Below are 57671 nucleotides of genomic sequence, written 5' to 3'. Positions count from 1 at the left end.
CTGGCCGCATCGGCTTCGGAGTACACGGCAACGCCCTTGACCTGCAATTCACCCAGGGTTCGCAGGATGCGGCAGGCAATGGCGCCACGGTTGGCAATCAGGACTTTTTCGAACATGGCATAACCCCCGGAGGCGATAGCGCATCAGCCTCGACCTGGGATGCGGGCCGTCCCGCAGTTTTTCGAGATGCACCCGGGCCGTCCCGGATGAAAAAACAGTTCACTTCAAAACACCACAGAACCCCTGTGGGAGCGAGCCWGCTCGCGATGGCGTCAGCACATCCACAATTGATGCCGACTGATACGCCGCCATCGCGAGCAGGCTCGCTCCCACACTGGATTTAAGGTGGATTCACTTTTTCAGGCACTGGCCTGAGCGCGCCTGGCACAGGGCGAACAACCAACGTCGCAATCGCGCGATTTTCAGTTCCATACCAATAACTCCGCCGGTGTCGGGTTGTAGGCGTTGCACGGATTGTTCAATTGCGGGCAGTTGGAGATCAGTACGATCACGTCCATCTCGGCCCGTAAGTCGACGTATTTGCCGGGTGCCGAAATGCCGTCTTCAAAGGTCAATCCGCCGTCCGCCGTGACCGGCACATTCATGAAGAAATTGATGTTCGGCCCGATGTCGCCCTTGCCCAGTCGCCCGTCGTGGACGCAGGCGCGCAGGTAGTTGTCGCGGCAGCTGTGCATGTAGCGTTTTTCCAGGGCGTAGCGCACGGTATTACTCTCTTGCGCACAGGCGCCGCCGAGGGTGTCGTGACGGCCGCAGGTGTCGGCGACGATGGTCAACATCGGTTTGCCGAGGTTGGAATACAGGACGCTGCCGGTGCTCAGGTAGACGCTGTTTTGCCGGCGTAAGGTGCGCTGCACGTCGTAGCGTTCCTTTGGATTGGCGACGCTGTAGAACAAGGTGTCGACCGCTTGATTGCCCTCCAGGTCGAGGATGCGCAAGGTCTGGCCGGCCTTGACCTCCATCAGCCAGGGTTCGCCGGCGGGGATGGTGGCGCGGTAGATCGCGGTTTCCGGCTGTTGATGAGCGGTGGCGATAGCGAGTGACATGGCAACGATCCTCAGGCGAACAGGCGGTCAGTGTTGATGAACCCTCGCTCGTTTTCCGGGCGCGAAGTGCGGCAGTGTTCGGCGACGCTGACGTCGGCGTTCATCCAGCTGAGCTTCAGGGGTTTCGGTGCATATTCAGGTGATGGGTCCATCGGGTGTTGCAACGCGGTGAGCACCACCAGCGTGTCCATCGGTGCGTACAACTCGATGTAATCGCCGGCCCTGGAATTGCCTTCGACGAAGTGGAAGCGTCCGGCTTCGTCGACGTCCACCCGGCTGAACAGGTTGAGGGTCATCAGCAAATCCGACAGGCCCAGCCCCCACTTGCCCAGTTCCACCAACAGGTTGTCGGTGCCGTTGCGGAAGAAGCCGTTGCGCAGTTCCTGATAGCGACCGGCGCCGTATTTTTCCGCGACCTCCTCAGCACACAGCACACCGCCGAGGCTGTCGCTCCATCCGCAGGTGTCGGCAGTGATCGCCGCCAGTACGCGACCCATGTCCGAGTACAGGCAATGGCCGCTGGTGAGCTTGGCGGTGTGTTGGCATTTGAGGCTGTCGGGCAGGTTCAGGCGTTCGGTTTTTTCATTGGCGTTGAGCAGCGTCAGGCTGACGTTGGCACCGCCACGCAGGTCGGTCAGGCGCAGCAATTGGCCGCGTTTGAGCACAAACGAACGATGGCCGCCACCGGGCAGCAATTCTTCGGCGAAGGGTGTGAACAGCTGGGTCGAATCAGTCATTTCCATATTCCTCTAAGCGATACGAAGCGTGCCTGCCAGTGGCAGCGGCAGGGCGTCGACGGTGGCACGGGTGGTGCGGCGGTCGCTGTTCAAAGGGATGTCGTAAGTAATGCGTGCGCCATAGGCGCCGGGGGCGTGCGGGTCGACTCGGACCTTGTCGAAAACCAGCAGGCGCGTGCCGAGGCTGAACCCTTCGGACAGGTCGTGGGTGACCATGAATACCGTCAGTTGAGTCTCGCGCCACAACTCCAGGAGCAAGGCGTGCATGTCTTTGCGGATACCCGGGTCGAGCGCGCCAAACGGTTCGTCGAGCAGCAACACCCGGGGTTTCATGATCAGCGCCTGAGCGATGGCCAGCCGTTGTTGCATGCCGCCGGAAAGTTGCGCCGGGTACTTGTCCAGCGAATGGCCGAGGCCTACTTTGTGCAGCAACACCGAAGCCTGTTCCCGCGCATCACGCTTGGCACTGCCGAACAGGCGTCCGAGCAGTGGCGAACGCGGCAATTCAAGGCCGAGGGCGACGTTGTCCAGCACCGTCAAATGCGGGAACACCGAGTAGCGCTGGAACACCACGCCACGGCTCGAATCCGGCTCGCCAGCCAACGCCTGACCGTCGAGCAGAATCTCGCCGCGACTGGCGCGTTCCTGGCCGAGCAACAAGCGCAGGAAGGTCGATTTGCCGCAACCGGAGGCGCCGACGAGGGTGCAGAACTCACCCTCGTTGACGTTCAGGTTCAGGCCTTCGAGCACCACCTGATCGCCGTATTGCTGCCAGACGTTTTTCACCGTGATGAAGCTCATGCGCGGGCTCCTTCATACCAAGGGAACGCACGTTGGGTCAGGCGCTTGAGGCCCCAGTCCATTAGCCAGGCGAGGAGGGTGATCCACACCACGTACGGCAGGATCACGTCCATTGCCAGGTAACGACGCACGAGGAAGATCCGATAGCCGAGGCCGTCGGTCGAGGCAATGGCTTCAGCGGCGATCAGGAACAGCCACGCTGAACCAAGCATCAACCGCAGCGAAATCAGCAAACGCGGCAGCAGTTGCGGCAGTACCACGCGCAGCATCAGGGTCCAGGTCGAGGCGCCGAGGGTCTGGGCCTTGATCAGCAACTCGACGGGAATTTCCCGGGTGCGTTGTTCCAGATCACGGGCCAGGACCGGGGTGATGCCAATCACGATCAGCATCACTTTCGACAATTCCCCAAGACCGAACACGATGAACAGAATCGGCAGGATCGCCAGCGGCGGCACCATCGACAGCACCGTCAGCAGCGGGGATAGCGGCGCGCCAAACAGCGGCAGAGTGCCCGCCGCCATGCCCAGGCACAGCGCCGTCAATGCGCTGATTCCGAGACCGATGGCCAGGCGGCGCAAGCTCGAAGCGCTGTCCTGCCACAGCAGGTATTCACCGGTGCGGGTGTCGGCGACGAAGGCCAGGCGTTTCACCGCGTCGGTCATCTGAACGGCGCTCGGCAGCAGCTTGTCGTTGGGGTTGTCTGCCAGTCGCTCGGCCGAGCCCATGAAGTAGGCGAACAGCACCAGGGCGAACGGCAGGATCACCAGCAACAGGCGACTCGGGCGATCCGGGTGGCGATTGATCAGGCGCATGGCCAGCTCCTCCTGTTTACAGCTTGGCGTCGGCAGCCATCTGCACGAAGGTCGGGTCGAAGCGCAGCTTGAGGTTGGAGGTGTCGCCGCTGGTCACGCCATTGGCGAACGCCATGCCGACGGCGCTGGTGTCCTTGGCGCCTTCACCGAGCAAGCCGTGCTGGAACGAAAACTCGGCCACTTTGCGCATGGTTGCCGGCAGTTGCTTGCTAGTGGAGAAGTCCAGGGCTTCTTTGGGCGTGGCGAACAATTTGGTGGTGTCGAGTTGTGCCTGGAAACCCGCCAGGTCAGTGCCCGAGGCCTTGGCCATGTGTTCGAGCGCGGCTTTGCTGGCGGCGTTTTTTGCGTTCATCAATTCGACCACTTCGAACCAGGCACCGGTCAGCGCTTTGCCCAGGGCCGGGTTGTCTTTGAGGGTGGCGCTGTTGACCACCATCATGTCCATGATTTCGCCGGGGATCTGGCTGGAGTTGAAGACTTCGGTGACGGCGGGCTTGGCCTTGATGTCCGAGAGCATCGGGTTCCAGGTAGTGACCGCGTTGACCTGGTCGGTGTTGAAGGCGGCCGAGATGTCGGCGTCGGAGGTGTTGACCACTTTCAGATCTTTTTCGCTGAGGTCGACCGAGTCCAGCGCACGGGCCAGCAGGTAATGGGAAACCGACAGCTCCACGAGGTTGACGTCCATGCCTTTGAGGTCGGTGACTTTCTTGCCATCGCCCTTGAGCACGATGCCGTCGTTGCCGTTGGAGAAATCGCTGACGATCAGCGCGGTGCTGTCGACGCCGCCAGCGGCCGGAATGGTCAGCGCGTCCATGTTGGTCATGGTGCAACCGTCGAACTGGCCAGCGGTGTATTGATTGATCGATTCGACGTAGTCGTTGAGCTGCACCACATCAATCTTGATGCCGTACTTCTTCGCCCATTTGTCGACGATGCCTTGGCTACCAGCGTATTCCCAAGGCATCCAGCCGGCGTAGATGGTCCAGCAGACGCTGAAATGGTCTTTTTGGGCGGCCTGGGTCGAGAAGCTTACGAAGGCTGCGAACGCAGCGGCGAGCAGGGTGGGTAGACGAAGCTGGGACATGGGTGGTTCTCCAGTTGATCAGGGGCGAGCAGGAGTCAACGCGGCACCGCGAACGGTGGCTTGTCTCCCGGGCTTTTGTCCCGCCGTGTAACCTCAACTGGAGGTCGCCAACTCTCGGACCAGCCACTCGCCTAAGCGAGCCGGAACCCTAGTCAGCCATTGCAAATTGTGGTGCCGCGAACCTGTGATGAACTCCTGCACGCTTTTACTAAAGCGAGAGACGTGCCAAGTCAGCTTGAAGGCTCTAGCGTGGGGTACGACGCGATGGTTACGTCGGGAGGGGAGTGCGGTTGCCTTGTGATGGTGCGCGGCTGCACCGCAATGGGACGGTTTGGCCGCTGATCCGGAGGTGTTTGCGGCCCAGCACTCGATGCCGTTTTTCAGGTCAAAAGCAATGTCAGCCGACCGTTGTCAGCTGAAGTCCCCAGGTCTTTTCGGAGGCCGTCATGCTGCATCGAATTGTGTTTATTGTATTGTTTGGTTTGGGGGTGTCTGGTTGCTATTACTATGCGGGCCCTTACGACGCGTACGGCGGATCTTATTACTACCCCGGTTATTACTATCCTGGTTATAACTCGCCTTACTACTACGGTGGCTATGACGGTCCACGGTATTACGGGGGCTATCGCTACCGTTATTACGGGGGCCACGGACCGCGTTATTACGGCGGTGGATATCACCACGGACACCACTAATCAGCGCGTGAATAGATGAAAAACCTTTCATCGGGCAGATGTTTCAAGCTGTTTCATGGCCGCACCAGATTTCGAAAACGATGTCTGATCTTTCGACAGTCACCGAATAATTGACTGCCGCTCGCCAGCGTCGCTGGTGTAGCTCACTCGCGGTCCAGGAGGCCGCCATGCTCTGTCGAAAACAGCTCTGCCAAATTCTTCTGATTGCTCTATCGGGACTGTCTCTTGGTGCGTGCGTGCCCTATTCCGATGGAGGAGCCAGCTACTACAGTTCCGAGGTCTATACCTCGCCAGCGCCCACCTATTACGCCGGTGGCGGATCCTACTATTCAGGAGGCGGGGGTTATTACTCACCGCCGCCCCGGTATTACTCACCGCCAGCGCGGTATTACCAGCCGACACCGCGCTATTACTATCAGCCAAGGGTTTATCAGCCGGCACCGCGTTATTACCCGTCGCGGAGCAATTACCGAGCTCATCAGAGTCACGGGTGGGACGGTAATAACCGAAGTGGCTGGAACAATGACTACCGCAGTGGTGGACGCAACTACAAACACAGCGGGCGCGGCAACCACAACAGCCAAGGCAACCAAAATGGTCAAGGTCACTACAGTCAAGGCCACAACGGCCGAGGCGGACACCGGTAATTTGAGCTAGACAAATACCTGTGGGAGCGAGACCGGCTTGCCGGTCTCGCTCCCTCATTTTCGTTCAGTACTCCGACAAATCCGCTAATGGATGCCGACCCTCCCAAGCCTTCTGAAAGTGCGCATCCACCACCGCATCCGGCACGTTGTTGATGTCTGGCCAGTGCCAGTGCGGTTTCTGATCTTTGTCGATTAACCGCGCCCGCACACCCTCGCTGAATTCCGGATGACGGCAGCAATTGAGGCTCAGGGTGTATTCCATCTGAAAAACCTGAGCCAGCGACAAGTGCCGGGCCCGAGCGATTTGCTCCCAGACCAGATGCGCGGTCAGCGGCGAGCCTTCGCTCATGGTTTTTGCGGCACGACTGAGTAGCAAGTCGGTGTTGTCGCGTTGCAGGCTGATGGCCTTCCAGGCGCAACTCACATCACTGACATCCAGCAGTTCGTCGATGTGCTGGCGTCTTGGCAGCCACTGGGCTTCGGGCATTTGCGCGATGGCTTCCTGCTGCAAGGCCTTGAGCAAACTGTTGAGTTGCATTGGGGTTTGTTCCTGCCAGTTCAGTTGCAGCAATCCTTCGATCAGTTCCTCCTGTTGTTCATCGAGCAGGAAGCGGTYGGCCAGGTCCAGGTCGATTGCATCGCGCCCGTTCATATGAGCGCCGGTCAGGCCCAGAAACAGCCCGAGCTTGCCGGGCAGTCGCGACAGAAACCAACTGGCGCCAACGTCCGGGTACAGGCCAATGCTGATTTCAGGCATCGCCAGCCGGGTGCTTGGCGTGACAATCCGGATACTCGCGCCTTGCAACAACCCCATCCCGCCGCCGAGCACATAACCGTGACCCCAGCAGATCAACGGTTTCGGGTAGGTGTGCAGCTTGAAGTCCAGGCGGTATTCCGCCGCAAAGAAGTGCGCGGCCAACGGCGGTACCTCCCCGGGATGAGCGCGACAGGCTTCCACCAGGCTGCGTACTTCACCGCCGGCACAGAAGGCCTTGGCGCCGTTGCCGCGCAGCAACACGCAGACGATTTGCGGGTCCTTGGCCCAGGCGTCCATTTGATCACGCAGGGCGTTGATCATCGGCAGGGACAGGGCATTGAGGGACTTTTCGGCATCGAGGCTGGCGATGCCGATGCGCGCGCCGTCGGTGCCGGTGAGTTCTTCGAAGTGCAGATTCATCGTGACCTCGATCGGGAATTTGAGCGTTCAGTATGATCGCTGTACAGGAAAGTGCCGGATGTGCGACAGATCAATTGACAAGCGTGATGGGCTTTCCTAGGGTTCGCCCCATTGTTTTTGCCGGATGTAACCATGACTGCTGACGACCGTATCAAACTCGAACCGAGCTGGAAGGAGGCACTGCGTGCCGAATTCGACCAGCCCTACATGGCAGAGTTGCGTGATTTCCTGCAACAGGAGCGTGCGGCAGGCAAAGAGATCTATCCACCGGGCCCGATGATTTTCAACGCGCTCAACTCCACGCCGCTGGACAAGGTCAAGGTCGTCATCCTCGGTCAGGATCCTTACCACGGCCCGGGCCAGGCCCATGGGTTGTGCTTCTCGGTGCAACCGGGCGTGCCGGCGCCGCCGTCACTGGTGAACATCTATAAAGAGTTGAAACGCGACCTGAACATCGATATTCCCAACCATGGCTATTTGCAGAGTTGGGCCGACCAGGGCGTGCTGATGCTCAATACCACCATGACCGTCGAGCGCGCCAATGCCAATGCGCACAAGGACAAGGGCTGGCAGTTTTTCACGGACCGGATCATTGAGGTCGTCAGCCAGCAGCAGCCGCATCTGGTGTTTATGCTGTGGGGCGCGCATGCCCAGAGCAAGCAGAAACTGATCGACGCGACCAAACACCTGGTGCTGACGTCAGTGCATCCGTCGCCGTTGTCCGCGTATCGCGGTTTCCTGGGATGCGGGCACTTCAGCCGGACCAACAAGTTTCTTGAGCAGAATGGTGAGACGCCGATTGAGTGGCGATTGCCGCCGGTTTGATCGTTGGCAGTGAGGGCCTCTTCGCGAGCAAGCCCGCTCCCACATTTGATCTCCAGTGGACACGGTTTTGTGTACAGCAGAGATCAAATGTGGGAGCGGGCTTGCTCGCGAAGTTGGCGACTCGGTCTGTCGCCTAATCCGGCACCCGATTCCAATACTTGAACAACGGCTCCGCCAGAAACAGCACGAACAGCAACCGCATCACCTGCATCGCCGTCACCAGCGGCACCGATAACTGCAGCGTCTCCGCCGTCAGGCTCATTTCCGCAATCCCGCCGGGCATCATGCCTAACGTCAGCGAACGCAAATCCAGATGCGTCAACGCACTCAACCCCAATGCCGCCAGCGTGGCGATCAACATGGTCAACATCGTGCCGATCAAGGTCCGGCCCATGAATGAAGGCGCACGCCGGAAAAACTGGCGGTTGAAGTGACAGCCCAGACCGCTGCCAATCAGCCATTGGCCGATCTGGCTGCCGCCATTGGGCAAACCAATGTGCAAATCCCAACCGATGCTCACTACCGCACTCACCAGCAAAGGCCCAAACAGCCACGGATTCGGCTGACGCAGACGTTCCCAGAGCCACGCCATCAAGGCGCCTGCCGGGAATAACAGAGCCAGCCAGCGCCAATCAACGGCGGTGGCGTGCACAACCGGTGCGCCGTCACCCAGCAAATACTTGAAGGCTGCCGGTACACACAACACCACCACCAGCACCCGCAGACTTTGCCCCGCCGCCACACGGCTGAGCACCGCACCGTTGCGCGCGCCGAGGTTGACCATCTCCCCGGAGCCACCCGGCATGCTGGAAAAAAATGCAGTGGCGCGATCCTCGCCGGTACGGCGCATCAACCAGACGCCGACTACGGCCGACAGGCTGGTGACCAACGCACCGAAGAAGATCAGACCAAAATGCCCCAACACCTGCTCCATCACTACCGGGGTGAAGTGCAGGCCGATACCGATTCCCACAATCCACTGGCCGCACTTGCGCCCGCCAGGGATTTCCGCCAATTGCCAAGGGGTCAGGCAGCGCACGAGGATGATCGCCAGCAACGAGCCGACCATCCACGGCAGCGGCCAGCCGATCTGGCTGGCGAGGTAACCGCCCAGCAGACCGACCAGCGGTGTTCCCCACCAGGCTTTGAACGGTATTCGATCAGACATCGGCGATAGCGCGTTGAGTGGCCGAACGTTTGCGCCAGATCCGCAGCAATGGCATCAGCAGCATGATCGCGGTCAGTACCCAGCAGCCGAAGGTGATCGGGCTGGACCAGAGGATTTCCAGTGCACCGTTGGAAATCGACAGCGCGCGACGCAGGTTTTGTTCCATCAGGCCGCCGAGGATGAAGCCCAGCAAAATCGGCGACAACGGGAAGTCCAGCTTGCGCAGGATGTAGCCGAAGATGCCAATGCCGATCATCAGGAACAGGTCGAACGTGGTGGCGTGCACCGCGTAGACGCCGATCCCGGTGATGATCGCGATCACCGGTACCAATGCCCAGTTCGGCACGGCGAGGATGCGGGTGAAAATGCGGATCATCGGGATGTTGAGGATCACCAGCATGATGTTGGCGATGAACAACGAGGCGATCAGGCCCCAGACGATGTCGGGTTGCTGTTGGAACAGCAGCGGCCCCGGCGTGATGTTGTACAGCGACAGCGCACCGATCATCACTGCCGTGGTGCCCGAGCCGGGAACACCGAGGGTCAGCATCGGCACCAGTGCGCCGCACGCTGCGCCGCCGATGGCGGTTTCCGGTGCCGCGAGTCCGCGCATGTCGCCTTGGCCGAACGTGCCTTTGGCGCCGGCGATACGTTTTTCGGTCATGTAGGCCACGGCGCTGGCGAGGGTCGCGCCGGCTCCCGGCAACACGCCCATGATGAAGCCCAGCACACCACAACGCAGGTTCACCACGAACACCGCCGAGGCTTCCTTGAAGTTGAACATCATGCGGCCAGTGGCTTTCACGGCTTCCTGACCATGATGGGTTTTTTCCAGCAGCAGGAGAATTTCACTGATGGAGAATAGACCCAGCACCAACACTACGAATTGAATGCCGTCGGTCAGGTGGATGTTGTCCCCGGTGAAGCGGTAAACGCCGCTGTTGGCATCGATCCCGACGCTCGACAGAAACAGGCCGATCAACGCCGCAATAAAGGTTTTCAGCGGTCGATCACCGGCCATGCCGCCCAGGCAGACAATGGCGAACACCATCAGCACGAAATATTCCGCCGGGCCAAAGGCTATCGCCCATTTCGCCAGCAGCGGGGCGAACAGCACCATGCCGCAGGTGGCGATGAACGCACCGATGAACGAGCTCCACGCCGACAACGACAGCGCGACACCGGCCAGGCCTTTGCGGGCCATCGGGTAACCATCGAGTGTGGTCATGACGGTAGAAGCTTCACCAGGAATGTTCAGCAGGATCGAACTGATCCGCCCGCCGTATTCGCAACCCAGGTACACCGCCGCCAGCAGGATCAGTGCCGACTCCGGCGGCAGGCCGAGGGCGAATGCGATCGGGATCAACAATGCCACGCCATTGATCGGGCCCAGGCCCGGCAGCAGGCCGACTACGGTGCCGATCAGGGTGCCGCACAAGGCGGTCACCAGGTTGTACGGGCTCAGCGCGACGCCGAAACCCTGACCCAAATAGCCAAGCGTATCCATATCAGTTCTCCAGAACGTCGAGCACACCCAAGGGCAGCGGCACGTCCATCAACTTGTCGAACAGCAGATAAAGGCCGACGGCCATTAGCGTGATGATCACAATGCTGGGCACCCAGCGACCGCCATACAGGCGCGCCATTGGAATGCCGATCAGGATGCTGGCGGTGATAAAACCAAGGGGTTCGAAGGTGCCGGCAAACACCAGCAACAGCACCACGCACAGGCCGATTTTGGTCAGGGTTTCGCGGTCCAGCGGCGGTTCGTCAGCATCGTGCTTGATTGGTGCGGGACGAAACACCATGTACAACAGCGCCAAGCCCATCAGCCCGAGCATCAGCAGCGGAAAGGCCCGAGGCCCCACCGGTTCGTAGGAAAAAGCCGCTTGATACGGCCAGGCCATCAGCGCCAGGCCAACACAGGCGAGCAACAGCACCGAAGCAAAAATGCGTTGTAAGAGCATGGGAAACTCCTGTGCTGCGGCCTCGAATTACGAGACCGCAGCCGCTAGATAGAGACGATCACTGGATCAGGCCGAACTCTTTGGCCAGCACTTTGTAGTCCGCCACCTGCTTCTTCACGTAGGTGTCCAGCTCCGGCCCGGTCATGGCGAATGGGAACAGTTCACGCTGATCGCGCAGCTTGGCGAAGTCTTCGGACGCCAGCAGTTTGTCGAAGGCGTCTTTCCACCATGCGTAGTCTTCGTCGCTGACCTTTGGCCCGAGGTAGAAGCCGCGAACCACCGGCCAGACAATGTCGTAGCCTTGCTCTTTGGCGGTCGGGATGTCTTTCATTTCCGGCTCGTCCAGACGCTTCTCGGAAAACACCGCCAGCAGGCGCATGTCACCGCTCTGGATGTGTGGCATGGAGTCGGAGATGTCGGTGCTGCCGACCTGAATGTGCCCGCCGAGCAGCGCGGTGGCGATTTCACCACCGCCTTCGAGGGCGACGTAACGCAGGTCACGCGGGTTGATCCCGGCGGCCTTGGCGATCAGAGCGGTTTGCATCCAGTCCTGGCTGCCGACGGTGCCGCCGGAACCGATCACCACTTTGCTCGGGTCTTCTTTCAATGCCTTGACCAGATCGTCGAGGGTCTTGTAAGGCGAATCGCTTTTCACTGCGATGGCGCCATAGCTGGTGCCGACAGCGGCCAGCCAGCGCACGTTGTTTTCATCGAAACGCCCGAATTTGCCTTGGGCCAGGTTCAGCAACGAACCGCTGGACCAGGCCACCAGCGTGCCAGCGTCGGCAGGGCGCTGAGCGACCACCGCGTTGTACGCCACCGCGCCGACACCGCCGGGCATGTAGGTTACGCGCATCGGTTTGGTCAGTAGCTTTTCGTTGACCAGCGCGCTCTGCGCCAGTTTGCAGGTGAGGTCAAAACCACCGCCCGGGGAGGCCGGGGCGATGCATTCCGGACGTTTGGGTTCGGCCATCAATTGACCGGCGAACAGCATGCAGCTGGCGGCGAGGGCGAAACGGCGCAGGGATCGATTCATTATTGTCTCCATGGGAGTTTTTGTTTTTGGGGATGTTTCAGGTGCGGCGGTTTCGCGTCGTGCAGCCGGCAACGGCGCTGGCAGGCATCAACGACGGGATTCTGGAGAAAGGGTGGGGTGGACAAGCCTGAAGCTGTATGGGCAGCAAGGTGCAGTACCTCATTTATTGTTCTTATTGACGAAAACGCGTCATGGCGTTTTTCGGGAGCTACATTTCTAAGCACTATTGGAGGGGCGGCATTCGAAACCCTCCGTAGGCGGACTCTAACCGGCCAACCTTTCGCTAACCTTTCAGTGGGCTTTCACGGTTTTCGGGCTTCACAGCCGCAGATGCGGCTGTAAACTCCGCGTCAAAGAATGGCGTCGACCATCCCCTGAATGAGGTAAAGATCCATGCGTGTTCTGCTCGTCGAAGACCATTTGCAGCTGGCCGAAAGTGTCGCCCAGGCACTCAAGAGCACCGGGCTGACGGTGGACGTGCTGCACGACGGCGTGGCTGCAGACCTGGCCTTGAGCAGCGAGGAATACGCCATGGCCATTCTCGATGTCGGCCTGCCGCGCATGGACGGTTTTGAAGTGCTCGCGCGTTTGCGCTCCCGGGGGAAAAACCTTCCGGTATTGATGTTGACCGCTCGCAGCGACGTTAAGGATCGGGTCCATGGCCTCAACCTCGGCGCTGACGATTACCTTGCCAAACCCTTTGAACTGACCGAACTCGAAGCGCGGGTCAAAGCCTTGTTGCGCCGCAGTGTGCTGGGCGGTGAACGTCAGCAGCGTTGCGGCGTACTGGCCTATGACTTGGATACCCGGCGCTTCACCCTCGGTGAAGAATTGCTGACCCTGACCTCGCGCGAACAGGCCGTTCTCGAGGCGTTGATCGCCCGCCCTGGGCGGGTGATGAGCAAAGAGCAACTGGCCTCCCAAGTGTTCGGTCTGGACGAAGAGGCCAGCCCCGACGCCATCGAAATCTACGTGCATCGCTTGCGCAAAAAACTCGATGGGCAACCTGTCGCTATCGTGACCTTCCGTGGGCTTGGCTATTTGCTGGAAAGTCGCGATGCATAAGCCCAGCAGCCTGCGCTGGCGGTTGCTGTGGAACCTCGCGCTATTGTTGGTGGTATTAATGCTGGCCAGCGGTTTGAGCGCGTACTGGAACGGTCGCGAAGCGGCCGACACCGCCTATGACCGCACCTTGCTGGCGTCGGCTCGAACCATCGCGGCGGGTGTCTCCCAGCGTGACGGCACGCTCAGTGCCGACGTGCCTTATGTGGCGCTGGATACGTTTGCCTACGACAGTGCGGGGCGAATTTTTTATCTGGTGAATGACATCCACCAGAATTTGATTTCCGGTTACGAAAACCTTCCAGCTCCACCGCCAGGAACGCCGCGCACCGATGACTATCCGGCGCTCGCGCGTTTCTACAACGCCACGTATCGCGGGCAGAACGTGCGGGTGGTCAGCCTGCTCAAGCCGGTGAGCGAACCGAATATGAACGGCATGGCGGAAATTCGTGTCGCGGAAACCGATGAAGCGCGAGTCAGCATGGCGCGCAGCCTGGCGGCGGATACGTTGCTGCGGTTGGGCATGCTGGCGATTGGCGCGCTGCTGTTGGTGTGGTTTGCCGTGAGTGCGRCATTGCGTCCTCTGGAACGCTTGCGAACGGCAGTAGAAGAGCGCCAGTCGGATGATCTGCGGCCGTTGCCGTTGGTGGAAGTGCAACACGAATTGTGGCCGCTGGTACGCGCGCTCAATCATTTTACCGAGCGGTTGCGCGAGCAATTCGAACGGCAAGCTCAGTTCATCGCCGATGCTGCCCATGAATTGCGTACGCCGTTGGCGGCGCTCAAGGCCCGACTTGAGCTTGGCCTGCGGGCAAGTGAGCCCGAAACCTGGCGCAGCACACTGGAAATCGCTGCTCAGGGCACGGATAGATTGACGCATCTGGCGAATCAACTGCTGTCGATGGCACGGGTCGAAAACGGTGCCCGGGCCATTGCTGAGGGCGGTGCGCAGTTGCTGGATTTGAGCCAGTTGGCGCGCGAGTTGGGCATGGCCATGGCGCCGCTGGCCCATGCACGCGGCGTTGCCCTGGCGCTGGAGGCGGACGAGCCGGTGTGGCTGCGCGGCGAGCCCACGCTGTTGAACGAACTGCTGAGTAATCTGGTGGATAACGCACTGGCCCATACGCCGTCCGGCGGCAATGTGATTCTGCGGGTCACTGCACCGGCGGTTCTGGAAGTTGAAGATGATGGGCCGGGGATTCCGGTTGATGAGCGAGACCGAGTATTTGAGCGCTTTTACCGGCGTAACCAGCAGGTGGCCGGGTCGGGGCTGGGCCTGGCGATTGTTGGCGAAATCTGCCGCGCGCATCTGGCGCAGATCAGCTTGCACGATGGAGAGACGGCGGGGTTGAAGGTTCGGGTGAGTTTTGTGGCCGGGTAGTTTTTGTGTTGTCTGGACTGGCCTCTTCGCGAGCAAGCCCGCTCCCACATTCGACCGCATTTCTCCAAGAGGAGCTCGGTTAAATGTGGGAGCGGGCTTGCTCGCGAAGGGGGCGCTGCGGTTTGACTAGTAAAACATCGACCGCGATTCTTCCAGGTTTTTGCACATCGCCTCGTTCTGCGGGTCGATCCCCAGCTTCTTGAACGACGGTACGTTGAACAAATCGATTCGGGCCAGCGGATGGTCACTGTCCTTGTGGCAATACAGACTGGCCACCTGCACCAGATCGACATAATCAACCCGCTCAGACTCACGCTTGAAGTCGAGGTATTGCCCGGGCACCTTCACCAGTTTCTCCGGAAACTCCCAGACCCTGAGCAGTTTCTCGCCGATCAACGGATGAATGCGGTCGATCACATGGTTGAGGCTGACCGAATCAGACAACAGTTCATAGTGATCTTCGGCGTACGTCAGAATCGGCAACACGCCGATTTGATGCACCAGACCACCGAGGGCTGCCTGGTCGGGTTTGAGTTGTGTGTAGTGGCGGCACAGTGCATAGCTGACCCCTGCGATCTCCAGGCTTTTGCGCCAGACATCGCGCATCTTCTGTTGCACCACCTCGGAGCGGGCATTGAAAATCTGTTCCATCACCAGGCCAATCGCCAGATTGCTGCTGTAGTTGACGCCCAGCCGTGTGATCGCCGTGTGCAGGTCGTTCACTTCTTGAGTCGCGCGCAGCAGCGGGCTATTGACCACTTTAATCAGGCGCGCCGATAACGCCGTATCGCGGCCGATCACCTTGCTCAGGGTACTGACACTGATTTCCGGGTCTTCAGCGGCCTTGCGAATCTGCATGGCCACTTCCGGTAATGTTGGCAAAACCAGGTCATCGTTATCGATGGCCTCAACCAAATCCTGTTGGACCTTTTCCGCCAGATCTCTCATTTTGTTTCTCTAGGGTATTGCAACAAATGCGGCGGTTAACGCTGGATTTCGAGGTCGCGATCCAGTGAATAAGGCAGGTCGAGCAAGTTCAGGGCCGGTCCTTCCAAGGTGCCAAGATGAATATCCCCACCCTCAGCGGCTTCGGCTTGCAGCACGGCCAGCAGTTCAATGTGTTGTTCCGCGTTGGCCGCCAGGACCACTTCGCCGATGGAGCTGCCATGGGAGGGGGAAAACAGCGGTGTGCCGGGGCCGGGCAGTGCGCTGGCATCCAGGGTCAGACGATACAAGCGGCGTTTGAGTTTGCCCAGGTACTGCATGCGCGCGACGATTTCCTGGCCGGTGTAGCAACCTTTCTTGAAGCTCACACCACCGACGGCTTGCAGATTGAGCATCTGCGGGATGAACAATTCGCGTGTCTCGGGCATGACCTGGCCGATCCCTGCGCGGATCTGGCCCAGTAACCATTGGTTCAGAGAGCCTTCGGCCAACAGGGCGGACAGATTGCCCTTGATGGCGTCGGCCTGCTCAGCGGTGACCCACAGTTCAGCACGATCCGGCGAGACGCGGATAGCGATCACACCGTCATGTCGCACGACACTGTCGGTGTCTGCTGGCAACTCAAGTCCGAGGCTGCTCAGCGCGGCATCGCCATGAAAGAGGCCGAAGCGGGCCCAGGCGGCGCTTTCATCGGTGAGTTTGGATTTGGAGAACACGGCGTACTTTTTCAGATCGGCCAGCTGCGGTTCCAGCAGCTCGGTGGCCATTGCCATCAGCACACCGTCACCTTCCAGCAGAATGCGGAAACTCGACTGCATCCGGCCTTTTTGCGTGCAGCGGGCGCCCAGGCTGGCCTGGGTATCGCTCAGGTAATTGAGGTTGCAGGTCAGTTGGCCTTGCAGGAATTTGCCGGCATCCGCGCCGCGGACCGCGAGAACGCCTTCGTGAGACAGGGTGCAGAAAAAAGCAGAATCGGCCATGGGTCATCGCAGGGTAAAGAGTCTGAGGGACATCATAAGGGGGCGACCATGAAATGGGTAGTTTACAAAAGGTCGGTAGTGCCCGACCAAAGCCGACTGTTCGACGCTGCCCGGGGCTGTATACTTGCCGCCTATTTGAGGAGCGCTCCATGGTCGAAGATGTTGAACTGAATCGCCTCTACTGGCACAGCCGCCGCGGCATGCTTGAGCTGGACGTATTGCTGGTGCCGTTTGTAAAAGAGGTCTACCCGCACCTCAATGATGTCGACCGCGATTGCTACCGCAAACTGCTTGAGTGTGAAGATCAGGACATGTTCGGCTGGTTCATGGAGCGCGCGGAATCCGAAGATCCGGAGCTTCAGCGCATGGTTCGCATGATCCTGGACCGTGTCCAGCCCAAGTAATACGTTCGAATGCCGCTGGCATGCCTCACGGCAATTGCTGGCGGCGTATCTCTTGGCCCAGTTATTCGCGCTGGGATCGTTGTTTCTTCTGTCTATACCAGTCTGGGCCGGTCTAATCGGCGCTTTGTGCTGTCTGGCGCATAGCGTTTGGGCATTGCCGCGTCAGATATTACTGATACATCCGCAGGCTTTTCGCGGCCTGCGACGTGACGCCGATGGTTGGCAGTTATGGAGTCAGGCGCGGGGATGGCAGCCGGTGCAGTTGCGACCGGACAGCCTCGCACTGCCATTGATCGTGGTGCTAAGGTTTCGTCTGCGCGGCGAACGACAGGTCAGATCGATCTGCGTGCCCCGCGATTCGCAGGCGGCGGATGTGCACCGACGCCTGCGTGTTCGACTTGCGTTCAGTCGGCGTAGGTGGGCGGCACCAGAATAGTGTCCAGTGCAACCGGGAGCATATTGGGGTAGTCGAGGGTGTAATGCAGGCCCCGGCTTTCCTTGCGCTCCATGGCGGACTGAATCATCAGTTCAGCTACTTGAGCCAGGTTGCGCAACTCGATCAAGTCGCGGCTGACCTTATAGTTGCTGTAGAACTCATCGATTTCGTCCAGCAACAGCCGCACACGGTGCTGGGCCCGCTGCAAGCGTTTATTGGTGCGCACGATACCAACGTAGTCCCACATAAATCGCCGCAGTTCGTCCCAGTTGTGCGCAATGATCACGTCTTCATCGGAATCGGTGACCTGGCTCGCATCCCAGATGGGCAGGGCGTCTGGAATCGACACGTGCGGCAACTGTTCAAGAATGTCCGCTGCCGCTGAACGGGCGTAGACGAAACACTCCAGTAGCGAGTTGCTGGCCATGCGATTGGCGCCATGCAGGCCGGTGAAACTGGTTTCACCAATGGCATACAGCCCAGGCACGTCGGTGCGGCCGTTCTGATCGACCATCACACCGCCGCAGGTGTAGTGCGCCGCCGGAACCACCGGAATCGGCTGTTTGGTGATGTCGATGGAAAACTCGAGGCAACGTTCGTAAACCGTTGGAAAGTGCGTCTTGATGAACGCTTCGGATTTGTGGCTGATGTCCAGATAGACGCAATCAACACCCAGGCGCTTCATTTCATGGTCGATGGCCCGGGCAACAATGTCCCGTGGTGCCAGTTCTGCGCGCGGGTCGAAGCGCTGCATGAAACGTTCGCCGTTAGGCAACTTCAAATGCGCACCTTCGCCGCGAAGGGCTTCGGTGACCAGGAAGCTTTTAGCCTGCGGGTGGTAAAGGCAGGTGGGGTGGAATTGGTTGAATTCCAGGTTCGCCACCCGGCAGCCAGAACGCCAGGCCATGGCGATGCCATCACCGCAGGCGCCGTCGGGGTTGCTGGTATAAAGGTAGACTTTGGCCGCGCCACCGGAGGCGAGGATGACGAAGCGTGCGCCGTAGGTGTCGACTTCGCCGGTTCCACGATTGAGTACGTAGGCACCGAGGCAACGGTCCCCTTTCAGTCCCAGGCGTTTTTCGGTGATCAGGTCSACCGCGACGCGCTGTTCCAGCAATTCGATGTTAGGCCGTTGTTTAGCCTGGGCCAGCAATGTTCTGAATATCGCGGCGCCCGTGGCATCGGCGGCATGAATGATGCGCCGATGACTGTGGCCGCCTTCGCGGGTCAGGTGAAACTCGAAACCGCCGTCTTCAGTGCCAGATTGTTCATCGCGGGTAAACGGCACGCCTTGGTCGATCAGCCATTGGATCGCCTCTTTGCTGTGTTCGACGGTAAAACGAACAGCGTCCTCATGGCACAGGCCACCGCCGGCATTGAGGGTATCATCGACGTGAGACTCGACGGTGTCGGCGTCATCCAGAACGGCGGCGACGCCACCCTGGGCCCAGAATGTCGAGCCGTTGGCGAGGTCGCCTTTACTCAGGACCGCAATGCGCAAATGATCGGGCAAGGTCAGCGCAAGACTCAAACCGGCAGCACCGCTGCCAATCACCAGAACATCATGTTGAAACTGTTGGCTCATTTCAGGATTCCGCTCAAAGCGACCCGGGTCGGGGTTGGCGCATGACTGCTGGAACGGCGAGTCAAGTCGGCCACACAGCCCACTAGTATATAGAGGGGGGGCGCGGCACAATACCCGAGCGCATATGGCATTGTGAAACTACTGTGACAGGAAATATCCGACGCTTCGTCGGATGGATTTTTGGTCGAATCGACGACAAGACGACTGTATCGTCGATTTAACAGTATTTTTCTATTCGCGGTTGAACAATCTCGGTAGCGTCCGTTTTATAAAAATGGAACTTTTGCCAAGGGCCCAAGATCAATAGACGGTTGCCAGATTCAATGGACAGTGTCGGCTTCAGGGCAGGATCTGTAATTTGATCCTTGCTGGCGAATCCGATGACAAGATTATTCGCGCAGCCGGGTAACCCGCGCTGCGCTTTTCGTGCGTGCCAAATCAGAGCCCGCAGGAAACTTGCTTGGAGGGGGAGAACTTTTGCGAAAAGCCCGAGTCTATGTTTGCAAGTCTGGTCGTTCAGTTATGCAAGCCTCCTCCGAGCTTATCGAGGAGTGTTCATGCTAACCCAGGAAGAGGATCAGCAGCTGGTCGAGCGCGTTCAACGTGGCGACAAGCGAGCTTTCGATCTGCTAGTGCTGAAATACCAGCACAAAATTCTCGGGTTGATCGTGCGTTTTGTGCACGACACCCATGAAGCCCAGGATGTGGCGCAGGAAGCCTTTATCAAGGCGTACCGAGCCCTTGGAAATTTTCGCGGAGACAGCGCGTTTTATACGTGGCTTTACCGCATCGCCATCAACACGGCGAAAAACTATCTGGTTTCACGCGGCCGTCGGCCGCCGGATAGCGATGTCAGTTCCGAGGATGCAGAGTTCTACGATGGCGATCATGGCCTCAAGGATCTCGAGTCGCCAGAACGCGCGTTGCTGCGGGATGAGATCGAAGGCACCGTCCATCGAACCATTCAGCAACTGCCAGAAGATTTGCGTACGGCCTTAACTTTACGTGAATTCGATGGTCTGAGTTACGAGGACATTGCGGCAGTCATGCAGTGTCCGGTGGGTACCGTGCGCTCCCGGATTTTCCGCGCTCGGGAGGCCATCGATAAAGCCCTGCAGCCGTTGTTGCAGGAAAACTGAGACAGCGGCGATAGCCAAGAGAGGAACGCCATGAGTCGTGAAGCCCTGCAGGAATCGCTGTCCGCAGTGATGGATAACGAAGCGGACGAACTAGAGTTGCGTCGGGTACTAAATGCCTTTGACGATGTTGAAACCCGTGATACCTGGGCTCGTTACCAGATCGCTCGGGCAGTCATGCACAAGGATTTACTGCTTCCACGCCTGGATATCGCTGCGGCAGTATCTGCTGCGTTGGCCGACGAAGCCGTGCCGGCAAAAGTTTCCCGTGGTCCATGGCGTAGCCTGGGTCGTCTGGCCGTTGCCGCTTCGGTCACGCTTGCTGTACTGGCTGGCGTTCGTTTGTACAATCAGGACGAGATCGCGGGTGTCGAACTGGCTCAGCAATCCAATCAGCCGGGTCTGGCTGTTCCTCAAGTTAAAGGCCCTGCTGTATTAGCAGGCTACAATGAGAGTTCGGATGCCACAGGCCCTATGGCCAACGGTGTATTGCAAGGTCAGCCAGGCTGGCACGATCAGCGTCTGCCAAGCTACCTGCGCCAACATGCTCAACAAGCTGCATTGAAAGGCACTGAAAGTGCTCTGCCTTATGCTCGTGCAGCAAGCCTGGAAAACCGTTAAGGAGGATCATGCGCTCCATACCTCTACTTTCGCTTCTGCTCGCAGGCTGGGTTGTTGTTCCAGCCCACGCTGATGAAGCCCAGGATTGGTTGACCCGTATGGGTCAGGCCGAGCAACAGCAAAGCTTTCGCGGTACTTTCGTTTACGAGCGTAACGGTAGTTTTTCTACCCATAACATCTGGCATCGCGTCCAGGATGGCAAAGTCCGAGAGCGTTTACTCCAGCTCGATGGCTCAGCACAGGAAGTCGTGCGCATTGATGGGCATACTCAATGCGTCAGCGGCACCTTGATAGCAGGATTGGGGGATTCACCCAATTCAGCTGCTCGTGCACTGGATCCTCAAAAGTTAAAGAATTGGTATGACATTGCCGTCATTGGCAAATCGCGTGTGGCTGGGCGTGCGGCAGTGATTGTTTCGCTGACGCCACGTGATCAGCATCGATACGGTTTTGAGCTTCATCTGGATAAAGAAACCGGCCTTCCGCTCAAGTCGTTGCTGCTGAATGACAAAGGGCAGTTGCTGGAGCGATTCCAGTTTACGCAGCTGGATACCGCCAAGGTGCCGTCTGACAGCGACTTGCAGACAGGCGATGATTGCAAGGCTGTCACTCTCGACAGTGACAAGGCGTCTGCCCTTAAATCGGTTCAAGTCTGGCACTCGGACTGGTTGCCACCGGGTTTCGAGTTGACCAGCAGCAGCGCTCGCAAGGACCCGCAGACCAAAACCCAGGTCAACAGTCTGATGTATGACGACGGTCTGGCGCGTTTCTCGGTATTCCTCGAGCCATTGAATGGTGCAGCCGTGACGGACACCCGCACCCAGCTGGGCCCCACGGCCGCTGTATCCCGGCGCCTGACCACGCCTCAAGGCGAAATGATGGTAACTGTGGTCGGTGAGATTCCGATAGGCACTGCTGAACGGATTGCGCTGTCGATGCGCACCGATGCCACTGCAACCAAGCAGTGAGCGGGGTTGGAAATGTTTGGTGAGCATTTCAATTTGCAAAATAATCTGAAAGTTTCTATAGGTTAGAGTTTCTCGGCTCTGGCCTTTTTTGTTGTTTCCGGAACAAAAATACCGGCGTATTGTTCCCGGTGTCCCTTGCTCCATATCGCTCAACCATGCTCGTCRTAACGGGAGCCGTATGTCGATTCCACGCTTAAAGTCTTACCTCTCCATTTTTGCTACCGTACTGGTCCTCGGTCAGGCGGTCACTGCTCAAGCGGTCGAGTTACCTGATTTCACCCAGATCGTCGAGCAGGCATCGCCTGCCGTGGTGAACATCAGTACCACGCAGAAACTGCCGGACCGCAAAGTGTCCGGGCAAATGCCGGACCTTGAGGGGTTGCCGCCAGCGCTGCGTGAGTTCTTTGAAAGGGGCATGCCTCAACAACCGCGTTCGCCTCGCGGTGATCGTCAGCGAGAAGCTCAATCTCTGGGCTCGGGTTTCATCATCTCGCCAGATGGTTACATCCTGACCAACAACCACGTGATTGCGGATGCCGACGAAATCCTCGTGCGTCTTGCTGATCGCAGCGAACTAAAAGCCAAACTGGTCGGTACTGATCCGCGCTCCGACGTAGCGCTGCTGAAGATCGAAGGCAAGGACCTGCCGGTTCTCAAGCTCGGTAAATCCCAGGACCTGAAAGCCGGTCAATGGGTTGTCGCCATCGGCTCGCCGTTTGGTTTCGACCACACCGTGACCCAGGGCATCATCAGCGCCATCGGGCGCAGCCTGCCGAACGAAAACTATGTGCCGTTCATCCAGACCGACGTGCCGATCAACCCAGGTAACTCCGGTGGTCCGCTGTTCAACCTGAATGGCGAAGTGGTTGGGATCAACTCGCAGATCTACACCCGCTCCGGTGGCTTCATGGGCGTATCGTTCGCGATCCCAATCGACGTTGCCATGGATGTTTCCAATCAACTGAAGGATGGCGGTAAAGTCAGCCGTGGCTGGTTGGGGGTGGTGATTCAGGAAGTGAACAAGGACCTGGCCGAGTCGTTTGGTCTTGAGAAACCGGCCGGTGCGCTGGTGGCGCAAATCCAGGACGACGGTCCGGCTGCCAAGGGTGGTTTGCAGGTCGGCGACGTCATTCTGAGCATGAACGGTCAGCCGATCATTATGTCGGCTGATTTGCCACACCTGGTGGGCGCGCTGAAAGCGGGTGCCAAGGCCAATCTTGAAGTGATTCGCGAAGGCAAGCGCAAGAATGTCGAGCTAACGGTTGGCGCGATTCCTGACGAAGACAAAGATATGGTGACGATGCCTAAATCGGGCGTTGAAATCAGCAGTAATCGTTTGGGTGTCTCCGTTGCTGAATTGTCCGATGAGCAGAAGAAAACCTACGACCTCAAAGGGGGTGTGGTGATCAAGGAGGTTCAGGAAGGCCCCGCATCCCTGATTGGTTTGCAGCCAGGTGACATCATCACCCACCTGAACAACCAGGCCATCGGCACCAGCAAGGAGTTCACCGACATTGCCAAGGCACTTCCGAAGAACCGTTCGGTTTCGATGCGGGTTCTGCGCCAAGGTCGTGCCAGCTTCATCACCTTCAAACTGGCTGATTAAACCGGTTGTTGGCTGAATAAAAAACCGCCTCGAAAGAGGCGGTTTTTTTGTGCCCGGATTTTCAGCTGAAAGTCAGCCCATCATGTCCTTGATCATGCGCTCCTGCTCCATCAACTCACGTTGACGCGCATCGATGCGCGAAGCCAGCGGGAAGTTGCTGCCAGCCTTGCGTTTGGCAAAATCCAGTTGCTGAATGGCCTGGCGAAAGTCGCCGACCAACGCAAAGTATTCCGCGCGAGCCTGATGCAGGCCGATGATGTTGCCAGACAGGCCGCGAGTCTCGGCCACCTGATACCACACGTCGGGATCGTCGGGGCGCGACTTGAGCAGGGTTTCCAGTGCTTTTTCAGCATCGGCGGTGCGGTCCTGTTTCAGCAGCAAATCGACACGTATCTGATTGAGCGGATAGTTGCCGGGGTACTGAGCGAGCATCCGGTCGACGCGAGATTGAGCGTCCGGAAGTCGATTGTTGGTCATGTCCAGATCGATCTGCGCCAGGTTATAGATGATCTCGTTCGGCGATGTTGCCAGCAGCAGCTTGAGGTTCTCCCGAGCCTCATTCAACCGGCCACCCTTGATTTGGGCAATCGCCAGGCCATAGCGTGCGACATCATTTTTCGGGTTTTCATCAAGCATCGCACGGAAGCGCTTGGCGCCCAGGCCGGGGGTTTCTTCATAGAACAACTGGACTCGTGCACGAATCAGTTGATAGCGCATGGTGTCTTCGATGCCACCCGGTGGGGCCTGTTCAGCGCGGTTGCGGGTATCGGCGATCCGCGACTCGGTGACCGGGTGGGTCATCAAAAATTCCGGCGGTTTGGCGTCGAAGCGATACTGGCGCGCCAAGCGCTCGAACATGCTTGGCATCGAGCGGGGGTCGTAGCCGGCTTTTTCCATATTAAGAATGCCGATGCGGTCGGCTTCCTGTTCGTTCTGGCGTGAGAAACGCCGTTGCTCCTGCATTGCCGCCGCTTGAGTGCCTGCAATGGCCGCCATTCCGGCATTGCCGCCACCGGCTGCCGCAATCACGATTCCGGCCAACAGGGCGGCCATCACCGGCACTTGCATGCGCTGCTGGGCTTCAATGCCTCGGGCAAAGTGGCGTTGCGACAAGTGAGCCAACTCGTGAGCCATCACCGAGGCGTACTCGCCCTCGGTCTGCGCATTGAGAAACAAGCCACCGTTGACCCCGACAATCCCGCCCGGCGCCGCAAAGGCGTTTAGCTGTGGGCTGTTGATCAGGATGAACTCGAGTCGACGGTCATTCACCTGGCTGGTTTCGAGCAATCGGTAAACACTTGATTCGACGTAATTTTTGAGCTGTGGATCGTTGAGCTGCGCGACCTGGCTGCGCAACAGCGCCAGCCAGGCGCGGCCGAGCTGGTATTCCTGTTGCGGCGAGACGATGGCAGAACTGGCGTCGCCAAGTGACGGCAGGTCGTCGGCAAAGCCCGGTGAGGCGAGCAGGCAAGCGAGCGTCAGCAGGGTAGGGCGCAAAAAAGTCATGCACAAAGCCTTAGTCGACAAAGACCTTACTGTAGCCGGACACTGGGCTTGCGACCAGATATTCTAACCCTCTCAACCACGCCCCCGGAGTGAAGTAATGACCGATGCTGTAGCCCATGACGCCGAGCTGGACGCCAGCGGCCTGAATTGTCCGTTGCCATTGCTCAAGGCCAAGTTGGAACTCAATCGTCTGGCCAGTGGCGCGGTGCTCAAGGTGATCGCCACGGATGCCGGTTCTCAGCGCGATTTCCGCACCTTTGCCCGATTGGCCGGTCATACGCTGCTTCGTGAAGAAGATGAGGCGGGTGTTTACCGCTACTGGTTAAAAAAAGCCTGAACCTGCTGCGTTCGCTCCTAAGGAATATTGATGTTCAAAGTGTTACGCGACTGGATTCAGCGCTACTTTTCGGATGAAGAAGCCGTGGTGCTGGCGGTGCTGCTGTTTCTGGCATTCACCGCTGTGCTCACCTTGGGCGGCATGCTCGCGCCGGTACTGGCCGGGATGGTGCTGGCGTATCTCATGCAAGGCCTGGTGGTTACCCTTGAGCGTTTGCGCATGCCCGGCAGTGTCGCGGTGGGACTGGTCTTCGCGCTGTTCATGGGGGCGCTGCTGGTCTTCTTGATTGTCGTGGTGCCGTTGCTTTGGCATCAGTTGCTTACGCTGTTCAACGAGCTGCCTGGCATGCTCGTCAAGTGGCAGTCGTTATTGTTGCTGTTGCCCGAGCGCTATCCACATATGGTGTCTGATGAACAGGTATTGCAGTTCATCGAAGTAGCACGCGGCGAAATCGGTAAGTTCGGCCAGTGGGCGCTGACGTTCTCACTGTCGAGTCTGCCGCTGCTGGTGAACATCATGATCTACCTCGTTCTGGTGCCGATCCTGGTGTTCTTCTTCCTGAAGGATCGGGAAATGATCGGCCAATGGGTACGCGGTTACCTGCCCCGTGAGCGGGCACTGATCACCCGTGTCGCTCACGAAATGAACCGGCAGATCGCCAACTACATTCGCGGCAAGGTCATCGAGATTTTCATCTGCGGTGGTGTGACCTACATCGGCTTTGTCGTTCTCGGACTCAACTACGCAGCGCTGCTTGCCTTGTTGGTGGGCGTGTCGGTGGTGGTGCCTTACGTCGGCACTGTAGTGGTGACCGTGCCGGYCATGCTGATCGCGTTGTTCCAATGGGGCTGGAGCGATCAGTTCATCTATTTGATGGCGGTCTACGGGATTATTCAGACGCTGGACGGCAACGTGCTGGTGCCGTTGCTGTTCTCGGAGGCGGTCAACCTGCACCCGGTAGCGATCATTTGCGCGGTGCTGTTGTTTGGCGGGTTGTGGGGGTTTTGGGGGGTGTTCTTTGCGATTCCGCTGGCGACGCTGTTTAAGGCAGTCCTGGATGCGTGGCCGCGCAAGGAGCCGGAGGTGGCGCCGCTGCTCTAATTCTTCCGCGAGGCGGATGGCCTCTTCGCGAGCAGGTTCGCTCCCACATCAGATCGCGTCAGTCAGACAACACGGTCAACGGTGGGAGCGAGCCTGCTCGCGATGGCGTCGGTACAGGCGCCAAAGAAATCAGCCCTTGTTCAACGCCTGAGCTGCCGCCAACACCGCATCCACATGTCCCGGCACCTTCACACCACGCCATTCCTGACGCAGTACACCGTTCTTGTCGATCAGGAATGTGCTGCGATCAACCCCCATGTATTCCTTGCCATACAGCTTCTTCAGCTTGATCACATCAAACAACTGGCAAAGCGCTTCTTCCTTGTCGCTGATCAGCTCAAAGGTGAACGCCTGCTTGGCCTTGAAGTTCTCATGGGACTTGAGGCTGTCACGCGATACGCCGAACACTTCGGTGTTGGCCGCTTTAAACGCCTCAAGCTGATCGCGAAAGCCCTGGCCTTCAGTGGTGCAACCTGGCGTGCTGTCCTTCGGGTAGAAGTAAATCACCACCTGCTTGCCTTTGAGTCCCGCGAGGCTAACGGTTTGTCCATTGGTGGCGGGTGCTTCGAAGTCGGCGACCGGTTGGTCGATGGCAACGGCCATGAAAGCTTCCTTACATTGGGTTTTGTGGGCGCCACGGTTCGATCAGGGCATCCAGGTTCAGCGCGTCGGCAAAATCCAGGAACTGATCGCGCAGCCAGCTGATTTGCACACCGGCGGGCAAGGTCACGGTAAACGTGGCGTTGAGCATGGTGCCGCCGGTTTGCGGCGCCTGATACGTGTCGCAGGTCAGGTTTTCCAGCTCGACGTTGTGATCCATGAAGAACTGGCACAGCTCGTTGATGATGTCAGAACGGTAGGCCGAACTGACATACGCCACATAAGGCAGTGCTTGAGGACGGTTTTCCAGCGCCGCGCTACGCACCACATTGACGGTGAACGCATGCTTTTTGGCGAGGCTCGGCAGGCTGCCTTCCAGGCGTGCCAGGGCGTCCCAGCTACCGGAAATCTCGAGGATCAACGCACTGCACTCGCCATGACGGGTCAGGCGGGAAGTGACCACGGCGCAGCGGTTTTCATGGCTGGCGCGGCACAGGACGTTAGTCAGCTCCATGGGGTTGGCGCCGAGGGCACTGATGACAAGGAATTGTTCGCGAACTGTGGGGGTGGACATGCAGCATTCCTAAAGCGATGAGCGGTCGATACGTCTAAGGGCTTTTTTCCGGGAACAAGCCTGCGGATGCGAATTCATAAAACCCGAGCCACAAGGTTGCAACATGCTCCAGTGAGGCAGGAGCGAGGGGTGGCAACGCTGGATCGGGGCTTGTGATGCCGTAAATGGAGGCTGGAAACTGGCGTACGAGCTTATCAGTACCGATCAAAGTCTGAAGGGTAGCGAAAAGCAGCGCCAAGGGGAATGGCGGCAGCGCAGTACTTCGCTTGTACAAGCATCTTGGCGCCAGTACCATTACGGCTCTCTTTTTCCGGCAGGAGCGGTTGCATGATTGCGGGCAGTATGGTGGCACTGGTCACACCCATGGATGCACAAGGTCGTCTTGACTGGGACAGCCTGAGCAAACTGGTGGACTTTCACCTGCAGAACGGCACCCACGCCATCGTGGCGGTCGGCACTACAGGTGAATCGGCCACCCTCGACGTGAACGAGCACATCGAAGTGATTCGTTACGTGGTCAAGCAGGTTGCAGGGCGCATTCCGGTGATCGCCGGGACTGGCGCGAACTCGACTCGCGAAGCCATCGAACTGACCACCAATGCGAAGACCGCCGGTGCCGACGCTTGCCTGCTGGTGACTCCTTATTACAACAAGCCGACCCAGGAAGGCTTGTACCAGCACTTCAAGGCCATCGCCGAAGCAGTCGATATCCCGCAGATTCTCTACAATGTGCCCGGCCGTACAGCGTGCGACATGCTGACCGAAACCGTGATCCGCCTGTCGACCGTGAAAAACATCATCGGCATCAAGGAAGCCACCGGCGACCTGAGCCGGGCCAAGGCCATCATTGATGGTGTGAGCAAAGATTTCGTGGTGCTGTCCGGTGACGACGCCACCGCAGTCGAGCTGATATTGCTCGGCGGTAAAGGCAACATCTCGGTCACCGCCAACGTTGCGCCGCGCGACATGAGCGACCTGTGCAACGCTGCCCTGAAAGGCGATGCCGTGACCGCCCGCGCGATCCACGAAAAGCTGATGCCACTCAATAAAACCCTGTTTATCGAATCCAACCCTATTCCCGTGAAATGGGCTCTGCATGAAATGGGCTTGATGCCGGACGGTATCCGTCTGCCGCTCACCTGGCTCAGTGCTGCCTGTCACGAACCGCTGCGACAGGCCATGCGCCAGTCCGGCGTCCTGGTTTAATTGAGGAAGTACAACGCATGAAGCGAATGGCCGGACTTTCCGCACTTGCCTTGATCATCTCCAGCACGAGTGGCTGTGGATGGGTCTGGGGCCCGGAAGGTTATTTCCGTGACCGTGGTAGCGATTACCTGGAAGCGCAACAGACTCCACCGATGCAATTACCAGCGAATATCACAGACGCCAAACGTCTGGAACCACTGCTGCCGATCCCGCGTAACGTGGCTGATGACACCGCGAAGGGCGAATACATCGTTCCTCGTCCACAGCCGTTGTCGGCGTCGGCCGATGCCAGCCCTTACTCCCTGCAGAAAGTCGGCGATACGCGTTCGATCCTGGCCCAGAACCCTCCGGCCGAAATCTGGCCAGTGGCTGTGCAGTTTTTCCTGGATAACGGTTTCCGCCTGGATGAACAGCGTCCGCAAACCGGCGAATTCACCACCACCTGGCAGCATTCCGACGAACTGTCCGCCGCAACGGCCAAGCGCCTGAGCGCAGCCGGAGTCAGCACCGACAGCCAAACCCGCGTGCGGGTACGTATCGAGCCGGGCGTGCAGCGCAATACCAGTGAAATCTATGTCGTCAGCGCCGAGCGTCCTGCTGGCAGCACCGCCGATGTGGAGTTCACCAACCGTTCGCTCAACACCGACCTGGACGCGGCACTGACCAACGACATGCTCGCGAGCATGAGTCGCATTTCGGAGAAGGGCGGTTCGGTTTCCATGCTGGCTTCGCGTGATTTTGATACGCCAAGTCGTGTCAGCCTGAGCGAAGACGGTAGCGGCAACCCGGTTCTGAACGTCGGCACCGACGTGGATCGTGCCTGGTCGAGCGTAGGTCGTGCACTCGAACAGAGCGATTGGCGCGTTGAAGACATCAACCGCAGCTTGGGCCTGTACTACATCAACTTGTCCGAAAAAGCCGAAAATAAAGACGATAAGCCTGGTTTCTTCAGCAGCCTGTTCGGCAGCGCGCCGAGCAAGGAAGAAGTGGAAGCCCGTGCCGAGCGTTATCAGGTTCGCCTGAGCAAGGTCGGCGAAAACGTCCAGGTCACCGTTGAGAAAAACATCAACACCGTTGCCCCGGCAGACGTGGCGCGTAGAGTGTTGAGCGAGATTCAGGACAAAATGGGCTGATCACATGCGGTTTGCCGTTCTCGGCAGCGGTAGCCAAGGGAACGGCACGCTGATAGCCAGCGATGACACGTATGTGCTGGTGGATTGTGGTTTCTCCCTGCGGGAAACCGAAAAACGCTTGCTGCGCCTGGGTGTAAACCCTGCGCAGCTGAGCGCGATACTCGTGACCCACGAACATGCCGACCACGTGCATGGCGTGGGTTTACTGTCTCGGCGCTACAATCTGCCTGTCTACCTCAGTCGCGGGACCCTGCGCGGGATGCGCAAACCGATTGAACCAGCTGGCCTTCTGGCCGGCGGCGAGCAACTGCAGATCGGCGCTCTGAGCATCGGTGTGATTGCCGTGGCCCATGATGCACAAGAGCCGACGCAATACGTTTTCAGCGACGGTGAGCGGCGCTTCGGCCTGTTGACCGATCTGGGCTCGTACTGCAACAAGGTGCTGGACGGCTATCGGGACCTCGATGCGTTGATGATCGAGTCAAACCATTGCCGTGACATGCTGGCTCGCGGTCACTACCCGTACTTTCTGAAGCAGCGGGTGGGCGGTGAACTGGGGCATTTGAACAACCACCAGGCGGCATTCCTGGTGTCCGAGTTGGGCTGGCAAGGCCTGCAACACCTGGTCCTGGCCCATCTGAGCAGCAAGAACAACCTGCCGCAGCTGGCCCGGCAATGTTTTGTCGACACCCTCGGGTGCGACCCGGACTGGCTGCAACTGGCCGATCAAGATTCAGGGCTCGACTGGCGACACATCGCCTAGCCCACCTACTTAGCAAGCGGAGCCCATCATGGAAAAACGTGAAGAACTCTACCGCGGCAAAGCCAAATCGGTTTACAAGACCGACGACGCTAACCGCTTGATCCTGCTGTTTCGCAATGACACCTCGRCGTTCGACGGCAAGCGCATCGAGCAGCTCGACCGCAAAGGCATGGTGAACAACAAGTTTAACGCCTTCATCATGCAGAAACTCGAAGCCGCCGGCGTGCCGACGCAATTCGACAAACTGCTGGGCGACAACGAATGCCTGGTGAAAAAACTCGACATGATCCCGGTCGAGTGCGTTGTGCGTAACTACGCCGCCGGCAGCTTGGTCAAGCGCCTGGGCGTCGAAGAAGGCATGAAGCTCAACCCTTACACCTTCGAACTGTTCCTGAAGGACGACGCCAAGGGTGACCCGTTCATCAACGAATCCCACGTCGTGGCCTTCGGTTGGGGCACTGCCGAGCAACTGGTTCGCATGAAAGAACTGTCGCTCAAGGTCAACGAAGTCCTGAGCAAACTGTTCGACGACGCCGGCCTGCTGCTGGTCGACTTCAAACTTGAGTTTGGTGTATTCCACGACGGCTCCATCGTCCTGGGCGACGAATTCAGCCCGGACGGCTGCCGCCTGTGGGACAAGGCCACCGGCAAGAAAATGGACAAGGACCGCTTCCGTCAGGGCCTCGGTGACGTTATCGAAGCCTACGAAGAAGTCGCCGATCGTCTGGGCGTACCGCTTTAATCGACGCAAGCATCTGATAGCACGGAAAAATTTCGCTTAGGGGGTTCGCTTCCGGCGAAAGTGTTGTTATGATGCGCGCCGTTGGAGAGATGCCAGAGTGGCCGAATGGGACGGATTCGAAATCCGTTGTACCTTCACCGGTACCTAGGGTTCGAATCCCTATCTCTCCGCCATACATATGAAACCCCGTAGATTAACGTCTACGGGGTTTTTTCGTTTCTGTATTGTACGTGGCGTTTGTACGTACCCGTCACGCGGAGTAATGCGCGAGCTTGGGCTCGTGATCACGCAGCCAGGTTTCCATGCCTTTTAAACGAGGGTGGAACGGCTGGATATCCCGAATGCGTCAAGTCGGCGAGTCGAAGTTCTAGCGCCCAATCAGCTCTGGTGCGGTGGCATCACTTGCGTCGGTGCTCAAGGTAAATGGCACTGCTGCATGCATGCGGGAGGGTGGGTTGGGCATTGTCGGAAAGCCGGGCGCCGGGATTTCAAGGCGCTGGACACGGCCTATGAGCAACGTGGAAGACCTCAGGGGCTGCTGTTTCACTCGGATAAAGGGTGGCAGTATGCGAGTCGTATGTTTCGGTAGCGACTCTTGTTTACGTGTTTGCGCCCGATCAAGAATCTCCAAGTAAATTACTGGGAAAATCCACAGAGGGAGCTATGCTGCCCATTTAAACCCGAATGGATCCAAGCACGGGCTTGCGAACGGCCCGAGAGTGCTTCAGCGCTATCAATTATTTTTTGATACATCGGTACAGCTGGATTCCGCTTCCCTGCAATATGACGGCTGACTGGCGTCAGTTCATGCCGATAAAAAACCTACGCGGTGTCCGGGAATAGTGAATCACAAAATTACCGCTATAACTGGAGAGAGGGTGCTGATCTAGCCGCATCCAGTTCAAACTAAGGAGAACTACATTTGAGTCAGTTCACCTTAGGTATCCGCCATCTGCGTGATGAGCAGATTTTGTTGCAAGACAGCGGGCTTTATTGGGTGGCAGTGGATCAGGCAAGCGATTCTGCCGCACTGGCAGTCCAATGCCTGGCAGCGATGCCGCCCGAGGCGAGAGGGATGTTGGTCTGCTGCGGGCATTCAAGTCGGAAGCTGGCGCAGAAGTTGGCGCCAGATGCCGGTCCAGCTCTTTTGAAGCTGTTTGACATCAAAAAAGCCGACATCGGTCTGACCCTCAAATCACTGGTCGGCGAACTCACCCGTGCTGCTCCGGTTGCCGGGACTACCATTGTGCTGATGCTGCCGGACAGCGCATGGGTGAGTGATGTCGCGCCAGATTTACGGCATTGCTGCCTGTCCCTGAAGCAATGGCTGGGAGAACGCCAATGCACCCTCTTGGTGATCAGCCATGGTCAGACGCCACAACTGCATGAGCGTTTGTTACGGCTCAACGATACGATCTGTGGGCTCACTCAGCTCTATCGCCGTGATGGTGGTATTCGCTATCACTTGCACTACTGGCGCAGCGAACTGGGCGTGTGCAGCGGGCAGGAGTTCGAGCTCGAGTTGCAGGTAGACGGCTTCGCACTATCGGTCAATGAGCAGGCCAATGTGCAACTGACCCATACCGATGACCAGCGGATCTACCTGACGCAGCGTTCTGTCCTAGAAGGCTCGCCACCGTTATCGGATCAGTGGAGGCTGTTCGAGAACCGCGAGGACTTGCTCAAGCAAGCCCGGCGCGCTCGAGCCGCCAGTATCATCGTAGCCATCGACAGCAACCTGCAAGTCGAAGAGTTGGCCCGTCAGATTCACGCCCTGCGCGAGCGCTGCGGCATTGCGCTGAAGATCATCATTCGCGAGATGGAGCCCTGCCTGCGCTATCGGGACGAGCGTCTGCTGGTGTCCTGCGGCGCCAACATCACCGTGCCCTATGGGACTACGCCGGCACACTTCTTCAGCATTATCGACAGTGCCCAAGGCCAGATCTGGCGCCGAAGCCGCACTACCAACTTCCAATCGCTATTCGAACGACTGCGGCCTCCCGCCATACGCGGTCTGTTAGCGCCCCAGGAATTCATCGACACGGTGGAGCACGTATACAGCGGCGCCTCTGGCGAAATAAGCCACCAACTGCTCAAACTGATACCGCGCGGTGGTCTGGGAATCGAGCAGTACTTGAATCAAATCGGCTTGAATCGTTTCGGTGACGTCGCCTGCGTGGTCAACGGAGCTTTTTATTTGTTCCTGTTTGCCTGTCGCGCGGACGGACTGGAACCCGCATTGTCGAATATCTGCCGGCTTTCCTGGCGCGATCTGTTCAGCGACTTCCAGATTCTCCCCGGCGTTGAAGCGTTGCCGCGCGAGGACTTCCTCACAGCCGCCTTGCTGCCTTCCACGTTCCTTCTGGCAGATGAGCGCACGGCCGGTAGTTCCGCCGACGCCGCTGGGTGTGGCGCCTATTCGCCTCAACGCACCACGCTACCTATTACGGATCCCTGTTCATGAGCTATTCCGAGCTGATCCAGGTGATCGGCCTCAGCAGCCTGCTGACTCTGGCACTGATCGTGGTGCTGATCAGTTTTGGTCGTCGTTTTCTGACCGTCGTGAAGGGCCTCTTGCCCCCGCGTTACCTGAAATCCCGTGGCGTGCGTAGTCGCGCCCCAGCCCAGAGCAAACCCCATGAGTCGGCATGAAGTCATTAAAACGGCGTCAGCGCGCGTATGGCCGGGCCTTGGATCCTGGAATCTGTATTTCATCCTCAAGTTCGTACTGCTGTGGGCTGGCTATCTGAATCTGCAGGTATTGCCTAACCTGGTGTTCGCTATGGCATTGCTACTGCCGTTGAAACATCGGTATTTGCGCATCCTGCGTACAGTCATTGCGATCCCCGTTGGCGTTGCGCTGTTTTACCAGGACACCTGGCTGCCCCCCTTCAGCCGACTGCTGGACCAGCCTGGTGTGATGAATTTCACCGGCGTATACATGGTCGAGCTGGCGGGTCGTTTTATCGATTGGAACCTGTGTGCGTTGCTGGCAGCGCTAGTAGTTGGTTATGCCTTCGTCCGTCACTGGCTGCGCCTGACCACCCTGAGTGTGCTGGGTTTGGCTTGGCTGGCCAGCGTCAATCTGCTGGCGTTGCACACCAGCAGTGAGCCGGTTGCGGCATCGGGCAGTGGCCCTTCAACGGCTGCGGTGAGCACGGCCGACCCCGACAGCGCCACACTGGAAGCCTACCTGCAGAAGTTCTATACCACCGAGGCCGCGCGTCATGTGGAGTTCACGCCTGCGACTTCTGCGGCGCAGCCTTTCGACCTGTTATTGATCAATATCTGCTCCATGGCCTGGGATGACCTGGAATCCGTGGACCTGCGCGACAACACGCTGCTCCAGCAGATGGACGTGATTTTCGACAACTTCAATTCGGCCACTTCTTACAGTGGCCCGGCAGCCATCCGCCTGTTGCGTGCCAGTTGTGGGCAGCTTCCGCACAGCAAGCTGTACAGCACTGCCCCGGATCAGTGCATGTTGATGGACGATTTGAGCAAGCTGGGCTTTTCCAGCGAAGTGATGCTCAACCACTCCGGCCAGTTCGAAGGCTTCCTTGACGAAGTCCGCGCCCAAGGTTCGTTGCCGCCCCCTACTATCAGTGCCAGCAAATTTCCGCGTGCTCTAGTGAGCTTCGACGGTTCGCCGATCGTACGCGATGCCCAGGTATTGGATGCCTGGTGGAAGCACCGTGAAGAAGTCAAAAGCGATCGCGTGGCACTCTTCTATAACACCACCACGCTGCATGACGGCAACCGTACGCTGACCGCCGATGGCGGCTCTACCAGGAGTGATTACAAACCTCGTGCCCAAGGGTTGATCGACGACCTCAATGGCTTCATTAAACAACTGGAGCTCAGCGGTCGCCGGGTGGTGGTGGTGATTGTGCCGGAGCATGGCGCGGCACTGCATGGCGACCGCATGCAGATAGCCGGTATGCGCGAGATACCGAGCCCGTCCATCACCCRYGTGCCGGTCGGTATCAAGYTGGTGGGCATGGGKCGCAACSCSARTKCCGCKCCACTRCACATCACCGAGCCGAGCAGCTTCCTGGCCCTGTCGGAAATCATCAGTCGACTGTATAGCGCCCCACCTCAGGCGGATGGCGAGGGTCCCAACTGGCCGGCCCTGCTGAGCAACCTACCGCAAACGGCAGCGGTTTCCGAAAACGCCGGCACCGTGGTCGTTGATTACGCCGGAAAACCTTATATACGAATCAAGGAGAAAGCAGAATGGCTGCCCTACCCACAGCGCTTCAAGTGAAGGCCAGGGTGAAGTCGCGTGCGGATCGTGCCGACGACATCGCCCTCCTGAAGCAGGAGCTTGAGCTGCCCGAACTGGAATACGTGGACATTTCAGCGCAGATCGAATTGCAAAAGGCTCTCAATCGCTGGCCGCTGCTGGAGGAGATGGAGCGCCTGCAACCGGCRGTCCAGCCGAGGGTGCATCAGGCCGACTTCGATAAACTGCCATGACAGCCCTCAGTCTGCGTGGTTTGCGCGGCGGCGTCGGCACGAGCTCACTACTAGCGGCCACTGGTCAAGCATTGCATCGTCTTGGCGAGCGCGTGCTGCTAGTGGACATGTGCCCGGAGAACCTGCTTCGCCTGCACTTCAACGTAGACGTTAGCGAGCCCGGCGGCTGGGCGCGAGCCATGATCGACGGAGTGGCTTGGAACACCCAGGCCTGGGACGTGGAGCCGGGATTGAGCGTGTTGCCCTATGGCCGCCTGAAACTGGAAGAGCAGGATCAAATCGAGCAACGCCTGCTCAGTGAGCCAATGCTATGGGACCGCCGACAGGCTAGCCTTGCCGAACACTTTGACTGGATATTGTTCGATGTGCCCTTGCGACTGCCGGGCCATGCTCATATTGGACCCTGCGCATTGCGCTTGCGGATTGTCGAGGCAGATGCCGCCTGCCATGTGCTGATACAACAGGATGAATCCAGCGGCGAGCATCTGCTGATTAACCGCTTCGATCCAGTCAGTCAATTGCAGCGCGACCTGCTGTTGATTTGGAGCAAGCAATACGGTGCCCGATTGTTGCCACTCACCGTGCATCTGGATGAAGCGATGCGCGAAGCCCTGGCGTTCAAGAAGCCAGTAGGTACTTATGCCGAATCCAGTCTAGCCGCCCAGGATGTGCTGAGCCTTGCCACCTGGTGTCTGACCCGCCGCTCGGAGGCGGAATGATCGCCCGCGTTTTTCCTTATACGCACCTGCGTCAGCATTACGACTGTGCGCCGTCAGTTGCGCTGCTGCTGGCAACAATGAGCGCCCTGGCGTGGTTGTTATTGCGTCTGGAGTCTCCAAATTGGCGCGCTGTGCTCGATCAGCCAACGCGCTGGTATCCACAACTGGCCAACAAGGCACCAAGCCTGGGTGACCCGTTGCGCTATGTGGTGCAAAGTCTCTGGCTGTTGCTGGTTCGCCCGGCCAGGCCGCAGGCACGGACGCTGGCGATCCCTGCCTGGCTCAAGTCCATCGGGGCGGCGTACTTGCGATTGTGGGCGTGGATTGGCGAGGCGCTGGAAGAGTTGCCCCGGCGCGCAGGGGCCAGCCAGCAGATTCGCCAGAGCAGCCATTGGTGGAAAGGCCTGGAACGTCACAACCAACGACTGGTCAACGCGGCCATCGGTGTCGTCGCCTTCATTTTTACGATGATTTGCATCACCGAGCCCTTCGGCTACATCGCCCAACTGGTATTCGTCTTGCTGCTATGGGGCCTGGCCATGCTGGTGCGAAGGGTTCCGGGTCGCTTTCCGACGTTGCTGATGGTGGTGTTGTCGATCATCGTCTCGTGCCGTTACCTGTGGTGGCGCTATACCTCGACCCTGAACTGGAACAACCCTCTGGACCTGGTTTGCGGGATGATCCTGCTGGTGGCTGAAACTTATTCCTGGGTGGTGCTGATCCTGGGCTACATCCAGACTTGCTGGCCGTTGGGCCGTAAACCGGCGTCGCTGCCGCGCGATACGCGCCTGTGGCCCAGCGTCGACCTGTTGATCCCAACTTACAACGAAGATCTCTCCATCGTGCGGGGTACCGTTTACGCCGCCATGGGCATCGATTGGCCGGCTGACAAGCTCAATATCTACATTCTCGACGACGGCAAACGCGAGAGTTTCCGCCAGTTCGCCGCCGAAGCAGGGGTGGGCTACATCACTCGCAACGACAATCGTCACGCCAAGGCCGGTAACCTCAACCACGCGCTGACGCTGCTGAACGGCGAGTTGGTCGCTCTTTTCGACTGCGACCACATACCTGTGCGCTCATTCCTGCAAATGACCACCGGGGGCTTTTTGCGTGATCCGAAACTGGCGCTGGTGCAGACCCCGCACCATTTCCTGTCACCGGACCCCTTCGAGCGCAACCTCAATGTGTTCCGCGAGCACCCCAACGAAGGCGAGCTGTTCTACGGTTTGATTCAGGACGGCAACGACATGTGGAACGCGGCGTTTTTCTGCGGCTCGTGCGCGGTACTGCGTCGTAGCGCGCTGGACTCGATCGGCGGCTTTGCCGTCGAGACGGTTACCGAAGACGCCCACACGGCGCTGCGCCTGCACCGTAACGGCTGGAACTCGGCCTATATCAAGTTGCCGCAAGCGGCCGGTCTGGCAACGGAGAGTCTGTCTGCGCACATCGGGCAGCGCATTCGCTGGGCCCGTGGCATGGCGCAAATTTTCCGTACCGACAACCCGATGCTCGGAAAGGGCCTGACCATCTTCCAGCGCATCTGCTACGCCAACGCGATGATGCACTTTTTGGCCGGCCTGCCGCGCCTGGTGTTTCTGTTGGCGCCGCTGGCGTTTTTGTTCCTGCATGCCTACATCATCTACGCCCCGGCGCTGATGATCCTGCTGTACGTGTTGCCGCACATGGTCCACGCAAGCCTCACCAACTCGCGGACGCAGGGCGCCTATCGTCGGACGTTCTGGGGTGAGGTGTATGAGACCGTACTGGCCTGGTACATCGCGCGTCCCACCACCGTTGCACTGTTCAACCCCAGCAAGGGCAAGTTCAACGTCACCGCCAAGGGCGGCTTGATGGAGCAGAACCAGTTTGACTGGAAAATCGCCCAACCGTACTTGCTACTGGCGTTGCTGAACGTTGCCGGCATGGGTGTTGCCGTCTGGCGGCTGTTCTATGGCCCCCGCGACGAAATCGTCACCGTTGTGGTGAGCATTCTCTGGGTGGCCTACAACCTGCTGATCATCGGTGGCGCCGTGGCGGTCGCTGCGGAAGTGCGCCAGGTTCGCCAGACTCACCGTGTATACGTCAAGTTGCCCGCGGCGGTGCGCCTTGAGAGTGGTCACTGTTACCCGGGCATGCTGCAGGACTATTCCGACGGTGGCGCAGGCATCCAGCTCGACACCTCGCTGTCGCTGGCAGTGGGCGGGAGCATCTCGCTGATGATGCATCGAGGCAATCGTGAATTCGTGTTCCCGGGCTATATCAGCCGCAGCCACAAGAACTTCATCGGCATCAGCTTCACCCATTTCAATGAACAACAGAAAATCGACTTTGTGCAGTGCACGTTTGCCCGCGCCGACGCCTGGCTCAACTGGGGTGACAATTACACCCTGGATCGCCCGCTGCACAGCTTTATGGACATTCTCAAACTGGGCGGCACCGGTTACTACCGCCTCTACGAATACCTGCCCGCCTGGATCCGCCGCATCGCCGGGCCGCCTTTGCGATTGTTGCGCTGGTTGGTCAGTTTCCTGCCGCGCATGCCAGCGGCTGCCCCCATTCCCAAATCCCGATCAGTGAGTGCTCCATGAGTCACTACTTCAGCAAATCCCTTGTAGCCAGCCTGGCGCTCCTGGCCGCTTGCTGCGCCCAGGCCGCCACCGCCACCGCCACCGCCACCGCCACCGCCACCGCCCCTGTGCCTGTCGTGCCTGTCGTGTCTCTCGCGCCGGCAGTGGTTAGCAACGTACCGAGCTGGAGCACCGCGTACAGCTTCGAACAACTGGGCCGTCCTGCCGACAGTCTGTTGCTGGGCATCCACAATAGTGACCAGATCGAATTCAGCCTGCGCCGCGATCGCATCGCCAGTGACGCGAAACTGCAGCTGGAGTACACGCCGTCGCCTTCGCTGCTGCCACAGATCTCGCATTTACGTGTGTACCTCAACGACGTGCTGATGAGCGTTGTGCCGATCGAGAAGGATCAGTTGGGTAAGAAGGTCAACCAATCGGTAGCCCTGGACCCGCGTCTGATTTCGGACTTCAACCGTGTACGCCTGGAGTTCGTCGGTCACTACACCGATATCTGTGAAGATCCGGCCAACAGCACGTTATGGTTGAACGTGGGGCGCAGCAGTCAGATCCAATTGCAGGAGCAGGCACTAACGCTCAAGAACGACCTGGCCTATTTCCCGATGCCTTTCTTCGACCCTCGAGGCCAGGACAAGCCGGTCATCAATTTGGTTTTCCCTGATGCGCCGACACTGGGCGAGCAGCGAGCAGCCGGTATCCTGGCGTCCTATTTCGGCAGCCAGGCCGCTTGGCGTGGCGCGCAGTTCCCGGTTCTGTTCGATCAGTTGCCAGCCGTCGATGAACACCATCGCGCCAAGTCGGCGATTGTTTTCGCCACCAATGATCATCGTCCGTCCTTCCTGGCTGATACCGACAAGTTCCCGGCCGTGGATGCACCCGTCGTACAGATGATCGACAACCCTTTGGACCCCTACAGCAAGGTGTTGTTGGTGTTGGGTCGCAACGACGATGATCTGCTCGTGGCAGCCCGCGCACTGGCCTTGGGCGCGACTGCGTTCCGTGGCTCGCTCGTGACCGTCAACAAGGTTGAGCAGCTCAAGCCCCGGGTGCCTTATGACGCACCGAACTGGATGCGCACAGACCGCGCGGTACGTTTCGCCGAGTTGATCAAGTACCCAGAGCAGCTTCAGGCCGCGGGTCTGCAGCCGCGGTCTCTCACAGTGGACGTGAATCTACCGCCTGACCTGTTCGTCTGGCGTAACCAAGGGATTCCGCTGCATACCAAGTTTCGTTATACGCCACCATCGGTCAATGACAATTCCAGCTTGACCATCAGCCTGAACAACCAGTTCATCACCAGCCTGCCACTGAAAAGCAAGACTGACAGCAGTCTGGAGGAGCTGCGCCTGGTGGTGTTGTCCAACGAGTCGGCAAACCTCAACGACAATCTGCTGGTGCCAGCACTAAAGATTGGCGACCGAAATACCCTGCGTTTTGACTTCAACTTCGCGACCACCTTGAGCAGCGCTCAGCGCGACCGTTGCCAGACTTCGCTGCCGGTAAACAACCAGGCCGTGATCGATGAAGAGTCGACCATTGACCTGTCCGGCTACTATCACTACATCGCCATGCCCGACCTGCGTGCTTTTGCCCGAGGCGGCTTTCCATTCAGCCGCATGGCTGACCTTTCGGAAACCCTGGTGATGGTCCCAGCCCACAGCAGTCCTGTACAACTGAGCACCGTGTTCGAGACCATTGCTGGAATCTCGGCGCACTCAGGCCTGCCAGCGTATGGCCTGCGGCTGTCGGACAACTGGGACGACGCTAAGGCGGATGTCGATTTACTGGTATTCGGCGCCATGGCGTCGGGCGTGGGCGATGGCGCCGATGCCAATCTGGTGCTGGACAAGACGCGTGCCTGGCTGCTCAAACCGTCCAATGAGCACAGCGGTAAATCGGCCCGCGCCGGCCAGCTTAGCGATGAACGCGACCTGGGTGCCAACCGCGTCGACGTCAGCGCCCATGCACCCATAGCCGCCATCGTCGGTTTACAGTCGCCGTATCACCAGCAGCGCAGCATTGTGGCCTTGCTGGCCAGCGATGACGCCGATTTCCAACTGCTGCGTGACACCTTGGACGACACCACAAAACTAGACGCTGTTTACGGTTCTGTGGCGCTGATCCGCAGTAGTGGTGTAGGGAGCAGTTGGGTGGGGCAGCAGTACTTCGTCGGCCACCTGCCGTGGTGGCTGCTGCTTTGGTACCAATTGTCCGAGCACCCGATCCTGCTGGCGGCCATGACCACCATCAGCGTGTTGCTGACGGCCTTCCTGCTGTGGCGCGCACTGCGTTGGGCTGCCCGTCGTCGCCTGGCTGCTCAGGAGTAATCGGGTGAAAGTTTTCTTCGCTCTGGCGTTGACCGCGATCATAGTAGCGCCAGGCTTTGCGGGTGCGGCTGAATGCGCTTGGCCGGCCTGGCAGAATTATCGTCAGGCCATGCTCAGTTCGGACGGACGGGTAATTGACCGCTCCTCGGAGCAGTTGATCACTACGTCTGAAGGACAAAGCTACGGGCTGTTTTTTGCCCTGCTGGGCAATGATCGCGAAAGCTTCGCGAAGGTGCTGCGCTGGACCCAGGACAACTTGGCCGGCGGAGACCTTAACCGGCAGCTTCCGGCGTGGCAGTGGGGCCGAGACAAAGCAGGCCACTGGCAGGTACTTGATAGCAATAACGCCACCGACGCCGATCTGTGGATCGCCTATAGCCTGCTGGAAGCCGGGCGTCTGTGGCATCAACCGACTTACCTGACATTGGGTCGAAACCTGCTCTGGCGCAGTGCTGCACAAAGCCTGCGCAAGCTTCCGGGCCTGGGCCTGATGCTGTTACCCGGCGACGTCGGGTTCGACAATGCCGAAGGGTGGCGCCTGAATGCCAGTTATCTGCCACCGCAATTGCTGGCACGCTTTGCCCTGGAAGCACCGATTTGGGCGGAGCTTGCCAACAACACTGAGCGTCTGCTGATCGAAAGTTCGCCCAAGGGCCTGGCATCCGACTGGCAACAGTGGAACACCGGAGAGGGTTGGGCCGTGGACAGTCAGAAGGGCAGTGTCGGTAGCTATGACGCCATCCGTGTCTACCTCTGGCTGGGCATGCTGGACAAGGGGGCGCCGGGGCGCGCCAGGTTGATTGAACACTTCAAACCGATGCTCGACCTGACTGTGCGGTTGGGCCATGTGCCAGAAAAGGTCGACACCATCACCGGACTCGACAATGGTACCGGCCCGGCCGGCTTCAGTGCCGCATTGCTGCCCTTGCTGGCTGCAAGCCCGGAGAATGCGGGTGCCCTGAAGTCCCAGCGCCAACGCCTGCAACAACAACCGCCCTTGGCGGATGCCTATTACAACCAGTCGCTGATGCTGTTCGGGCAGGGCTGGGACCAACAACGTTACCGTTTCGATAAAAACGGACGCCTCGTGCCAAAATGGACTGCCGCATGCGCAAATTGACTGGTTTTGGGCTGCTGTTGAGCGGCGTCTATGGGGTCGCCCTGGGTCAGCCTCTCAGTCCGCCCGACCAACAGCAATGGCTACTGGGGCAGATCCGCATTGGTGAGGCGCTGTACCGCGAAGACCTGGTGCGTGACTCGCTGGCTCGGCTGGAGCTGATCGCCCCGGACAGTCCTGCGGTGAAAGTCATTGAAGTCCGCCAGGCACTCCTGCAAAAGAACCAGCCTGAAGCCGAACGCCTGACCGCTCAACTGCGCCAGCAGGCACCAGGCACTGCGGCCCTGCGTCAGGCCGAGAGCTTGCTGAAAATGCACAGCGCCGATGGTCAGAAGGCCCTGCAGGAGGCGCGCCTGCTGGCCGTCGCCGGCCGTTCCGAAGAGGCGGCCAAGGCCTATCAACAATTGTTCGGCGATGACATGCCGGACTTTGCCACTTCCCTGGAATACCTGAACGTGCGTGGCGGCATCAAGGCCCAGCGTCCTTCTGTGATAGAGCAGTTGCGCGAGTTGGACCGGCAGTACCCCGGCAATGCCTCGCTGCGCCAGACCTTGGCCGACCTGTTGTTTGCCGAAAATCGTGATTCCGAGGCGTTGGGGGTCCTGCACCAGTTGGCTGCAGATCCGAACGCCAGCAACGGCGCTGCCCAACGCGAATACAACTATTGGCTCAAACAGCCGGTAGGGCCCGAAACCGCGCAAGGCTGGCGAGTTTTTCTGAGCGTTTTCCCCTACACCAGTTTGCGCGCTGATGCGACCAAACAGTTGCAAGTACAGGAGCAATACTTGACTGATCCGGCTTGGCAGGCCGGAGCCAAAGGCAAGGCATTGCTCGATTCCGGCAACAACGTCGGCGCTGAGGCCAGTTTACTTCGGGCGATCAAGCGTTATCCGCAAGACTCCAACCTGATCGGTTCACTGGGTGTATCGCTGATGCGCCAAGGCAAGTACGAAGCGGCCTACAACGCGTTCGTCCGAGCCTCAGCCATCGAACAGGACACGTCCTTGATCTCCAAGTGGCAGGACCTCAAGGCTGTGACCTTCCAGTGGATGCTGCTGCAAAAGGGTGATGAAGCCCTCGCGCGAAAGGATTATCCCGTTGCGAAAAAATGGTACCGGGAGGCGAGCAAAGCCAAGCCGAACGACCCAGCGCCGTTGATTGGCTTGTCCTACGTTGCCCGGGGCGAACTTGATGACGCCAGCGCAGAAGCCCTGTTGCTGCAGGCGCGCAAGTTAGATCCAAACAACCCAAGCGTGGTGCGTGCCATGGTCCGCCTGTACCAGTCACAATCACCGGAAAAGGCCGAGCGCTACCTCGACAGCTTGACGCCCAAGGCGCAGCAAGAGTTTCAGGATGTGCGTCGCGGGCTGGAGCTGAATCGCCTCGACGCGCAGGCCGATGACGCTACCCGGCGCAGTGATTGGGTGCAGGTGAAGGCAGCCTTGAGCAAGTCGCTGGTATTAGACCCGGACAGTCCATGGCGGGTGTACCGCTTGGCCAATGCCCAGCGCGAACTGGGCCTCAACGCCGAGGCCGATCACAGCTTCAACGTGCTGTTACAACGTCAGGGCCAGAACACCGAGGCACGCTATGCCCACGGCTTGTTTCTGGCCAGGGGTGAACGTGACGGCGATGCCATGAGCAGTCTGCAACAGATCCCCCGTGCCGCCTGGAGCGACAACATGAACGAGCTGTGGGCACGCCTGCAGCGTCGCCAGTTGCTCGCGAAGGCCCGGACACTGCGCGACAGCGGCCATGAGGCCGAGGCCGAAGCGTTGCTGCTGCGCGCGCCGACCACTGACGACTACCTGACGCTGGCCGACTGGGCTCAGCAGCGTGGAGACCTGGTGCAGGCCGAAAGCCGCTACCGCAAGGTGCTGGATAGTGCGCCGAAAAATAGCGAGGCCCAACTGGGCCTGAGCGAAGTGCTGATCGCTAGCGGTCAGCCGAAGGCCGCCAAGGCGAGCCTTATGGCAGTGACTGCGCCAGTGCCGACGGATGCGTCGTTCCAGCGCCGCCTCGCCAATGCCTGGGCGGCGCTGGGCGACAAGACGCGGGCGAGCGAGATGTTCGCGCAGTTGCTCAAGACTCCACAAAGTGACCCGCTGGTCTATCGGGATGCAGCGCGTCTGCTGTCCGAAGAAGAACCGCAACGGGCTCTGGATGAATATGCGCGCAGCATGGGCGCGGCAAAGATGATCGAACCGCAACAGGCTGAACCGCGCGACAACCGTGCCATGACGTTGGCCAGCCGTGCCAAGGACAGCGATGACTGGTTACAGCGCAGCCTGCGCAGCGACGTCGACGAGCTGTACCAAAAGCAAAATCCGACCGTGAATCTGTACCATGACTTTGCCTGGCGCACCGACAACAGCTCATCGGGAGTTTCGGACCTGACCACCGAGACCACCATCCTGCGCATCGACGCGCCGGTGGCGCAAGGACAAGGCTTCGTTCAGGCCGAAGACATCAATCTGGATGTCAGCAATTTTTCCAGCGACGACGAGTTCGGCTTGTGCGCGGTGGTGCAAGGTGGCTGTAACACCGCTTCGCAGAGCGTGCGTGGCACTATGCTGGGCATGGGCTGGCACGATGATCGCTGGGCCTTCGACCTTGGCCATACGCCACAAGAGTTTACGGTGTCCAACTGGGTGGGCGGGGCCACCTACAGCGGTGACTGGAGCAATCTTGGTTATCGCCTCACGGCATCGCGACGACCCCTGACCAACTCACTGGTGTCGTATGCCGGTGCGGTGGATCCAGTTACCGGAACCAAGTGGGGGGGTGTAACGGCCAACGGCTTCACCTTGGGCCTGAGCCATGACCAAGGCGGTGATGATGGCATATGGGCAAGCCTGAGCAGTCATTGGTTAACGGGCCAGAACGTTGAAAACAACCAGCGCCGCACAGCCATGGGCGGCTATTACTATCGCTTGGTGGAACGCGCCGACGAGCGTATGCGCACGGGGCTGACCCTGATGTACATGGGATACGACAAGGACTTAAGCGAACTCACCCTCGGCGAAGGTGGCTACTACAGCCCACAACAGTACTACTCGATCAGCGCGCCGGTGAGCTATGCCTGGCGCAACGCTGACTGGTCGGCCTTGCTCGAAAGCTCGGTGGGTTGGTCGTTCTCGAAAATCGACGACTCTGACCTCTACCCCAAAGAAAACAGTGCAGCCGATCTGCAAAACCTGCTGGCGCAATCGAATAAAACCCTGGTGAGTGACCCGTCCCTCACCCAAAGTGGCAGTAGTAGCAACGGCATCAACTTCCGCGTTCAGGGTTTCGCAGAGCGTCGCCTTTCCGATAACCTGGTGCTTGGTACCGGTATCACTTGGCAACACAGCGAAGACTACGCCCCGAGCCGTGCCTTACTTTACTTGCGCTACACGTTTGATCCATGGCAAGGCAACCTGCCGCTACCGGTGGAGCCGATCTCACCTTATGCGGATATGCGCTAGAGCCTGAACCTCAAACACGGAACGGCTGCTCGGGGGCGGCGTTTTTCAAGGTGGTTGTCGCGTTAACCGTCTGACTATGCCGCTCTTTCCTCAACCTGTTGTTCTCGATCCGGGCTCAACAGCACAGTGCCGATCGGCTCCCGGTTACGCGACAGACCTGCCCCCCAGTCCTGTATCGCTGTTTTTGAGCGAAAACCGGAGCGCCATCTGGATCAGAGGAAACAAGGCATCTCGACGTCATTAGCTATCATGCAATACACAGCGAATGACCGGATGACGGAGGGTGCATGAACAAATGGCAACGGATTTGGTTGTCTGTGAAGCTGATAGCAGCCGTAGCGGCCTGTGTGGCCGCTGGTGTACAGGCTTTCTTCTACATGATGGACAGCACTGACGCAGCGCGAATACATCCGTTGAGTATTCTGGTTGCCGGGCTGTTCTTTGGCTTCATCACCTTCGGGCTACTCTCATTCATTGAAAGAGGTGTGCGGCGATTATTAGCCCCTTTTGTCACTGCCAAACCCCAACCTCAAGCGACGGTTGATACCGAACCAGAGCTGGCAACGCCGCCGCTCATCCTGTCTGCTGACGATTCAGCTCAACATAAAAGTCTGTGAGCTGACATTTGGCAGCCAATGTCAGCCCCTCAAAACATAGGCGGCGTAACCACCCAAATCACCACGGCCTCCACATCCCCGGATTCCCATACCGGTGCAGTTTGCGTTTCGCTGGCAGAGAACCATTGAATGGTCACGCACAAGCTCCGGGCGATGTTTAAGAGGGCCGGGATGGAAGGGGAGGCGAGGTTGCGTTCAAGTTGGCTGATGTACCCCGCCGTCAACTCACTCATTTTCGCCAATTCGGCCAGGGTCATGCCCCGACGTTTACGCAGGCCACGAATCCGTGTGCCAAGAAAAAATGCGCTTCCGCCGAGGGCGTGTCGCTGTCTTGTGTGGGCGCACCGGTGGCAGGCTGCATCTTGCTGCTGTTGCCGGCCAGTTGATCGCGCACATACAGCGGCAGGTTTTCCCCGCAATGGGTGCCGTTCACCGCCAGTTGCAACTGATGCCCGGCACGGACCAGACGTTCGGCGATACCTGGGGCGATCCGGTCACAGCGCCAGTCGACCACCACCCGAACGACCGATTTGCACCTCTTCGCGCAGCACTTGCCAGGCATCGACCACCTGCAGATCACCGCCGCGCTCGAACGCCGGCCAATACGGTTCGGCGCCAGTGGCGACGATCACCTTATCCGGCCTTTCGCGCTCCAACAGAGCCCGGTCGACGAGGGTGTTATGAAGACGCGCACGCCTGCCAGTTGAATTTCGCGTTGCAGGTTTACGCTGTCGCAGCCAGGTCGCGACCAAACTGGTCTTCGAGGACAAGCCAGCGAAGGGGCCATCAGCCTCACAAAATCCCGCCCTTTACCTGGCCCAGTCAATCACTTCGCTGTAAGGCGTCTGCAAGTCCCGCTCTGGGATTTCCCAGATAATCAGCTTCGGCGGCGTCTGCTTGAACGCCGGGTTATTGAAATAGCCATTGGCACCGCCAGAGAACTCGCCGCCATCCTTGGCGAAGTTGCCGATCGGAGCGCCCATCGCCTGTTGCAGGAAACCGGCGAAGTTGGAATTGCGCGAGAACGAAGTCCCGATCAATGCTACGTTCGGCAGGTTATCGTCACCGAACAGGTCATCGAGGTTATCGCCGCTGCTTTGTGCCTCGGCAGCCTTTTCGCTAATCTGGGTGGCCGCCACGGTTTCCGGCGTCGGTTGCAAGGCTACCGGCAGCCATTCGATACCGGCCAGACGCACCAGGTCGCCAGGGCGGCGAGCCGGGGCTTGTACCTTCACAGCGAAATCCTTGCGCGGCGTGGCGCTGATGCCCAAGGTCTGCACGTGTTTGGCCACTGCTTTGGCGGCGGCCGCAGAGCCAGTTTCGCTCCAGTGAGTATCGGTGCGCAGGTACGCTTCGGCGCCCAAAGGTTGTAGGGGGGGCGTCAGATCAATCGCTGCCACACCGGCCTTGTTCAAGCTGTCGATCCAAGCCACCACACGATCCTGCAATTGAGCCGGACGACGCAGAGCACACAATTGCGCACTGGCGATGCGGCTCTTGTCCGGCACCACCGCCACTAGCAATGTGATGCCGCGTTTGGCCAGGTATTGCTGGACGTCGCGCACCACGCCCGCCTTGGTTTCGGCGTTGGTCCTGGCGTGACGGTTGATGCGCATCTCGTCGGTCAAGAACAGCCAACCCGGACAGCCGGAGCGCACCAGCGGACCGGTGTCGCGCAGCGCCAGCCAGCTTGCGCCACGCTCCAGATTCGCCGCTTGTTCGGGCACTGCACCCTTGGACATTTGCTTGGCAATCTTGTGGGTCACTTCACCGTGGAGCACGTCGTCAACGGTCAGCTTGGGTGGCAGCATCTCAACCTTGCCGCTGAGCAACAGCCACGCACAAGACGCAAAGCCGACCGCCAGGAACGTGACAAACACTACACCCGCGACCTTGCTGATGCGGGCATTGAATTCACTCGGTGGAGCTGGTACGTGAGAGGAAGAGGACATGGGCGCGGCCATCAGAACTGGAAGTACAGGAAAGGCACCGCTTCACGACTCGCGATCAATGCGAACGAAAGCAGAAAACCCGCCACCGGCCACAAGGCCGCAATCGGTACATACAATGCATGGCCACCAAACCGTTGCTCAAAACGGTTGTGCAGCAGCGGCGCGACGATGCACGCGACGCCGAGTAAAGCCGCCAACCCGTGCACCGGGCGCAGGGTCACCGCCAGCGCATCACCCAGGGCAAAGCCCTGCAAGCCGAACTGACCGGCGTACATGGTCAGCGCCGCATGGAAGTCCGGGGCGCGGAATAGCGTCCAGGCGAGGAATACAAACAGCAGCGTCAGGACGTGCGACAACAGTGGCGGAAGGCTTGGCAGGCTGGAACGCGACCACAGTCGGTCGACGCACAAGGCGATACCATGTGCCGAGCCCCACAATAAATAGTTCCAGCTGTCGCCACCATGCCACAGGCCGGCGATGGCCATGGTCAGGAACAGGTTGCGATAGGTCTTCCAGGCACCGTTGCGATTGCCACCGAGGGCGATGTACAGGTAGTCACGCAACCAGCTCGACAGCGACATATGCCAACGCCGCCAGAAGTCCTGGATGCTGCTGGACAGGTACGGTCGGTTGAAGTTTTCCGGAAAGTGAAAGCCGAGCATCAGGCCCAGGCCGATGGCCATGGCGCTGTAGCCGGCGAAGTCGAAAAACAGTTGCAGCGAGTAAGCCAGGCAACCGATCCAAGCGTCGACGAAGGACGGGTTGTCCAGATGGAAAGCCACGTCCACCAGCGGCGACAGGGTGTCCGCCACCAGCACTTTCATGCACATGCCGATCATGAAGCGGCGCGCGCCCATGGAAAAATTTTGCCAGTAGAAATAGCGCTGTGTCAGTTCACGACGCACCCAGTCATAGCGAATGATCGGACCGGCAATCGAGTGGCCGAACATCGAAATGTACGTCGCATAATTAATGAAACTGCGTTCCACCGGCACCGTATGCCGGTGCACGTCCACGAGGTAGGAAATCGCCTGCAACACGATGAACGACAGGCCCGCCGGCAGCGCCACCCGCTGCCACTCCAGTGGAATCGCGCCGTAGTAAGTGATCAGATCACTCCAGGTCCCGGCCAGGATGTTGGCGTACTTGTACCAGCACAGCACCGCCGTGTTGAACACGATCAGCGTGATCAACAACCTCACCCGCCCTTTCGAACCTTCGCGGGCACGATCCACCAGCAGGCCACCGACCCAGGCAACGATGGTCAATACCACGTGCAACGTCAGGAACAATGGGCTCAGCCAGCCATAGAACAGCCAGCTGCCGATCAGCAGGATGACGTTGCGCCAGGCCGGTTTACCCAGGGCATACACCAGCAGAAACGCAGGCAGGAACAACGTCAGGAACTCGAGTGAGGCGAAAACCATGGCGGCAGCAGAATCCGATCAGTGAGACAGAGTGTCCGTGGCGTTCAGAAGGCGCGGCCCGGTGGCCGAAGGCACCAACAGAACGCTGTAACGCTCGCCCGCTTTCAGGTCACCAAGGTTCAGCGGTTCACCGACATTGACATTCGCGCACACCAGTTGCACCGACAGGCTCACCGGGTTGATCGAGCGACGCTGCAAGCTGTCAACCGGCACGGCCTTGAACAGGTCAGCGTTGCGCCCGGCGGGACGCAGGCTCGCGTCGGTACACGTTGCATCAACGTTGAAGAATGCCAGCGAGGCTTTCAGGCCGTTGAAGTCATCCGGTTGCTCTCGCACGACGACTTGCTTGATGCCGGTGCTGTCTGGCAGTGCAACCACGGTGGCGAATTCGCCGGGTTCGATTTTCAGGTCCATAGCCAGTTTTTGCGCACCGCTGACCAAGGTACCCTTGACCGGGCTGCTTGATTGCACCGGAAAAAACAGCGACACCGGTTGCGCCGCTTCCAGGCGCATCGGCAACTGGCCGGCCTGGGCGATCACGTCCAGCGCAGTGTTGCTGGCGTTGACGAAACGGATGAACGCCGCATCTTCGCTGGGGCCGGTGGGGTAAAGGGCGACTTCCGCGCTGGCCAGGGCACTGATTGATAATGCAGGGACGGCCATGCAGGCCGCGAAACGCTTGATCATTTTTTGGCGTCCTTGACGACAGGTGCTTCCAGCAGAGCTTTGCTGATGTCCTGGCTCCAGGCCTTATAACCCGGCGCGGTCAAATGCTGGCCGTCGACCGTGGCCCACTGGCCCGGCTTGGAAAACTGCAAGGAGTCGATGTAATTGCACGGAGCGACGTTGGTGGCGAGGAATTTTGACGTCATTTCTACACGGGCAAAGGTCTTGCCGTATTTGCCGCCTTCAGTGCCCCAGTTCGGACCGACCCACACACAACGGGTGCCATTGGCGGAAATTTCCTTGGTCAACGCGGTGGTCTGTTGCCACAACCAGGCTTTCGGGAACGCTGGCTTGGTATAGCTGGCCATGGTGTCGCCCATGACGATCAGTACCAGGTCAGGCTTGTCGGTCGCCAGCAATTCGCTGATCGGCAAGGTCGCAGCTTTGCCACCCAGCACCACGGTTTTTTCGCTGTCACGGCGCTCGGCACCGCCGCAGGTACCCGGCGTAGCTTTGAGCCAGTCGCCGGCGTTTGCGCCACAAATCCCCAAGGTGTGCACTTTCGCGCCCTGTGCGACCAAGCTGTCATGCAAGCTGGAAATCAGGTAATCAGGCGTCGCCAGGTGGCTGTCGCCAATCATCAAAATCGTCATGCCCGCCAGAATCGATGCTGCCACGGTAAAAACTCCTGCTACTTAATTCGAATAAGGGGAACGGTAAGGACTGACCGGCATCGCCATGCGGCCGGTGAAATCTTCAAGCATGTATCGCAGGTACAACCCACCGGTCCATTGCTTGTAATCCTGAGCGTTATCCAGGCCCAGACTGCCACCCAGAAAAACGTTGTCGCCAAACCGGTATTCAGCGGCCGCATTGAGGTTGTAGCCGATACCTGTTGAGTTATCCGACGAATACCGGGTCGGTACGTTTGTACCGGCAGCGGCATAGATCTGCGAGGTCTGCTCAAGCGCCGCCTGCATGTCACGATCATTCGGGAAATACGGCGCCGAGTCCTGCTCAATGTGCTGAAGGCCCACTGCGCCTTTGATCGAGTAACTCAGACGATCAGTACGCTGCGACCAACCGACAGGCACACCAACGGAGAAGAAATTCTGYGGGCTGAAATAGCCGCCGTTGCCATAGGTGAAGTTGTTCTGGTTTTCGTCGTAGCTGATGCCGGTAAGGTTAAGGCCCAAGGTCAGCTGACGGCTGTCATCATTGAGCAAGTACCAATACACCCCGGTGCCGGCCTCGATACGGCTGTTCGAATCTACGTTGTGTCCCACCAACTTGTGCGCAGCGCCGTAACCATAGGCACCGTATTCACCATTGTCATAGCTCAGTTGCAAGCGACCGCCATTGGCAGTGACCCCTCCCCACTCAAGGCCACTACGAGCATCACGGGCACCGGCGAAGGATGTCAGGCTGTCGGTCACCGAACGACGAGACAGGCTCAGACCGTAGCGGAAATCACTGCCCTCGCTGAACGAGCGATCAAGGCTGATGCCGCCGACGGCCGTGCTGTAGAGAAAGCCCATCGGGCTGGTGCCCAGGTCTGTCTTGAGGCCCAGGGACAGGCTCTCATACGCCACCGCCAGACCGACACCGCTGTCCTTCTGCCGCCCGACCGAGCCGTCGATGCCAGCCGTGAAGGCGTCCAGTTGACTGGCACTCGGGTTGGTGGAGAGCAACCCTTGAAGTTCGGCAACCTGAGCATCGTTGAAGCCGCCAAAGAGTGAGTGGGCCGAATCACTCAATCCGCCGGCATTCAGCGACACCGGCGTCACTCGCAGGGCAATCCGGTCATCGCCCATCGGCAGGCTGATTTCCAGCGGCGTTTCGACATCCGTGATCTTGCTCAGACCTGACTCGCTGTCGTTGCTACGGAAAGTCACGCCTTGGGTGATTCGCGGGCTACGCTCCTGATCGATTTGATCGAGGGCGCTTTGCATCGATTGACGTGCCTCAGCCTGCGGATCGACAGGCTTGGCCGGGGCCAATTGACGGTTGTCCTCGAAACTGCCACCGGGCGATTTCGCGGCATAAGCACCAGTGCTCGTCGTCAGCGTGTTGGCGGCGACCAAACGCGACACCGGTTCGGCGTTCTCGGTTGCCGCTGCCGCTTGCACTTGGGCCGGCTCTGGAATCTGCGACAGGCTGGCTTCGGACAAGCGCGACTGACTGCGCTGACCGCTCTTGCCCACAAAGGGGTTGGCGGCAACCGTTCCGGCAAACGGGTTAGCGTCTTCCTTGGCCGGAGCCTGTAAGGCCAGGGCGCGAGCATACAACTCGGCGGCTTTGGCGTTCTTGCCCTGGGCACGGTAAATGTTGGCGGCACTGGCAAGAATTTGTGCATCGTTTGGCGCCAACTCAACAGCCTTGTCGGTAGCCTTTTCGGCGGCGCGATAATCGCCGGACTTGCTCAAGGCCTCAGCCATGCCGATCTGCAATTGCGGATTATCGGGCGCCTTGTCGAGCAGCGGCTGATACAGCTCGATGGCTTTTTTGGCATTGTTGTTGGCCAGGTACATACGCGCGAGGGCGCCGACTGCCAACGGGTCATTCGGACGCTGGACCATGGCCGGCGCCAGGGTGTCGTAGGCGGCGACGAGATCACCTTTCTCCCGCAGCAAATCGGCCTGACGCACGGTGTACAGATACAACACTTCGTCGTAGCTGCGTTGATCGGCGGGCGACAACGGCTGCTTCTGCAACTCATGGAGCAGCTGATTGACTTGCACATCGTCGCCAGTCTTGAGCAAGACACCAGCATAGGCCAGGCGCAAAGCCGGCGACGGGCTGCTGCTTTGCGCGATCGCGTTGCGCAACATTGACAGCGCATGCTCGGTATCACCGGCGTCGACATACGCCGAAGCCAGCAATCCCAGAGACTCAGGCTTGCCATTGGCCGCCAGTTCGGCGCGGCGCAACAAGGTCGTGGCCTTGGCGCGATCACCTTGCCTGGCCAGAAGGGTGGCTTGGCTTGCCAACGATTGCACTTGTACCTCGCCGGCCAGTTGCTGCATCGCCGTGCTGCGCTGGCTCACCGGGATACGCTCGAGGGTGTTTTGCGCTGCCGCCCATTCACCCAACTGGCTCGACAACAGGGCACTGGCGTACAGGGCGTCAATGCGCTGCGGATCGGCCTTGACCAGTTCGGCCATGGTCTGACGCGCCTTGTCCGGGTTCTTGGCCTGCATGTAGTAACGCGCCAGATCGTAGCGGGTCCAGACATTTTGCGGATCGTTGCGTACTGCTTCTAGCTGGGCCGCAATAGCACCCTTCAGGTCGCCACTGAGTTGCGCATTCTTTGCCTGCCCAACAGCCACCGCCGCACGCATCGGACGCAAATCGCCGAGACGCTGCAGTTGGGCCGGGTCCAAGCCTTCAATCATCTTCGAAGCCTGGCTGGCCTGGCCGTTTTGCGCCAACACCGTGATCAACCCAAGCAGTGCCCCGGAATTTTCATTGTCCAAGGTCAGAGCCTGGCGATAACTCGCTGCTGCATTGTCCAGCTGATTCTGTTCGGCCTGAACGTCACCAAGCGCAACATAACCCTCGACCTGCCGGGGCTTGCTGGCGATCGCCTGCTGCAACAGACTTCGCGCCTTTTGCAGATCATGATTGGCCTTGGCCCTGTCGGCTTGACCGAGCAGGTCCCAATAGCGGTTGCTCTGTAGTGCAGCTTGCCAGCGTGGATTGCCACCACGGCCAACGGCACGGGTGAGCAATTCATTGGCATCGCTGAAACGCCCCTGACGCTGACGCACGACGCCGAGACCACCCAAGGCGTCGGAGTCCTGAGGTTGTTCTTTGAGGCGGGCGAGAAAAGCCTGTTCCGCGACGGCCAGTTGATTGTCCTGCAAGGCCTTGAAACCGCGCACCAAGTATGGACTTTGCTGAGCCGCCACAGCGGCGGCGCCACGACTGTTCATCTGCGTGCGGATTTCTTCGTCGTCCGGATTAGCCTTGAGGTAGGCTTCGAACAATGGAATTTCCGCCGGCCGTGGCGAGCCGAGCCAGCTCAGCCCCTCACGCCAACTTTCGGTGGCCTCGCCCCCCAGCTCCGGCAGGGTCGACAATTGTCCGAGCCGGCGCAGACCTTCAACGCGGGTGGTTTCGTTGCGGATCAGCAGTTTGGCCAGCGCCAGTTTGATTTTGGCGTTGTCAGGAGTCTGCTGCAGCAAGCGTTCCAGTCCTTGACGCGCTTCACTCCAGCCGCCGGACGTGTAACCCAGGTAGTTGTAGAACTCCAGGCCCAGCTCACCTTGCGGTGGTTTGCCGGCGAAGATCTGCCGATAGTTCGGCACTGCGTTGTCCAGATCACCTGCCGTAGCGAGCAACCGCGCCTGCTCCAGTTGATCGACGTTATTACCGGCTTGCAAAGCAATGGCTTGCTCGAGCTGCAAGGTCAACGGCTCCCCCGGATGCGCTTGCTTTAGTTGGTCCAGAAAACGATTGGCACCGGCGGTACGCTTCGCTTTGAGTTCGAGCATACCCAACCCATAGAGCGCGTCGGCCTGCTGCGGATCGATCAACAACAGTTTTTTCCAGACTTCGGTGGCCCGGGCCGGGTTGTCTTGTGCCTGCCAGAATTGCCCCTGTTGCAGCAACGCCTTGCCTGCGTCATTGAGCTCGGCATGGCTGCTGTTTTGAATCAGGGCTGCGAGTATCCCGAAGGCTACGGCGTGACGGCGCGCTGACATTTTTTCTCCCAGATCGGTTGCAACTTCCCTTGATCGAGGAAGAGGTAGCGATTGTCCATATAGCCCAGCGAAAACAGGCTAAGTACAAAAAAGTAATAGGGTGGCTGTGCGGCCTTGACCGCCTCAGGCATCAGGCTTTGCGCCATGAGTTGTTGCACTCGCAGTGCCTGCTGCTGTTGCAGCGGCGCATTGCTCAGGGCTTTGAAGTAGGGCAGCAGTGCAGCAGAAAAACCGAATGGCCCGACGCCGTTGCGCTGACCGCTCTGCACCTGCACCTTCTCCGGTGGTACGCCATCGGCAGCGGTGGCTTGCAGCATGCCGCCAAGACTGTCGAGCAACGGCTGACGCAGACTGTCGCGGGCGGGCATCAAGCCAGCCCACATATACGCGCGGATCGCATCATAACTGCCCAATTCACCTTTCACCGGGTCGACGATAAATTCGCCGCTTTTTGCCCCAGTGCCGCGGTAGCTTACCCAGTCGGCGATGAAACCGTTGTTGCTGGCCGCTTTAACCAGGGTCACTGTGTTGTTGGCAATTTCTGCCCATGGCCCCTTGCGATCAACATCAGCAAAGCGACGCAGGATAGGAATCGGCATGTAGCTGGGGTTAAGTTGCCAGTGATCGGGGGCGTTCAGGTCTGGCTTGATGAAGCCGTACTTTCCGGGCATTAGCATTTTGCCCAGCCCTGGCAAGTCAGCGACCTCCTGGGTCGCGACGTTGTGCAGGATTCGCTGGGCAGCCAGGGAATAATCATCCCGGTGCCACAAGCGTCCGGCTTCAAGCAGTGCATAAGCAAACCACAGGTCGGCATCGGACGCCGAGTTGCTGTCCAGCAAGCGCCAGTTTCCTTGCTCGTCGAGACCCCAAAACCAACCCGGCAGGTTCGTCTCGATATTGCCTTGGGCAAGGTTGTCCTGACTCCAGCGCCACAGTTTGTCAAACGCCGCACGGTCGTTGGCCACCAATGCGAAGAACATCGCATACGACTGGCCTTCCGAAGAGCTATGACGCTGAGGCGTGCTGGCGTCCAGCACCCGACCATCGGGCTGTACGAAGTGTTCGGCGAAGGTTTGCCACAGCGGCCATGACGGCTGAAGACAGCTATTCTCGGCGCGAGCCGAGACCGGCAACAGTCCGGTCAGAAGCAGTGCCAGCAAGCCAGCCAGTCGTGTGCCCCGCACCCGCATTTGCGCGGCAATGAATGACGTCATGGGCTGCACAATCCCGCTCATCCCTGAAGACGCTTTGCCGCACGGGATCGCAGCGCCAGATAGGCCACACAACTGAGCAGCAAGACACCGAGACCGGTAAGCAGCAACGTCAACCCGACATGGCGGGACATCATCCACTCCAAGTGCTTGATCGGTCCGAGTTCGCCGACGTAGTACTGCTCGTCTGCCACCAGCGGTTCGATGGTTTTACCGCGCACCACTACCAGACTTCCCTGGATCGACTGGGTGTAATCCTCGCCACCGATCAAGGCGTCGGTCGCTTCAGCCAGGCCGTGAGGATGACTGCTGGCGATCACCACCACACTACGACCGCTCTTGAGCGGCGATTCGAAACCGGTCAGGTAGGTACTGCGTGCACCACCGGAGAAGGCCATGGCCAGACGTGCCTTACGCTGATTGGCTTCCGGGTCGGGGCTGATCCAGTCACGGACGCGAATCGGCAGGTCGGACAAGTGAAAGCTCTGTTGATCGCCGATATCAGCAGCGGGCAGGTGATCGGCCCACTGAGTCAGCAATGGCTGGTTGTTGCCGGAAGCAAACACCACCAAGTCTTTATCCGCCGCCGCCTGGACTTGCGCCGCTTGCGTCACCAGGACGCCAGTGGCCGGGTAACCGGTGGACTGACCGAAGCGGCCGAGCACGGTCAAGTATGCATCTAGCTCGGCAGCACCGGCGTTGTCGGGAAGCACCACAGCGGTTTGCGACAGGTCTGCCAGACGAGTGAACGGGAAGCCCGCGTCCTTGAACACGCCGAGGTTGGGCATGGCCATGAAGTGGTCGTAACCGGTCAGGTCGAGGGTAGATTCCGGATCAACACTGCCGCGCATGTTGTCGATGATGATGTCGCCACATTCGCCCTGCTTGATGTAGTCGAACATGAAGCGCAGTTGCAGACGCGATTGCAGGGCCACCGAGTTCAGCGGCAGGTGCACGCTGGTTTCGCGGTTCAGGCTGTCGTCGTTAACCCTCAGGGCTTTTAATACACTGCTGTCGAGTTTGTCCTGGGGCAGCAGGTTCTGCGACTGAATCAGGCCATCGTTGAAGCTGACGATAAAGGAGGAGTTACTCGACTTCTCTTGCGGCGTGTAGCGGTATTTCAGATTCAGTAGTGCCCCTTCATCGCGCCAGGTAAACAGGTCTGGCGGGAAGTTCAGCGGCACGGTGATGTCGCCCGGATTGTAACCCGACACGTTGAATTGTTTGGCTGGAAGCAGCTCGCCGAGCTTGACCGGACGATCACTGGGTAGCCAGTTCGGGGCGTCATAAGGC

At 59.1% G+C, this 57671-nt stretch carries 50 protein-coding genes, 1 tRNA gene, 2 pseudogenes and 1 riboswitch (1 of these 54 running past the window's edge); of the genes and pseudogenes, 27 read left to right on the top strand and 26 right to left on the bottom strand.

Annotation, left to right across the window (positions count from 1 at the left end; genetic code table 11):
• From uca to AC1DRJ_RS01020, 6 genes are all read right to left on the bottom strand, one after another.
• Positions 1–116, bottom strand: partial view of an urea carboxylase gene (uca, locus tag AC1DRJ_RS01045; protein WP_477800404.1) — the beginning only. It extends 3538 nt beyond the left edge of the window; only the first 116 of its 3654 coding nucleotides appear in the window; its start codon is at positions 114–116; its stop codon lies beyond the left edge, outside the window.
• A 306-nt stretch (positions 117–422) separates the two neighbouring features.
• A complete protein-coding gene (locus AC1DRJ_RS01040; protein WP_282480780.1) occupies positions 423–1064 on the bottom strand; it encodes an urea amidolyase associated protein UAAP2 in 642 nt (213 codons plus the stop codon).
• 11 nt (positions 1065–1075) lie between these two features.
• Positions 1076–1801 (bottom strand): urea amidolyase associated protein UAAP1, encoded by a 726-nt coding sequence (locus AC1DRJ_RS01035; protein WP_477800403.1) that lies wholly within the window; start codon positions 1799–1801, stop codon positions 1076–1078.
• Positions 1802–1813: 12 nt separating this feature from the next.
• Positions 1814–2602 (bottom strand): ABC transporter ATP-binding protein, encoded by a 789-nt coding sequence (locus AC1DRJ_RS01030; protein WP_477800402.1) that lies wholly within the window; start codon positions 2600–2602, stop codon positions 1814–1816.
• A complete protein-coding gene (locus AC1DRJ_RS01025) occupies positions 2599–3414 on the bottom strand; it encodes an ABC transporter permease (protein WP_477800401.1) in 816 nt (271 codons plus the stop codon). The genes AC1DRJ_RS01030 and AC1DRJ_RS01025 overlap by 4 nt, the downstream gene beginning before the upstream one ends.
• A gap of 16 nt (positions 3415–3430) precedes the next feature.
• Entirely contained in the window at positions 3431–4498 is a 1068-nt protein-coding gene (locus tag AC1DRJ_RS01020; RefSeq protein WP_477800400.1) for a putative urea ABC transporter substrate-binding protein, read from the bottom strand.
• A gap of 62 nt (positions 4499–4560) precedes the next feature.
• Positions 4561–4661, bottom strand: a riboswitch (guanidine-I (ykkC/yxkD leader).
• 699 nt (positions 4662–5360) lie between these two features.
• On the opposite strand from AC1DRJ_RS01020, the gene AC1DRJ_RS01015 reads away from it, so the two are divergent.
• Positions 5361–5840 (top strand): hypothetical protein, encoded by a 480-nt coding sequence (locus AC1DRJ_RS01015; protein ID WP_477800399.1) that lies wholly within the window; start codon positions 5361–5363, stop codon positions 5838–5840.
• Positions 5841–5904: 64 nt separating this feature from the next.
• Here AC1DRJ_RS01015 and AC1DRJ_RS01010 read toward each other — a convergent pair whose 3' ends face one another.
• Positions 5905–7017: an enoyl-CoA hydratase/isomerase family protein gene (locus tag AC1DRJ_RS01010; RefSeq protein WP_477800398.1), complete on the bottom strand. Its 1113-nt coding sequence runs from the start codon at positions 7015–7017 to the stop codon at positions 5905–5907.
• Between the two features lie 132 nt (positions 7018–7149).
• Between AC1DRJ_RS01010 and ung the strand changes: the two genes are divergently transcribed.
• On the top strand, positions 7150–7842 hold the full coding sequence (ung, locus tag AC1DRJ_RS01005; RefSeq protein WP_192228690.1) for a uracil-DNA glycosylase: 693 nt from the start codon (positions 7150–7152) through the stop codon (positions 7840–7842).
• 133 nt (positions 7843–7975) lie between these two features.
• On the opposite strand, the gene AC1DRJ_RS01000 is transcribed toward ung, so the two are convergent.
• The 4 genes from AC1DRJ_RS01000 to AC1DRJ_RS00985 are packed head-to-tail and all read right to left on the bottom strand — an operon-like array spanning position 7976 to position 12013.
• Positions 7976–9010 carry an AbrB family transcriptional regulator gene (locus tag AC1DRJ_RS01000; RefSeq protein ID WP_477800397.1) on the bottom strand — a complete coding sequence of 345 codons (1035 nt, stop codon included), beginning with the start codon at positions 9008–9010 and terminating at the stop codon, positions 7976–7978.
• Positions 9003–10517, bottom strand: a complete 1515-nt coding sequence (locus AC1DRJ_RS00995; protein WP_477800396.1) for a tripartite tricarboxylate transporter permease — start codon at positions 10515–10517, stop codon at positions 9003–9005. The genes AC1DRJ_RS01000 and AC1DRJ_RS00995 overlap by 8 nt, the downstream gene beginning before the upstream one ends.
• 1 nt (position 10518) lies before the next feature.
• Positions 10519–10977 carry a tripartite tricarboxylate transporter TctB family protein gene (locus tag AC1DRJ_RS00990; RefSeq protein ID WP_477800395.1) on the bottom strand — a complete coding sequence of 153 codons (459 nt, stop codon included), beginning with the start codon at positions 10975–10977 and terminating at the stop codon, positions 10519–10521.
• Positions 10978–11035: 58 nt separating this feature from the next.
• Complete coding sequence (locus tag AC1DRJ_RS00985; protein WP_477800394.1) at positions 11036–12013, bottom strand: Bug family tripartite tricarboxylate transporter substrate binding protein; 978 nt, start codon at positions 12011–12013, stop codon at positions 11036–11038.
• Between the two features lie 393 nt (positions 12014–12406).
• Here AC1DRJ_RS00985 and AC1DRJ_RS00980 point away from each other — a divergent pair, with 393 nt between their 5' ends.
• The gene (locus AC1DRJ_RS00980) at positions 12407–13078 is read left to right on the top strand and encodes a response regulator (protein ID WP_007944085.1); all 672 of its coding nucleotides are present in this window, start codon (positions 12407–12409) and stop codon (positions 13076–13078) included.
• Entirely contained in the window at positions 13071–14456 is a 1386-nt protein-coding gene (locus AC1DRJ_RS00975; protein ID WP_477800393.1) for a sensor histidine kinase, read from the top strand. Before AC1DRJ_RS00980 ends, AC1DRJ_RS00975 begins: the two co-directional genes overlap by 8 nt.
• Before the next feature lie 126 nt (positions 14457–14582).
• On the opposite strand, the gene AC1DRJ_RS00970 is transcribed toward AC1DRJ_RS00975, so the two are convergent.
• Both AC1DRJ_RS00970 and ygfZ read right to left on the bottom strand, forming a co-directional pair.
• Positions 14583–15404, bottom strand: a complete 822-nt coding sequence (locus tag AC1DRJ_RS00970) for an HDOD domain-containing protein (RefSeq protein ID WP_477800392.1) — start codon at positions 15402–15404, stop codon at positions 14583–14585.
• 35 nt (positions 15405–15439) lie between these two features.
• Positions 15440–16381, bottom strand: a complete 942-nt coding sequence (gene ygfZ, locus AC1DRJ_RS00965; protein ID WP_477800391.1) for a CAF17-like 4Fe-4S cluster assembly/insertion protein YgfZ — start codon at positions 16379–16381, stop codon at positions 15440–15442.
• 149 nt (positions 16382–16530) lie between these two features.
• On the opposite strand from ygfZ, the gene AC1DRJ_RS00960 reads away from it, so the two are divergent.
• Complete coding sequence (locus tag AC1DRJ_RS00960) at positions 16531–16785, top strand: FAD assembly factor SdhE (RefSeq protein WP_007944081.1); 255 nt, start codon at positions 16531–16533, stop codon at positions 16783–16785.
• Complete coding sequence (locus tag AC1DRJ_RS00955) at positions 16769–17221, top strand: protein YgfX (RefSeq protein WP_477800390.1); 453 nt, start codon at positions 16769–16771, stop codon at positions 17219–17221. The genes AC1DRJ_RS00960 and AC1DRJ_RS00955 overlap by 17 nt, the downstream gene beginning before the upstream one ends.
• Here AC1DRJ_RS00955 and nadB read toward each other — a convergent pair.
• Positions 17190–18806 carry an L-aspartate oxidase gene (nadB, locus tag AC1DRJ_RS00950; RefSeq protein WP_477800389.1) on the bottom strand — a complete coding sequence of 539 codons (1617 nt, stop codon included), beginning with the start codon at positions 18804–18806 and terminating at the stop codon, positions 17190–17192. The two genes, AC1DRJ_RS00955 and nadB, sit on opposite strands and share 32 nt — an antisense overlap.
• 557 nt (positions 18807–19363) lie before the next feature.
• On the opposite strand from nadB, the gene rpoE reads away from it, so the two are divergent.
• The 4 genes from rpoE (at position 19364) to AC1DRJ_RS00930 (ending at position 23137) form a co-directional block, all read left to right on the top strand.
• A complete protein-coding gene (gene rpoE, locus AC1DRJ_RS00945) occupies positions 19364–19945 on the top strand; it encodes an RNA polymerase sigma factor RpoE/AlgU (protein WP_007944079.1) in 582 nt (193 codons plus the stop codon).
• Between the two features lie 30 nt (positions 19946–19975).
• Positions 19976–20563 carry a sigma-E factor negative regulatory protein gene (locus AC1DRJ_RS00940; RefSeq protein WP_477800388.1) on the top strand — a complete coding sequence of 196 codons (588 nt, stop codon included), beginning with the start codon at positions 19976–19978 and terminating at the stop codon, positions 20561–20563.
• 8 nt (positions 20564–20571) lie between these two features.
• Positions 20572–21531: a MucB/RseB C-terminal domain-containing protein gene (locus AC1DRJ_RS00935; RefSeq protein WP_477800387.1), complete on the top strand. Its 960-nt coding sequence runs from the start codon at positions 20572–20574 to the stop codon at positions 21529–21531.
• A gap of 178 nt (positions 21532–21709) precedes the next feature.
• Complete coding sequence (locus AC1DRJ_RS00930) at positions 21710–23137, top strand: DegQ family serine endoprotease (protein ID WP_477800386.1); 1428 nt, start codon at positions 21710–21712, stop codon at positions 23135–23137.
• A 72-nt stretch (positions 23138–23209) separates the two neighbouring features.
• Here the strand turns inward: AC1DRJ_RS00930 and AC1DRJ_RS00925 are convergent, their stop codons facing one another.
• On the bottom strand, positions 23210–24643 hold the full coding sequence (locus AC1DRJ_RS00925; RefSeq protein WP_477800385.1) for a M48 family metalloprotease: 1434 nt from the start codon (positions 24641–24643) through the stop codon (positions 23210–23212).
• Positions 24644–24740: 97 nt separating this feature from the next.
• Between AC1DRJ_RS00925 and AC1DRJ_RS00920 the strand changes: the two genes are divergently transcribed.
• Together AC1DRJ_RS00920 and AC1DRJ_RS00915 are read left to right on the top strand one after the other, a co-directional pair.
• Positions 24741–24980 (top strand): sulfurtransferase TusA family protein, encoded by a 240-nt coding sequence (locus AC1DRJ_RS00920; RefSeq protein WP_020300476.1) that lies wholly within the window; start codon positions 24741–24743, stop codon positions 24978–24980.
• Positions 24981–25010: 30 nt separating this feature from the next.
• The gene (locus AC1DRJ_RS00915; protein ID WP_477800384.1) at positions 25011–26081 is read left to right on the top strand and encodes an AI-2E family transporter; all 1071 of its coding nucleotides are present in this window, start codon (positions 25011–25013) and stop codon (positions 26079–26081) included.
• A gap of 129 nt (positions 26082–26210) precedes the next feature.
• Here AC1DRJ_RS00915 and AC1DRJ_RS00910 read toward each other — a convergent pair whose 3' ends face one another.
• Together AC1DRJ_RS00910 and AC1DRJ_RS00905 are read right to left on the bottom strand one after the other, a co-directional pair.
• Positions 26211–26684, bottom strand: coding sequence for a peroxiredoxin (locus AC1DRJ_RS00910; protein WP_477800383.1), 474 nt, complete (start codon positions 26682–26684; stop codon positions 26211–26213).
• A 10-nt stretch (positions 26685–26694) separates the two neighbouring features.
• A complete protein-coding gene (locus AC1DRJ_RS00905) occupies positions 26695–27255 on the bottom strand; it encodes a glycine cleavage system transcriptional repressor (protein ID WP_008034925.1) in 561 nt (186 codons plus the stop codon).
• A 327-nt stretch (positions 27256–27582) separates the two neighbouring features.
• Between AC1DRJ_RS00905 and dapA the strand changes: the two genes are divergently transcribed.
• The 15 genes from dapA (at position 27583) to AC1DRJ_RS00830 (ending at position 46416) form a co-directional block, all read left to right on the top strand.
• The gene (gene dapA / locus AC1DRJ_RS00900) at positions 27583–28461 is read left to right on the top strand and encodes a 4-hydroxy-tetrahydrodipicolinate synthase (protein ID WP_477800382.1); all 879 of its coding nucleotides are present in this window, start codon (positions 27583–27585) and stop codon (positions 28459–28461) included.
• A gap of 17 nt (positions 28462–28478) precedes the next feature.
• The gene (bamC, locus tag AC1DRJ_RS00895; protein WP_477800381.1) at positions 28479–29594 is read left to right on the top strand and encodes an outer membrane protein assembly factor BamC; all 1116 of its coding nucleotides are present in this window, start codon (positions 28479–28481) and stop codon (positions 29592–29594) included.
• A gap of 4 nt (positions 29595–29598) precedes the next feature.
• Positions 29599–30357 (top strand): MBL fold metallo-hydrolase, encoded by a 759-nt coding sequence (locus AC1DRJ_RS00890; RefSeq protein WP_223511337.1) that lies wholly within the window; start codon positions 29599–29601, stop codon positions 30355–30357.
• Between the two features lie 28 nt (positions 30358–30385).
• Positions 30386–31099: a phosphoribosylaminoimidazolesuccinocarboxamide synthase gene (purC, locus tag AC1DRJ_RS00885; protein ID WP_477800380.1), complete on the top strand. Its 714-nt coding sequence runs from the start codon at positions 30386–30388 to the stop codon at positions 31097–31099.
• Between the two features lie 83 nt (positions 31100–31182).
• Positions 31183–31272 (top strand) — tRNA-Ser (locus AC1DRJ_RS00880).
• Between the two features lie 749 nt (positions 31273–32021).
• The gene (gene bcsE / locus AC1DRJ_RS00875; RefSeq protein WP_477800379.1) at positions 32022–33563 is read left to right on the top strand and encodes a cellulose biosynthesis protein BcsE; all 1542 of its coding nucleotides are present in this window, start codon (positions 32022–32024) and stop codon (positions 33561–33563) included.
• Positions 33560–33751: a cellulose biosynthesis protein BcsF gene (gene bcsF / locus AC1DRJ_RS00870; RefSeq protein ID WP_477800378.1), complete on the top strand. Its 192-nt coding sequence runs from the start codon at positions 33560–33562 to the stop codon at positions 33749–33751. The genes bcsE and bcsF overlap by 4 nt, the downstream gene beginning before the upstream one ends.
• Positions 33738–35366 (top strand): cellulose biosynthesis protein BcsG, encoded by a 1629-nt coding sequence (gene bcsG / locus AC1DRJ_RS00865; protein WP_477800377.1) that lies wholly within the window; start codon positions 33738–33740, stop codon positions 35364–35366. Before bcsF ends, bcsG begins: the two co-directional genes overlap by 14 nt.
• Complete coding sequence (gene bcsR / locus AC1DRJ_RS00860) at positions 35336–35578, top strand: cellulose biosynthesis protein BcsR (RefSeq protein WP_477800376.1); 243 nt, start codon at positions 35336–35338, stop codon at positions 35576–35578. Before bcsG ends, bcsR begins: the two co-directional genes overlap by 31 nt.
• On the top strand, positions 35575–36297 hold the full coding sequence (gene bcsQ / locus AC1DRJ_RS00855) for a cellulose biosynthesis protein BcsQ (RefSeq protein ID WP_477800375.1): 723 nt from the start codon (positions 35575–35577) through the stop codon (positions 36295–36297). The genes bcsR and bcsQ overlap by 4 nt, the downstream gene beginning before the upstream one ends.
• Positions 36294–38888: a UDP-forming cellulose synthase catalytic subunit gene (gene bcsA, locus AC1DRJ_RS00850; RefSeq protein ID WP_477800374.1), complete on the top strand. Its 2595-nt coding sequence runs from the start codon at positions 36294–36296 to the stop codon at positions 38886–38888. Before bcsQ ends, bcsA begins: the two co-directional genes overlap by 4 nt.
• Positions 38885–41215, top strand: coding sequence for a cellulose biosynthesis cyclic di-GMP-binding regulatory protein BcsB (bcsB, locus tag AC1DRJ_RS00845; protein WP_477800373.1), 2331 nt, complete (start codon positions 38885–38887; stop codon positions 41213–41215). Before bcsA ends, bcsB begins: the two co-directional genes overlap by 4 nt.
• A gap of 4 nt (positions 41216–41219) precedes the next feature.
• The gene (bcsZ, locus tag AC1DRJ_RS00840; protein WP_477800372.1) at positions 41220–42335 is read left to right on the top strand and encodes a cellulose synthase complex periplasmic endoglucanase BcsZ; all 1116 of its coding nucleotides are present in this window, start codon (positions 41220–41222) and stop codon (positions 42333–42335) included.
• Entirely contained in the window at positions 42323–45799 is a 3477-nt protein-coding gene (gene bcsC, locus AC1DRJ_RS00835) for a cellulose synthase complex outer membrane protein BcsC (RefSeq protein WP_477800371.1), read from the top strand. The genes bcsZ (AC1DRJ_RS00840) and bcsC overlap by 13 nt, the downstream gene beginning before the upstream one ends.
• 287 nt (positions 45800–46086) lie before the next feature.
• Positions 46087–46416, top strand: a complete 330-nt coding sequence (locus AC1DRJ_RS00830) for a hypothetical protein (protein ID WP_477800370.1) — start codon at positions 46087–46089, stop codon at positions 46414–46416.
• 92 nt (positions 46417–46508) lie between these two features.
• Here AC1DRJ_RS00830 and AC1DRJ_RS00825 read toward each other — a convergent pair.
• The 9 genes and pseudogenes from AC1DRJ_RS00825 to AC1DRJ_RS00785 all read right to left on the bottom strand — a co-directional run.
• A pseudogene (locus tag AC1DRJ_RS00825) lies at positions 46509–46777 on the bottom strand (helix-turn-helix domain-containing protein); the annotation flags it as partial.
• Positions 46775–47149, bottom strand: a pseudogene (locus AC1DRJ_RS00820) (oxidoreductase); the annotation flags it as partial. The pseudogenes AC1DRJ_RS00825 and AC1DRJ_RS00820, both read right to left, overlap by 3 nt.
• Positions 47150–47225: 76 nt before the next feature.
• A complete protein-coding gene (locus AC1DRJ_RS00815; RefSeq protein ID WP_477800369.1) occupies positions 47226–48368 on the bottom strand; it encodes an alginate O-acetyltransferase AlgX-related protein in 1143 nt (380 codons plus the stop codon).
• A gap of 11 nt (positions 48369–48379) precedes the next feature.
• On the bottom strand, positions 48380–49795 hold the full coding sequence (locus tag AC1DRJ_RS00810) for an MBOAT family O-acyltransferase (RefSeq protein ID WP_477800368.1): 1416 nt from the start codon (positions 49793–49795) through the stop codon (positions 48380–48382).
• Between the two features lie 18 nt (positions 49796–49813).
• Entirely contained in the window at positions 49814–50482 is a 669-nt protein-coding gene (locus tag AC1DRJ_RS00805; protein ID WP_477800367.1) for an alginate O-acetyltransferase AlgF, read from the bottom strand.
• Entirely contained in the window at positions 50479–51102 is a 624-nt protein-coding gene (locus AC1DRJ_RS00800) for an SGNH/GDSL hydrolase family protein (RefSeq protein WP_477800410.1), read from the bottom strand. Before AC1DRJ_RS00800 ends, AC1DRJ_RS00805 begins: the two co-directional genes overlap by 4 nt.
• 54 nt (positions 51103–51156) lie before the next feature.
• Positions 51157–55167, bottom strand: coding sequence for a cellulose biosynthesis protein BcsC (locus AC1DRJ_RS00795; protein WP_477800366.1), 4011 nt, complete (start codon positions 55165–55167; stop codon positions 51157–51159).
• Positions 55143–56381, bottom strand: a complete 1239-nt coding sequence (gene bcsZ, locus AC1DRJ_RS00790) for a cellulose synthase complex periplasmic endoglucanase BcsZ (protein ID WP_477800365.1) — start codon at positions 56379–56381, stop codon at positions 55143–55145. Before bcsZ (AC1DRJ_RS00790) ends, AC1DRJ_RS00795 begins: the two co-directional genes overlap by 25 nt.
• 17 nt (positions 56382–56398) lie before the next feature.
• Positions 56399–57671: cellulose biosynthesis cyclic di-GMP-binding regulatory protein BcsB (locus tag AC1DRJ_RS00785; protein ID WP_477800364.1), on the bottom strand; the 1273-nt coding region annotated here is incomplete at its 5' end.

It is taken from the genome of Pseudomonas sp. P5_B2 (genome assembly GCF_056400445.1).
Note: the sequence above shows the minus strand (reverse complement) of the source record. Positions and strands in the feature narration are given on the sequence as shown.

Bases quoted from the DNA above. Each gene is read 5' to 3' on its own strand.
- AC1DRJ_RS01040 (WP_282480780.1), bottom strand. From the start codon at position 1,064: ATGTCACTCGCTATCGCCACCGCTCATCAACAGCCGGAAACCGCGATC.
- AC1DRJ_RS01035 (WP_477800403.1), bottom strand. From the start codon at position 1,801: ATGACTGATTCGACCCAGCTGTTCACACCCTTCGCCGAAGAATTGCTG.
- AC1DRJ_RS01030 (WP_477800402.1), bottom strand. From the start codon at position 2,602: ATGAGCTTCATCACGGTGAAAAACGTCTGGCAGCAATACGGCGATCAG.
- AC1DRJ_RS01025 (WP_477800401.1), bottom strand. From the start codon at position 3,414: ATGCGCCTGATCAATCGCCACCCGGATCGCCCGAGTCGCCTGTTGCTG.
- AC1DRJ_RS01020 (WP_477800400.1), bottom strand. From the start codon at position 4,498: ATGTCCCAGCTTCGTCTACCCACCCTGCTCGCCGCTGCGTTCGCAGCC.
- AC1DRJ_RS01015 (WP_477800399.1), top strand. From the start codon at position 5,361: ATGCTCTGTCGAAAACAGCTCTGCCAAATTCTTCTGATTGCTCTATCG.
- ung (WP_192228690.1), top strand. From the start codon at position 7,150: ATGACTGCTGACGACCGTATCAAACTCGAACCGAGCTGGAAGGAGGCA.
- AC1DRJ_RS01000 (WP_477800397.1), bottom strand. From the start codon at position 9,010: ATGTCTGATCGAATACCGTTCAAAGCCTGGTGGGGAACACCGCTGGTC.
- AC1DRJ_RS00995 (WP_477800396.1), bottom strand. From the start codon at position 10,517: ATGGATACGCTTGGCTATTTGGGTCAGGGTTTCGGCGTCGCGCTGAGC.
- AC1DRJ_RS00990 (WP_477800395.1), bottom strand. From the start codon at position 10,977: ATGCTCTTACAACGCATTTTTGCTTCGGTGCTGTTGCTCGCCTGTGTT.
- AC1DRJ_RS00985 (WP_477800394.1), bottom strand. From the start codon at position 12,013: ATGAATCGATCCCTGCGCCGTTTCGCCCTCGCCGCCAGCTGCATGCTG.
- AC1DRJ_RS00980 (WP_007944085.1), top strand. From the start codon at position 12,407: ATGCGTGTTCTGCTCGTCGAAGACCATTTGCAGCTGGCCGAAAGTGTC.
- AC1DRJ_RS00970 (WP_477800392.1), bottom strand. From the start codon at position 15,404: ATGAGAGATCTGGCGGAAAAGGTCCAACAGGATTTGGTTGAGGCCATC.
- ygfZ (WP_477800391.1), bottom strand. From the start codon at position 16,381: ATGGCCGATTCTGCTTTTTTCTGCACCCTGTCTCACGAAGGCGTTCTC.
- AC1DRJ_RS00960 (WP_007944081.1), top strand. From the start codon at position 16,531: ATGGTCGAAGATGTTGAACTGAATCGCCTCTACTGGCACAGCCGCCGC.
- rpoE (WP_007944079.1), top strand. From the start codon at position 19,364: ATGCTAACCCAGGAAGAGGATCAGCAGCTGGTCGAGCGCGTTCAACGT.
- AC1DRJ_RS00940 (WP_477800388.1), top strand. From the start codon at position 19,976: ATGAGTCGTGAAGCCCTGCAGGAATCGCTGTCCGCAGTGATGGATAAC.
- AC1DRJ_RS00935 (WP_477800387.1), top strand. From the start codon at position 20,572: ATGCGCTCCATACCTCTACTTTCGCTTCTGCTCGCAGGCTGGGTTGTT.
- AC1DRJ_RS00930 (WP_477800386.1), top strand. From the start codon at position 21,710: ATGTCGATTCCACGCTTAAAGTCTTACCTCTCCATTTTTGCTACCGTA.
- AC1DRJ_RS00925 (WP_477800385.1), bottom strand. From the start codon at position 24,643: ATGACTTTTTTGCGCCCTACCCTGCTGACGCTCGCTTGCCTGCTCGCC.
- AC1DRJ_RS00920 (WP_020300476.1), top strand. From the start codon at position 24,741: ATGACCGATGCTGTAGCCCATGACGCCGAGCTGGACGCCAGCGGCCTG.
- AC1DRJ_RS00910 (WP_477800383.1), bottom strand. From the start codon at position 26,684: ATGGCCGTTGCCATCGACCAACCGGTCGCCGACTTCGAAGCACCCGCC.
- AC1DRJ_RS00905 (WP_008034925.1), bottom strand. From the start codon at position 27,255: ATGTCCACCCCCACAGTTCGCGAACAATTCCTTGTCATCAGTGCCCTC.
- dapA (WP_477800382.1), top strand. From the start codon at position 27,583: ATGATTGCGGGCAGTATGGTGGCACTGGTCACACCCATGGATGCACAA.
- bamC (WP_477800381.1), top strand. From the start codon at position 28,479: ATGAAGCGAATGGCCGGACTTTCCGCACTTGCCTTGATCATCTCCAGC.
- AC1DRJ_RS00890 (WP_223511337.1), top strand. From the start codon at position 29,599: ATGCGGTTTGCCGTTCTCGGCAGCGGTAGCCAAGGGAACGGCACGCTG.
- bcsF (WP_477800378.1), top strand. From the start codon at position 33,560: ATGAGCTATTCCGAGCTGATCCAGGTGATCGGCCTCAGCAGCCTGCTG.
- bcsQ (WP_477800375.1), top strand. From the start codon at position 35,575: ATGACAGCCCTCAGTCTGCGTGGTTTGCGCGGCGGCGTCGGCACGAGC.
- bcsA (WP_477800374.1), top strand. From the start codon at position 36,294: ATGATCGCCCGCGTTTTTCCTTATACGCACCTGCGTCAGCATTACGAC.
- bcsB (WP_477800373.1), top strand. From the start codon at position 38,885: ATGAGTCACTACTTCAGCAAATCCCTTGTAGCCAGCCTGGCGCTCCTG.
- bcsC (WP_477800371.1), top strand. From the start codon at position 42,323: ATGCGCAAATTGACTGGTTTTGGGCTGCTGTTGAGCGGCGTCTATGGG.
- AC1DRJ_RS00830 (WP_477800370.1), top strand. From the start codon at position 46,087: ATGAACAAATGGCAACGGATTTGGTTGTCTGTGAAGCTGATAGCAGCC.
- AC1DRJ_RS00815 (WP_477800369.1), bottom strand. From the start codon at position 48,368: ATGTCCTCTTCCTCTCACGTACCAGCTCCACCGAGTGAATTCAATGCC.
- AC1DRJ_RS00810 (WP_477800368.1), bottom strand. From the start codon at position 49,795: ATGGTTTTCGCCTCACTCGAGTTCCTGACGTTGTTCCTGCCTGCGTTT.
- AC1DRJ_RS00805 (WP_477800367.1), bottom strand. From the start codon at position 50,482: ATGATCAAGCGTTTCGCGGCCTGCATGGCCGTCCCTGCATTATCAATC.
- AC1DRJ_RS00800 (WP_477800410.1), bottom strand. From the start codon at position 51,102: ATGATTGGCGACAGCCACCTGGCGACGCCTGATTACCTGATTTCCAGC.
- bcsZ (WP_477800365.1), bottom strand. From the start codon at position 56,381: ATGACGTCATTCATTGCCGCGCAAATGCGGGTGCGGGGCACACGACTG.